The sequence below is a fragment of the Streptomyces sp. NPDC003248 genome (genome assembly GCF_055563235.1).
Window position 1 is genome coordinate 111,360 of the sequence record NZ_JBVHDT010000014.1, and the last position, 54,894, is coordinate 166,253.

Consider the following 54,894-nt stretch of genomic DNA (forward strand, 5'->3'; position numbering starts at 1 on the left):
ACTGGCCAGGGAGGCCGAAGAAATGCAGTCCATTCCCGTGGACACGGCGCGGCTGGGCGTACTGCGGTGCGCCATCGCGCCCGAAGTGAAGATCAGCAACTCCGAGACACAGGAGGTGAAGAAGGACCGGGACGGCAACCCCGTCTACACCGTGGCGGTGACCGTGCGGCAGGACCGGCGGCGGATCTCCGTCATCGAGATCGCCGTCAGCGGTGAGCCGTCCGGGATCGAGGAAGGACAGATCGTGAAGGTCACCGGGCTGGTGGCGTTCATGTGGTCGATGGGCGACCGGCACGGCGTCAGCTTCCGCGCCGACGCCATTACGCCCGTGCACGGAACTCCGGCGGTGGCGCGCAAGGGCGGTGAGGCGTGATGGAGCCGTACATCATCGCCCTCGCCCTGGCCGTGCTCGCCTGGATGCTCGTCGTCGGGGACCTGGTGCGCCGGCACCGGCCGGTCTGGCACTGGTACCTCGTCGGCTACCCGCTGACCGCGTGGCGGGTGGTGTCGACCTGGCGGCGGGTCGCCGTGCTCAACGACCTCGCGGTGTCGCGGCTCCCGGCGCGTACGCTCGTCGGTCACCTGCTGGTCAAGGGTGACCCGGTGCGGCCGGTGGCGCCGCGCTGCTCCTTCCCGCACGTCACCCCGATGGGGTTGTCCGTGCTGGTGCGGCTGCACGCGGGCCAGACCCCGGCGACCTATCTGAAGGCGGCGGACGCCTTCGTGCATGCGTGGAAGGTGCACGCCGTGCGGGTCACCTCGCCCGAACGCGGCCTCGTGCTGCTGACCGCGATGGCCAGTGATCCGCTTCAGCGGCCGGGCTTAGCCACGGCTCCGGCCGAACTCCTCTCCGCGCTGATCGGCGCGCTGGAGACGGGCGGGGCGTGGGTGATGAACCTGCGTCTCGTGCCGCACTGGCTGATCGTCGGGGCCACCCGGTCGGGCAAGTCGACGTTGCTGGCCCGGCTCATCACCCAGCTCGCCACGCAGCGGGTCGCGCTGGTCGGCATCGACTGCAAGGGCGGCATGGAACTGGGCCTGTTCGCCGGACGGCTGAGCGCGCTGGCCACGTCTCGGCGTGAGGCGGTGGCGGTGCTGTCGGCGTTGGTGGTCGACATGCAGGAGCGGATGAGTGCGTGCAGGTCGGCCGGGGTGCGCTCGATCTGGGAGCTGCCGGACAAGTTCCGGCCGGTGCCGGTCGTGGTCCTGGTCGACGAGATCGCGGAACTGTACCTGTCCGACGGCACCCGCGAGAGCAAGGCGGAAGCCGAACAGTGCTCCACGCTGCTGCTGCGGCTGGCCCAGCTCGGGGCCGCCCTCGGCATCCACCTGGTGGTGGCCGGCCAACGCGTCGGATCCGACCTCGGCCCCGGTGTCACCGCCCTGCGCGCCCAGCTTGGCGGCCGCATCTGCCACCGGGTCAACGACCCCGGCACCGCGGAAATGACGCTCGGCGACCTCAACAAGGACGCCGTGGCGGTCGCCCAGGCCATCACCCCGGAAGAGCGGGGCGTGGCGGTGTGCACCGGCCCGGACGGCGGATGGAGCCGCGCCCGCTCCCACCTCACCCCCACCGATGAGGCCGTGGCCACGGCCCGGAAGTACGGCGCGATGTCCCCGGAACTGCCCCTCGTCACCCGCGCGCTGGTCGCGCTGGAAGGAGAGTCGAAGTGATCAGCGAAGGTACGGCGTTCACGTTCGCGGTGATCTTCGGGATCATCACCGTCCTCCTCGTCCGCTCCCGCGACGTGCGCGCCTGGGAAGCGGTCTGCGTCGGCCTCTTCGGCGTCTACCTCGGCCAGACCCCCGTGGTCTTCACCATCCACGGCCTCGTGACCTGGTTCATCAGCGGCTTCTCCCACACCTGAGCAGGAAGGACACCCCGACCATGCCCATGCCTCGCGTGAGGTGCCCCCACTGCAAGGGCGACGGCGCCCGAAAGACCTGGACCGGACGCATCCGGCGCTGCCGCATCTGCCGCGGTACCGGCACCATCCGCTGACCCCCGCGCCACCCGACTGATCAGCAAGGGAGCAATTCCCATGACCGACTCCGCGCCATCCACACACATCCGTGCCGCTGCGGCGGCTCACCCTGGAAGGTCACCACCATCACCCCGGACTTAACACCGGCTGACAGGCGTGCCGCCCTCGACCGCGCGGCGCGCCTGCGTCAGCTCCCCGAAACCGACCGCGACGCCATCCGCCTCGCCCAAGACCCCAAGTTCGCCCGTTGGCTGGAGCAGATCACCGCAACCGGCGGATGCTCCCACCCCGTCCACCTCACCGGCTCGACCACCACCCTGGACGGCACGACCGGAGAGATCCTCCACCACTACGACACCCGCGACGAACCCGGCAACCGTCTCCTCGTCCGCTGCCGCAATCGCCGCGCAACCGTCTGCCCGGCCTGCTCCCGCCTCCACGCCGGAGACACTTTCCACCTCGTCCGCGCGGGCCTTCTCGGCGGCAAGAACATCCCTGCCACCGTCCGCCACCGACCCCGCCTCTTCGTCACCCTGACCGCGCCCTCCTTCGGCCCCGTCCACCACGCTGACGAACGATGCCGCCCCCGCCGCGACGGCGGCACATGCGAACACGGGCGCCCCCTCGGCTGCGGCCTGGTGCACGCTCCGGACACCTCGGTCGTCGGCCAACCGCTCTGCCCCGACTGCTACGACTACACCGGCCATGTCCTCTGGCACGCGCACGCATCCAAGCTGTGGGACCGGTTCGTCATAGACGTCCGGCGACGCCTCGCCTCCTCGGCCGGTCTCGTACAGTCCCGCTTCGCCGACCACGCCCGGCTGTCGTTCGCCCGTGTCGCCGAGTACCAGAAGCGGGCGGCCGTCCACGTCCATGCCGTCGTCCGCCTCGACGGCCCGAACGGTCCCGACGACGAACCCCCAGCCTGGGGCACGGCGGAACTCCTCATCGATGCCGTACGCGCCTCCGCCCGGCGGGTCCTGGTCTGCTCGCCCTACAGCCAGGCCGTGGGCGAGCGAGCCTTGCGCTGGGGTGAGCAGATCGACGCCCGGCCTCTGCGCACCGACGGCGACGGCCCCGATGACGACGCTGTGGCTGCGTACGTCGCCAAGTACGTGACCAAGGGAGCGAACGAAACCGGCGCCGGCCTCGACCACCCCCTGACCACCTGGGCCGATATCGCATCGGCCCCCGTCAGCGCACACGTCCGTACCCTCATGCGCGCCTGCTGGCGCCTCGGCGGCCTCCCGGAGTACGAACCGCTCCGTCTCCGCCCCTGGACCCACACCCTCGGCTACCGCGGCCACATCCTCACCAAATCCCGCGCCTACTCCACCACCTATGCCGCACTCCGCGCGGAACGCGCCCACCACATGGGCCACGACGACACTCCCGACGCGATCACCGAACGGCACTGGCGGTACAGCGGCTCCGGCCACACCCCCGGCGCGGCCCTCATAGCGGCCGGAGTCGCCGAAGACCTTGCCGTGAAGCGCGAGATCGTCCGCGAGATATGCGCAGCTGAGAGGGGGTGGCGGGGTGGCACGCCTGAGTGACGCTGACGACGATCAGGACATGGCCTGGGCGCGATCCCATGCCCGTAAGGCGCCCCGATGGTCGGACGCCCAGTGGCGCCGGATGAATGCCGCGCTGGGCCTGGAAGTCACGACTCGCGACGGAGCCCGCCACCATCGCCGTACGAGGTGACGGGCTCCGACTCTCCTACGGCTACCGCTCGGCCCAGACCGGTACCAACCGCTCACGCAGGGGTACGCGCCGGCCACTCCCCACGGGCAGCACGATCAGAGTGGTCAACGTCCTTTCGACGTACGAGCGACGCTCCGCAAGAGTGATCCCTTCCTTGTGCCACTCCTCGTCCATGTCCACGGGCTCGCCCTGGCCCGCGATAACTCGACGCTGCCACGCGTTGCGCTCCCGCTTCAGGCGCTGCTCCTCGGCCTCATACTCGGCAAGATTGGAGTAGTAGCGCTCGGCGCTGATCTTCCGCTCCCGGCGGGCCTTCTTGAGGTCGTCGATGTCCTCGTGAACGATCTTCAGTTCGGCTTCCTTCGACCACTCCTGAGGCGCCTTGACCGCCTCCCTGTGGGCGGCCTCTTCCTCGTACTTCGCGATCACGAGTTTCCCGATCAGCTCGTCCGTCTCGGGCCCCGGGATCTTGACTCCGCCGCACCCCTTACCCGTGGTCTTCGCCGGGCAGACGTAGTAGAAGTACCCCTCAGGCTTGCGCCGGCTCGGTGTCGCCTTCATCGCACGTAGCGGTGCGCCGCAGTCGTCCTTGCCGCAGCGCAGAGTGCCGGAGGCCAGGTATACGCGGGCGTTGTGGCCGCCTCCTCGCATGGGGCCGTCACCGATGATCTCTTGGATCGCTTCCCACTCTGACACTGCCAGGATGGACGTCCACTGACCCTCGACCGGGTTCCCGTTGTCGTCGTGCGCGATCCTCAGGTGCCTGATCTCCCGGCCCGACTCCGGGTCGAACTCGATCACGACATGCGACCGGTATCCGCACAGACGCGGGTTCCGCATCATGTCCCTGAGCCCGATCCATGTCCAAGGGTTGCCCTTTGAGGTGGTGACTCCCTGGCGGTTCCACTCGGCAACGACGGCATGCCACTCGGCACCCAGGATGATGCGCTTGGCGGCGTCCCGTATGAGCTTGGCTTCGGCAGGGTTCAGGGTGCGCTTGTCCTCCTGCCATCCGAACGGGCGCGTGCCGCCCACGGGTATGCCCCGGTCCCGCCTCGCCTTGTGGTTGCGGCGTACCCGGCGGGCCGTGTCGGCAGACTGCTTGTTGGCCATGGCGACGACCACACGGGCCATGGCGCGCCCGTTGTCCGTCAACAGGTCCAGCGTGCCGGTGATGTCGATGATCGGCCGGTGGTAGTGCTCCACGGTCTCGATCGCGTCTTCAAGGTGCCGGGGGTCGCGGGTCAGACGGTCGATGTCGTAGACGATCAGTCCATCAATGCGCTCGCCGTTCGGAGCCTTCGCCTGCTTCAGGTCCTCCAACGCGCCCTCGTACACGGGCCGTACGACGCGGTACCCGATGCTGCCGTCCGGCAGACGCACGCGCCGGCGCTTCCATGCTGAGGTGTCCGGCTCCATGTACGTGTACACGTACCGTCCGCCTCGGCTCTCGACGAACTGTCGGCCGTCCCTCTCCTGCTCCTCGGTGCTCTTGATGTCTCTGCCGGTTATGAACCTGGGGCGGGGCTGCCCTTCTAAGCTGCCGTCAGAAGGGAGTTCGCCCTCAGCCTCCTCGGTCGACAGACGGGCCAGACCGGCCCAGTTCTGACCTTCGAGGTTCCCCCAGTGCGCTCGCTGTACCAAGTCGTCAGCCATACAAAGAGGTTACGTTCGCGGGGGTGCTGTGCGCTGCACCAGGAGATCCCCGAGGAGAAACTCTCCCGGATCTCGGCCTACGACTGGTTCGGGTCGGTCGCGCTGGTCCCCCTCGCCACGGCCCTGGCGGGCCCCGCCGAGTCCGCGTTCGGCCGCACGGCCGCCCTGTGGGGCTGCGCCACGCTGGTCGTCGTCGTCACGGCGGCGGTGCTGTGCGTGCCCGAGGTGCGCCGTCTGACCCGCCGTACCCGGCCCGTGGGCCGGGGCGAGCCGGACGGTGGCGACATGGCCGAGAAGGACGCCCCGCACCGGGCGGACGAGGACCCGCACCGAGCGGACCAGGACCCGCATGGGGCGTACGAGGAGACGGCCGGGGCGTACGAGCGGACGGCCGGGGCGGCGGAGGCGGGGCCCGGCGGCGGCTGAGGCCCCGGGCGTCGGGCATCGGGCCCTCTTCCGGTGAGGGTGTCGGGCCACCGCGCACACCGCGCGTCCCGGTCGCCCGGTGTGCGCGGAGCACACCTGCGGCCGGCGGCCGGTGGTCAGCCGATGCCGAACGTCCCGCCGGGCGGCTCCGGCGACGGGACCGCCTCCTCGTCCCGCACCGGTACGGCGTCGCCGACGAAGTCCCGCAGGCCGGGCCCGTGTTCGACGCGGGCCGGGAAGGCGTCGGAGGCGGTGAGGCGGGCCAGGGCGGTGACGTCGAGGGGGTGGTGGGCGGCGGCGAGGACCGCGTTGCCGAAACGGCGGCCGCGCAGCACCGCCGGCTCGGCGATGAGGGCCAGTTCCTCGAAGACGGCGGCGAAGGTGGCGAGTTGGGAGCGCAGGAAGGCGAACGGCGCCGCGTCCGCGAGGTTCGCCAGGTAGACGCCGTCGGCGCGCAGGACGCGGCCGGCCTCGCGGGCGTAGGCGAGGGACGTCAGGTGGGCGGGGACGCGGGAGCCGCCGAAGACGTCGGCGACGAGCACGTCGGCGGAGCCGGCCGGGGCCGCCTCCAGCCAGGTCCGGGCGTCGGCCGCGTGCAGGGTGATGCCGCTGCCGGCCGGGACGGGCAGGTGGTCGGCCACCAGCTCCAGCAGGCCGCGGTCGGCCTCGACGACGTCCTGCCGGGAGCCCGGCCGGGTCGCGGCGACGTACCGGGGCAGGCTGAGCGCCCCGCCGCCGAGGTGCAGCGCGTCCAGTGGCCGCCCCGGCTCGGCGACGGTGTCCAGGACGTGCCCGAGCCGCCGCGCGTACTCGAACTCCAGGTGCGTCGGCTCGTCCAGGTCGACGTACGACTGCGGCGCCCCGTCGACCGTCAGCAGCCATGCCCGCTCCCGGTCCACGTCCGGCATCAGCTTGGCGGTGCCGTGGTCGACGGCTCGGGTGACGGGTATGGCTTCGCTCACCCTGTCATTGTGCCCGCGCGCGCCGGGTCACCACGGAGGGGGCCGGGGGGCCGCAGACCGGCGCCCAGGGGGGCCGTGGACCGGCGCCCGGGCGGGGCGCGCGGACCGTGCCCGGGCGGGGCGCGGACCGGCGCCGGCGGGGCGCGGACCGGCTTCCCGGCCGATCCGCGCCCCTGAGCCCATCAGGCCGGGAGCCCGTCAGGCCCTGAGCCCGTCAGGCCCTGAGCCCATCGGGCCGGATGCCCGTCAGGCCCTGAGCCCATCAGGCCTTCGGCCCTTCGGCCGCCCTCCCCCTTCGAGCCCTTCCCCCTCCCCTCCTCACACGACGGCGGTCACGGTCCCGGCGCCCACGGTCCGCCCGCCCTCGCGGATGGCGAAACCCAGTCCCGCCTCCAGCGGGACCTCACGCCCCAGTTCGACGGTCATGGTGACCGTCTCCCCGGGCCGCGCCACCGCCGCCTCGCCGAGGTCGATGTCACCGACCACGTCCGCCGTGCGGATGTAGAACTGCGGCCGGTACCCGGAGGCGACCGGCGTCGAGCGACCGCCCTCCCCCGCCGACAGCACGTACACCTGGGCGGTGAACCGCCGCCGGGGCACCACGCTCCCCGGCGCCGCGACCACGTGCCCCCGCCGGACGGCGTCCCGCGGCACGCCCCGCAGCAGCAGGGCCACGTTGTCCCCGGCCTGGGCCTCCTCCATCGGCTTGCCGAAGGTCTCCACGCCGGTCACCACGGTGTCCAGGCCGGCGCCGAGCACCTCGACCCGGTCGCCGACACGTACCGTGCCCCGCTCGACCGCGCCGGTGACGACGGTCCCCCGGCCGGTGATGGTGAGCACGTTCTCCACGGGCAGCAGGAACGGCGCGTCCACGTACCGCTCGGGCATCGGCACGTACGTGTCGACCGCGTCGAGCAGCGCGTCGATGGACGCCGTCCACCGCAGGTCGCCCTCCAGGGCCTTCAGCCCCGAGACCCGGACGACGGGCGCGGAGTCACCGCCGTAGCCGTGCGCGGAGAGCAGGTCGCGGACCTCCAGCTCCACGAGGTCGGACAGCTCCTCGTCGCCCGCGTCGGCCTTGTTGAGGGCGACGACGATGTGGTCGACGCCCACCTGCCGGGCGAGCAGGACGTGTTCGGCGGTCTGCGGCATGATCCCGTCGAGCGCGGAGACGACGAGGATCGCCCCGTCGAGCTGCGCGGCGCCGGTGACCATGTTCTTGACGTAGTCGGCGTGACCCGGCATGTCGACGTGCGCGTAGTGCCGGGTGTCGGTCTCGTACTCGACGTGCGCGATGTTGATCGTGATGCCGCGCGCCGCCTCCTCGGGGGCGCGGTCGATGCGGTCGAACGGCACGAAGGTTCCGGCGCCGCGCTCGGCGAGGACCTTGGTGATGGCGGCGGTCAGCGTGGTCTTGCCGTGGTCGACGTGTCCCATGGTGCCGATGTTCAGGTGCGGTTTGGTGCGCACGTATGCCGTCTTGGGCATGGCGGTACCTCGAAGCTCTCAGGAAGGGTGCTGCGTGACGGCCCCGGCGGCGGCGAGGACGCCGGCCGGGACGGGGACCCCTCGGAACTCTCCGACCCTCCCCCTGCGGGGTCCGCCGGACGATCCGGAGAGGGTCAGCTTCGGGCGCCGTCGACTGCGGCCGTGAGAACGGGGACGGCAGCCTTCGGGGCATCCGCGACGGCGGATGCTGCGAGGACGAAGGCGTACCGGAACATGGGGTCGATCCTCGCCGACGGTCCGACCGGTGTCGAACGGTTTTCCCCGGGTCGGCGCCTCCGGACGGGGTCGGCGCGGACGCGGGCCGACGGGCCCTGCACGGCACCGTCCGTTCCCGTAGCTGTGACGGTGCCGGCACGCTCCATACGGCGATCACACGCGTCCGTCGGTTAGTGTCGCCGGATGCTCGATGCCACCACCCGCTCTGGGGGCACCGCCACGGCCTCTCCCCGGGCCGCCGCCACGGAGCTCCTCGTCCCCGCTCCCGTGCCCGTCCCGCTCCCGCCGCCGCCCGGACCCGGGCCCGCCGGTGCCGGCGCGCGCTGCACGAGAGTGCTGCTGTCGCCGTGGTCCCGGTTCTCCCTGCTGGTCGCGCTGCTCGCGGCGGCCGCGTCGAGCGTCCTGCTCTTCGAACCGCAGAAACTGCTCGCGGACGGCTGGCCGCCCCAACTGGGCGGCGCCACGGCGGCGCTCGTGTTCGCGGTCGCGTACGGCCTGTGCACGGTGGCGTTCGTGCCGCGGCCGCTGCTGAACCTGGCCGCGGGCGCGCTGTTCGGCTGGCAGCTCGGGCTCGGCGCGGCGCTGGGGGGCACCGTGCTGGGCGCCGGGATCGCCTTCGGGCTCGGCCGGCTCCTCGGGCAGGACGCCCTGCGGCCGCTGCTGCGGGGGCGGCTCCTGCGCGCGGCGGACGGCCAGTTGAGCCGGCACGGGCTGCGTTCGATGCTGGCGGCCCGGCTGTTCCCGGGGGTGCCGTTCTGGGCCGCGAACTACTGCGCCGCCGTGTCCCGCATGGGCTGGCTGCCGTTCCTGGCCGCGACCGCGCTCGGCTCGGTCCCGAACACGGCGGCCTACGTGGTCGCCGGTGCCAGCGCCTCCTCCCCCACCTCGCCGGGGTTCCTGATCGCCCTGGCCGGCATCACCGTGCCCGCGCTGGCCGGCACGGTCGTGGCGTGGCGCAAACGCCACCACCTGCGCCGACGGTGACGTCCGCCCCGATTGGCCGCGGCAGCACGATCGGCCAAGTGCGACACACGGTACGGGCCCGGCGGACCGGTCGTGGAGGAGGACGCCGCGGACGCCTACCGGGCGTTCCTCCGAGGGGCGTCCCTGCCCGGCCGGGAGGCCGGCTAGGGCCTGTTGCGAAAGTCCCGTCGTCCGCCCGGAGGGCGGGCCTGGCGGCGTCAGGTGCGTGCTCTCGGCGTGCCGGCCCCTGGCCCTCGTACTGGATGTACTTGGGTCAGGGGCCGGTGCGGCGAGAGTGCGTGCATGGCGTCGTCGGGCAGGCGGGACTTTCGCAACAGGCCCTAGCGGCCCCGCCGGGGAGCGTCCTGTGAGACAAGGGAGCGCCGAGGAATCAGCTCCGCTCCGCTCCGCTCCCCGGGCGGGCCGTGGTCACGGCCCGCCTCACGGCTGCGGCGGCGGGTACACGTCCAGCCGTCCGCACATCCCGAACCTTCCCCGTTCCACCGGCTGTTCGGATCCCACGAGGGCGGCGGCGAGGTGGGAGACGTCGCCGGCCGCCAGCCGGTCGAGCTGGTCCCCCGTCGCCTCCGCCGCCGCCCGGGCGCCCCGCAGCCAGCGCTCGCGCCACTCGGCGAGGCGGGGCCGCACGAGGGCCGCGGCGGCCCGGTGGAAGGCGGCCAGGGCCTCGGGGCCGTCCGCCTCGCGCAGGGCGCGGTAGCCCTCCAGGGCGAGGTCGCGGCGGGCGCGGGTGAGCCGCTCGCGCTCCGCCTCCGGCGCGTCGGCCGGGACGGCGGTGGCGGCGGCGTAGGTCTCCGGGTCGGTCAGGTACCGCGGCGGCAGGGTGAGGACGGCGTCGCCCGCCTCCGGCAGTCCGCCGTTCTGCATCAGGACGGTGATGCGCAGGTCCCCTTCGTTGACCAGCCGGTGGACGGTGCCCGGGGTGAACCAGGCGACCGTGCCGGGCGTGAGGGGGGTGACCTGGTACCCGGAGGAGGTGAGCGTCTGCACCGCGCCCCGCCCGCCGGTGACGACGTACCCCTCCGAACAGGCCAGGTGCAGATGGGGCGTCCCGCCGCGCAGGCCGTCGGCGGCGGGCCAGTCGTAGACGCACAGGCGGGAGAGGCCGACGCCGCCGGGCAGGCCCGGATGCGTGCTCACCACGGGTGGGCCCGCAGGTACTCGGCGATCTCCTCCCGCTCCCAGGCCCCGTCGGCCACGACGACGCGGTAGCGGCGGGTGAGGGTGGAGCCGGGGGCCAGCTCCAGCTCGTCGTAGTAGGCCCAGGAGGGGGCGATGCCGGCGAAGGGCTCGTTGCGCACGAACCAGTGGGCGGGATGGGCGCCCCGGGCGCCGGAGTGGTCGTTCTCCGGGGCGTGGGCGAAGACGACCGTGGCGTGGCCGTCGGTGCCGTCGTGCTCGCCGGAGAGGGCGAGCCAGGGGCTCTGGGTGCCCATCAGCTCCGGGCCCTCCCCCTCGGGGCCCAGGACACGGCCGTCCCGGAAGGCGCGCGGGCCGCGCCAGAACAGGCCCGTGTAGCCGGCCGCCTCGCGTCCGGCGGTGGTCGGGCTGCCGAACCGCAGCGGCTCGTCACGGCGGTTGGTGATGGCGCTGGTCCAGGTCAGCGCCCAGGCCCCGGCGGCCCGGTCGACGTCGTGCACCTCGATCCGGCGCGTCTCCCCGGCCCACAGCTCGCCGCTGTGCGGGTGCCAGGTCAGGCGCTCGGCGATGACGGCCCGGTCGCCCTCGCAGACCAGCTCGTCGAAGCCGGCGTGCGCCATCGAGCCGACCCGCTCGGGGAGTTCGAGGTAGCCCTCGCCGTGGACGTAGCTGTTGCCGCCCCACAGGTTCGCGCCCGAGAGGTGGGAGGCGGTCAGCGACAGGCCCTTGTGCCAGCGGTGGTCGTTGGGCCGGTAGTCGGTGACGACGTCGCCCGCGAGGGTGCGCAGGGGGTGGATGTACGGCTTCGGCGCCTCCCAGGCGGCCTCCGGCCGGTAGACGTAGGCCAGCAGTTCGACGCCGGTGACCGGGTCGGCGACCGTGACGCGGTCGCCGTGCGCGTGGACGAGACGCAGACCGGTCACGCGGACACCTCCTCGGCGGCCGGGACGGCGGCCGGCGCCCAGCCGGGGGCGCCGCCGTGCAGGGCGGTGTAGTAGGGGTCGCCGGGGCCGATGCCGCCCCGCCGCACCGTGGTGTCGGTGAACGCCGACTTGTACAGCGCGGTGACCAGTTCCAGGCTGGTGCGCCCGTCGGCGCCGCTGCTGCGCGGCCGTTCGCCCGCCCGCATGCTGGCGACCAGCTCGCGCAGCTGCGCCAGGTGCGAGCTGGGCACGTCCGGTCCGAAGTCCTGCCAGGCGGCCGCCCGGTCCGCGGGGACGTCCGGGGCCGGCGTGATGCGCCAGTCGGCGTTGGAGTGGCCGTAGAGGTGCGTGAGTTCGACCGTGGCGCGTTCGCAGTCGATCCGGATGCGGCTGACCTCGTCGGGGCTGAGGACGCTGTTCACGATGGTGGCCATGGCGCCGTTCTCGAAGCGCACCAGCGCGGTGGAGACGTCCTCGGTCTCCACGTCGTGCACGAGCCGGCCGGCCATGGCGCGGACCTCGCTCCAGGGCCCGAGCAGGTCCAGCAGCAGGTCCATCTGGTGGATGCCGTGGCCCATGGCGGGCCCGCCGCCCTCGGTCCGCCAGCGGCCGCGCCAGGGCACGGCGTAGTAGGCGGTGTCGCGGTACCAGGTCGTCTGGCAGTGCGCCACCAGCGGCCGGCCGAGGGCCTCCTCGGCGAGCAGCCGCCGTACGTGCCGGGAGCCGGACCCGAAGCGGTGCTGGAAGACGATCGAGGAGTACGGGCCGCTCTCGGCCCCCTCCTCCGCCCGGACGGCGTCGTAGTCGGCGAGCGTCGGCACCGGGGGCTTCTCGCACCACACCCAGGCGCCGGCCCGCAGCGCGGCCACGCTCTGCTCGCGGTGCAGGGTCGGCGGGGTGCAGATCGTCACCAGGTCGGGGCGCTGCTCGGCGAGCATCCGGTCCAGGTCGGTGTAGGCGTGCGGGACCCCGCCTTCCGCGCAGAAGGCCTCGGCGGCGGCGCCGTCGATGTCGACGGCCGCGACGACCTCGGTCTCCCCCTCCGCCGCGAGCTGCTGGAGGGCGGGCAGGTGCGAGCCGCGGGCGATGGCACCGGTGCCGACGATGGCGGCACGGATGCGGCGGCCGGCGAGCGGAGCGGATGCGGGTGGGGTCATGGGCGTGATCAGCACTCCTCCGACGAACGACCGTACAAGCGAGCGAGCGGGCGAGCGGGCGCCTGGGCCGGCACGCCTCGCCTGGTAGGGGGAGGACGGCCGCCGCGCGCGCAGCAAGCGCTTTCTCTGCGGCAGCAACGTAAGCGGCCGCCCACCGGTGGGTCAACACATCCGCGCAGGTCGGCTGCCACGCGCGCCTCCCCTCCGCGGTCCCCTTCGAAACCCCTGTGCCCGGCCTGTCGCCGGGGGACGCTACGCTGCCCTTCGACACACCACTTGATCACCTCGTGCGGCGGCCCGCCGGGTCCGTCGCCCCCTCTCCGATCGGCACTTGGACTCCGCAACCTCATGTCTTGGTTTGAATCCCTCATCCTCGGACTCGTCCAGGGGCTGACCGAGTTCCTCCCCGTCTCCTCCAGCGCGCACCTGCGGCTGACCGCCGCCTTCTCGGGCTGGGAGGATCCCGGCGCCGCCTTCACGGCGATCACCCAGATCGGCACCGAGGCCGCGGTGCTCATCTACTTCCGCAAGGACATCGGGCGCATCCTCTCGGCCTGGTCCCGCTCGCTCTTCGACAAGACGATGCGCAAGGACCACGACGCCCAGATGGGCTGGCTGGTCATCGTCGGCTCGATCCCGATCGGCGTGCTCGGCGTCACGCTCAAGGACCAGATCGAGGGTCCCTTCCGCGATCTGCGGGTCACCGCGACCATGCTCGTGGTGGTCGGCGTCGTGATCGGCATCGCCGACCGGCTCGCGGCCCGCGACGAGAAGGCCGGGCGCCACCGCGCGCCCAAGCAGCGCAAGACCCTGGACAACCTGGGCGTGAAGGACGGCCTGATCTTCGGCCTCTGCCAGGCCTGCGCCCTGATCCCCGGCGTCTCCCGCTCCGGCGCCACCATCAGCGGCGGCCTGTTCATGGGCTACCAGCGCGAGGCTGCGGCCCGGTACTCGTTCCTGCTCGCCATCCCCGCGGTCCTCGCCTCCGGCACCTTCGAACTGAAGGACGCGATGGAGGGCGGCCATGTGGACTGGGGGCCGACGGCGTTCGCGACGGTGATCGCGTTCGCGTCCGGGTACGCGGTCATCGCGTGGTTCATGAAGTTCATCAGCACCAAGTCCTTCATGCCGTTCGTCTACTACCGCGTGGTGCTCGGCATCGTGCTGATCGGCCTGGTCACGGCGGGCGTCCTCAGCCCGCACGCGGCGGAGTCGGCGGGCTGACGCAGTGCACACATGGAGCGCCGTCCAGCATTTCCTGGCGCCTGACGGCATCACCACGCCATGATCATCTCCCACTCGTCTCCCACCCAGGAGACCGGGAGACGATCAGCCAGAAGTGCGCACCTGCAAACTCGGGAGCAGCAGAAGGGCCCGCACAGCAGCAGCTGTGCGGGCCCTTCTGCGCGGCGGCCGGCCCGGGTCAGTCGAGGCCGAGGCGCGCCGGCAGGCCCTGGCCACGGCCGGCGAGCCCCTTCTCCGGGGCCGGGCTGATGGTGGCAAGTGCCACTGCGGCCGTCACGATGACGTCGACCCAGGGGGTCGTCGAGCTGCCGCTGCACATGGCCTGGTCCGGGATGACCTCGTACGACCTGGGCAAGCCGCGCCAGCGCATGGGCCTGTACCGCACTGTCTTGCATGAGGGCCTGCACGACGACCTGCCCCGCTACCTCAACCAGGACCTGCTCCTCCAGCTGTGGCCGGTGCTGCGCACCCTCGTCGGCCGCACCGTGCGCACCGTGTGGGAGGACGCCTTCGCCCAGCTCGCCTCCCGCACCCAGGCAGCCGCGTGACGGACATGCCGGAGCTGCACGTGCGGCTCCTGGCGGATGTGATCGCCCTCGGCTCCCCGTATCCCCTGGTCCTCACTGGCGGGTAGGCCGTGCGGGCGCACCGCCTCGTGAACCGCCCCGGCCAGGACCTCGATGTCGCCACCGAGAACCCGGCGCCCATGGCCGACATCGCGGCCACGCTCCGCGCCGGCCTGGAAGCCCGCGGCTGGAAGGTGCACGCGCTGGAGACCGCCCCGCTGTCCGCCCGCTTCACCGTGACCGACCCGGCCACCGGGCAGGACTGCGAGGTCGACATCCTCAAGGACATCTTCTGGCGGCCGGTCGCCCAGAGCCCGTACGGGCCCGTCCTCGCGGAGGAGGACGTGATCGGGACCAAGGTCCGCGCCCTCGCCGACCGCGGAGCGCCCCGTGCCCTGATCGACGTGTTCGCAGCCTCCCGCCGTTGGAACACCGCCGATCTCGAGGAATTCGGCCGTCGCCACGCCCGCGGCCGCTTCGAGCGCGAAGACCTGCAGGCAAACCTCGCCGGATCCGAGTGGACCGACGACGAAGCCTTCGCCGCCTACGGCCTGGACCAGGCGACCATCACCGCTCCTCGTGCCTGGGCCGTGGAGTGGGCCGACGACCTCGCGGCCCGATTCCTCGAAGAGTCAGATGATCCGGACATCGACTGATCACATTGACCGACCACCGGAAACGGGAGCCCGGGGAAGCCGAGCGAGGGGCAAGTACGGACTTCCCCCGAGCCCGCAGTCTGACGACGTTCTATCAGCGCGGACGGCCGCCGCTGAGGTGGCGAAAGAAAAGCTCCTCGCTCGCCAACACTGCTCTTCCAGTGGCCTGACCAGCCAGGTGTGTCCGGCCGGATCGAGGAGACGTTGGGAGCCGTCCGCATTCGCCTCGGCGCCGTCCCGGTCGAGCTCCCCGCCCCCTCGCTGAACTGGCCCTCCAACAGGTCGCGGTTCGCCGCGGCCATGCCGTCCTCGGCCGGACGGACTCTCCCTGGCTGTTCCCCGGAGGCCAGCCCGGCCGGCCGATCAGCGCCTGGGCCATGGGCGAACGGCTCCGCAAACTCGGCATCCGCCCCGCCCAAACCCGCTCGACCGCACTGTTCCAGCTCCCAACCGAACTGCCCGCCGCGGTCCTCGCCCGCACCCTCGGCATCGACATCACCGTCGCCGTCAAGTGGCAGTGAGCCACCGCCGGAGACTGGGCCGCCTACGCCGCCGAGGTCAGCCGCCGCACTTCAGCACAACCTCCATCCACGAACCAGGAGTACCGACATGAAATTTGATGATCATCGCGTGGTCATTACCGCAGCCGGACGCGATTTCGGACGCACTTTGGCCATCCGTCTCGCGGGCCTCGGAGCCGAGGTCTTTCTCTCCGCGCGCACTCTCGCCGCCGCTGAACGTGTCCGCGACCAGATTCGCGGCCGAGGACACCAGCAGGTCCCCACGCCTTCGCCGCGACCTGACGGACCCGGCCTCGATCGGCGACTTCGCTGCCGGCGTCGCCCGGCACACCGACCGCATTGACGCCAGTTCCTGCGTCGCAGCGGACGCGCCGTTGGCGCACCGCCGGCCCGCCGCGCGGCTTTCGACGTGTGGCCGACGTGACGTGCGGCCCGAAGCGCGCGGCACGCGGCACGCGACGCCCGGGCACGCGGCGCCCGGCGCCCGGCGCCCCACTCTCCGCTGACGAGGGGCAGCGTGAGGGAGCCGTACGGAACCAGTCCACGCACCGCCGACCACCCGGTCACGCGGTCGGCCGGACGACGGCGGTGACCGAACCCGTACGGTCCGCGTAGTCGGCCGGTAGCGCAGTGTCAGTGCTTGCGCCTACTCTGTGGCACATGTCCCCCACATCTTCCACCCCTGGTTCCGTGCGGTCTGCCGCCGAGCTGAACGAGCAGATCCGGGCCCTGTGGCGGCGCTCGAGCGGGTCCCTGTCGGCGCAGGAGCGGGTCGAGTACGAGCTGCTGGTGGTGGAGTGGGCGGCGGCGATCCGCGACGAGGTGGTCGAAGCGGCCTGAGCCCACCGCCGTCCGCCGCCGTCCACCCCCGCCCGCGGAACCTCTCCCCGCCCTTCCCCGCACACGGAGCCTCTCGGCCGCCCCTCCGGCCCCCACCGCCCGCCGAGGCCCGGCCTACCGGCCCCCCGCCACCCGCAGCACCGCCCCCGTCGTGTACGACGCCTCGGGCGACATCAGCCACGCCACCGCCGCCGCGATCTCCTCGGCCTGGCCGGGCCGCCGCAGCGGGATGGAGGCGGCGGCCCGCCGGGGCCGGTCCGGATCGCCCATCGCTGCGTGGATCTCCGTGTCGGTCACGCCGGGCGCCACCGCGTTGACGCGGATTCCGTCGGGCCCGAGCTCCTTGGACAGGCCCACGGTGAGGGCGTCCACGGCGGCCTTGGTCGCCGCGTAGTGGACGTACTCGCCGGGGCTGCCGAGTGTCGCGGCCGCCGAGGAGATGTTGACGATCACGCCGTCGCCCCGAGGCACCATCAGCTGCGCCGCCCGCCGCGCGCACAGCAGCACGCCCAGCAGGTTGACGTCCACGACGCGGCGCAGCTCCTCGGTGCCGGCGTCGACGAGGGGCCCGAGGAGACCGGTCACGGCGGCGTTGTTCACCAGGCCCGTCACCGGCCCGAGCCGGTCCTCCGCGACCGAGAAGAGCCGCTCCACGTCGGCCTCCTCCGAGGTGTCGACCCGCACCGCGACGGCGCGGACGCCGGCCGCCCGTACCGCGCCGGCCACCGTCTCCGCAGCGTCGGCGTCACGGACGTATCCCACCGCCACGTCGTGCCCGTCGGCGGCGAGCCGTCGGCAGACCGCGGCGCCGATCCCCCGGCTGCCGCCCGTGACGACGGTGACGAGCCGCTTCATGACCCTCTCCTGACTCCGTCGGTGATCACCGTGGCGAGCCTACGCGCCCAGCCTCCCGGCGCGGCCCGGCGCGGCCCGGCGCGGCCCGACGCGGCCCGGCGCGGCCCGGGCGCGGCGCGACGCGGAACCGGCACGGACCGGGCGGCGCCTGTCCGTCGGGTGTCCGTCAGGACGGAACGGCGGCGCCGGCGGGCGACTCGTCGGCGTCGAGGTCCCGCGACGGGTCGCCGAGTTGCTCGCGCACGTGGTTCCAGACCACGGCGATCACCGCGGCGACCGGCACGGCGAGCAGGCTGCCCACGATGCCGGCGAGGCTTCCGCCCAGCGTCACGGCGAGGAGGACGACCGCGGCGTGCAGGCCGAGGCCGCGGCTCTGGATCATCGGCTGGAACACGTTGCCCTCGAGCTGCTGCACGACCACGATGACGGCCAGCACGATCAGCGCGTCGGTCAGGCCGTTCGACACCAGGGCGATGAGCACCGCGACGAAACCGGCGAACAGGGCGCCCACGATCGGCACGAACGCGGAGACGAAGGTCAGCACCGCCAGGGGCAGCACCAACGGCACGTCCAGGATCCACAGGCCGAGGCCGATCAGGACGGCGTCGAGCAGACCGACGACCGCCTGGGACCGCACGAACGCGCCCAGGGTCTCCCAGCTGCGCTCGGCCACGGCCGGGACGTCGGTGGCGAGACGGCCGGGCAACTGCCGGGACAGCCACGGCAGGAACCGCGGCCCGTCCTTGAGGAAGAAGAACATCAGGAACACCGCCAGGACGGCGGTGACGACACCGTTGACCACGGTGCTCACCCCGGTGACGACCGTGGTGACCATGCTGCCGAGGCCGTCCTGGGCGCGGGCGACCGCGGAGTCGAAGGCCTTCGTGATCTGGTCGTCGCCGATGTTCAACGGCGGCCCGGAGGCCCACTCGCGCAGTCTCTGGAGGCCTTCGACCACGCCGTCGGTCAGCTCCCCGGACTGGGACGCCACCGGGACGGCGATCAGCGCCATGACGCCCACGGCGACCAGCAGGAACAGCACGGTCACCGCCGACGCGGCCACGGCGGGAGGCCACCCGTGACGGCGCAGGAAACGCGCCAGGGGCCAGGTCAGCGTCGTGATGAGCAGGCCGACGACGAGCGGCCAGACCACCGACCACATCCGGCCCAGGACCCACAGGGCCACGGCGAGCATGACGAGCAGCAACAGCAGGTCGACGGATATGCGCGCGGACGAACGGAGCGCGGCGCGGGTCCTGTCGGGACTCAACGGGGCAGGCATGGGGGCCACCCTATGCGGCCCCCCGGCGCGGGTGGATCAGCGCGTCCTCAGGGGCCGGGCGGGGCCGTTCCCCGTGACAACAGCGCGGCAAGGGGTCGGAGTTGGCCGGCGCGCACGTGGACGCGGATCTCTGGCATCGCATCGCATCGCATCGCGTCGCGCCCCCGCACCGCCTCCTCCGCCACCGGACATGGATCTGCTCTCCGAGGCCGCCCCGCCTGCCGCGGGAAGCGAGATGCGCGTGCTGCCGCCTACGCTCGTAGGGGAACAGGTTCCCTTGGGCCGCGCGGACGCGGTCGCGGAGGTGGGCGCCGTGCGTGCCTCGCTGATACAGCTGTCCGTCGACGCGTCGGACTCCGTCGACGAGCGCCGGCGCAGGGCGGCCGCGCTGGTCCGCGGCCGGGCGGGCGACGATCTCGTGGTCCTGCCGGAGCTGTGGACGGCCGGAGCGTGGTCGTACGACAGCTGGGGGCGCGATGCCGAAGGGGTCGACGGGCCCACCGCCGAGGTCATGTCCGCCGCCGCCCGCCGGGCCGGAGCCTGGCTCCATGCCGGGTCGATCGTCGAGCGGGACGGGGACGGGACGCTGTACAACACCGCTCTCCTCTTCGACCGGGCCGGCGAACTGCGCGCCCGCTACCGCAAGATCCACCGATACGGCTTCGACACCGGCGAGGCGACCCTGATGGGCGGCGGCGCCGACATCGTCACCACGCCCACCGACTTCGGTGTCATCGGCCTTGCCGTCTGCTACGACCTCCGCTTCCCCGAACTCTTCCGGGGTCTGCTCGACGCGGGCGCGGAACTGATCGTGGTGCCTGCCGCGTGGCCCGCCGCCCGGCTCGGCCACTGGCGGCTCCTCACCCGTACGAGGGCCCTGGAGGAGCAGGTCTTCCTCCTGGCCTGTTGCGCGACGGGCACCCACGACGGTGTCCGTCAGGCCGGACACAGTGTGATCGTCGACCCCTGGGGAACCGTCCTGGGCGAGGCCCGCACCGCGGAGGAGACGGTGACGGTGGAGGCGGACATGAGAGAGGTCGCCCGGATCCGCTCCGAACTCCCCGTACTGCGCGATCGCGTCCTGTCCATCAAGGCCCCCGGAGGACGGTGACCCGGCGGCACCTTTCCCCACGCGCCCATGGCCCGGAGCCGACTACTGACTGCCAACTGCCGACTACCAACTGCCGACTGCCGACTGCCGACTGCCGACTGCCGGGCAGCAGTCGGGCGGCGGAGTCCGGATCGGAAGTCGTGCGGTCGGCGTGCTGCTTCTCGTGTCGCCCCTCATCGGTCCGGCGACCGTCCGTTATGCTCGCGTCGCCCACAAAGGTCCCGATTCTCACGGAGGACAGCACGGCGGGGATCAATCGAGAGCGCCTCGTCAGAACGCTGACGTTCTGGCTGCGGCCTGCCTTCGCGTTGCGGGTCATCAACCGGTTTCAGAAGATCATGGGTTTCGACCGCTCGATGGCACTGGCGTCCAGCGCCTTGACGACATTGGTCCCGCTCTCCATCCTCCTGGGCGCCGTCTTCGCGCACTACGATGCCGCACAGCGGATCATCAAGCGCTACAACCTCACCGGAGCAAGCGCCACGGCAGTCAACTCGCTGTTCTCCCCCGCCGAAGGGACCAGTGCGAGCGTGGGCGTCTTCGGAGTCGTGTTCCTGACGATCTCGGTGCTGAGTTTCGCGCGAGCCGCGCAGCGACTCTTCGAACAGGCGTGGGAACTCAAGCCCCTCAGTATGCGCAACACGCGCAACGGCTTGTGGTGGATCCTCACTCTCGGTGTCTATGGAGCGGTCAGCGCGTCGCTCTCCGCGCTCCTCGGCAGGGGCGCGCTGGGTGTCGCCGCCTTGGTGTGTGGAGCACCGGTGACTGCCGCATTCCTCGTCTGGAGTGGCTGGATCCTGTCAGCGAAGCGGATCAACTGGCCGGACCTGCTTCCCTTCGGCGTCACCGGCGCCGTTCTGGCGATGGCCTATTCAGTGGGCGCAAGGATCTACATGCCGCATCTCTTCAACTCCTCCGTCGCACGCTACGGGGTGGTCGGCGCCGTCTTCGCGATGATCTCCGCCCTCTTCGCAGCCATGCTCGGCCTTGTCGCATCGGCAGCACTGGGAAGAGAAGTGCGAGACGAACTCAGCCGGATCCGTCAGGGCGACCGCCCTTCCGACCACGAGGTCCGTCGGCAGTGGGACCGCGTGGTCGAGCAGACGCGGTCACAGTGGCGCACGGCACGGGAACAGGTCTCTGATCATCCATTCAGGGGCTCGAACCACTGAGGACCACGGCCGGGACCACCGCCGGCCACCGCCGACATCCTTGTCCCCAGCGCCACAAGCCAGGAAAGAGATTGCGGACGCGACTTGATGGCCCACGTCAAGCCTCGCCCAAGTCCTTTCCGCAGCCGACGCACACGAAGATTCCAGCGCCGGGGGAGGTGACCGTCTGGGTACCGCGCCCAGGCACGGTCCTGGTTACCCTCCAGTCACGTTGACCTGCGGGGATGCCCCAGGGGCTTCCTCTGACGAGTGGATGTGCGAGACGGCAGTTGCTGGATAGAGTCGTCTCGTCACAACTGGTTGTGGGGACAACCAAAGTGACTTCGACTGTCGACGTCCCGGGGAGGGCCTGCAGCACATGAGTCGTCGCTCTACTGGATATGTCGGTACATGGGCCGAGATGCAACGGCAGCAGCAGCGCCAGCTGGAAGCCGAAGCCAGGCAGCGGCGACAGCAGGAACAGCAAGCGCGGGCCTACCAACGGCGGGCCGCCCAGAGCCATCGTGAGTATCGGCAGGCAGAGGCTCTACGGCGCACGCAGGAGCTGGACGCGCAGGTTGCGTCGTTGCAGGCGCTTCTCGCGTCGGGCTGCCAGGCTCCGGCCTTCAGGGCTGCTTCTCTCCTGCGGCCGGAGGAAGTCCAGCCCTTCGCTCCAGGGCCATTGGCACAGCCAGTGCCCATGCCGGATTTCCATCACTACCAAACGCAGAGCGGCTGGACTGCGAGTAGCCGGGCACGGGCGCAGACCGAAGCACGAGCACGCTTCGAGCGGGACTGGCAGGCTGCCCAAGCCGCGGAGGCTCACCGACGGCAGCAGCTGGTGTCGTACCAGCGGGAGTACCAGCAGTGGGCCGATGCTCAGCTGGCTGATGTACGCCGGCACAACGCCGGCGTCGTGTCGATCACTGACGGCGTAAGGCGTCAGGACCCCGATTCCGTGGTCGAGTACTTCTCGGCTGCTCTGTACGCCTCGGCTGCATGGCCGGAAGGTTTCCCACGCCAGGTGGCAGCAGCCTACGACCCGTCAGCCCGGCAATTGGTGCTCGACTGGGAGTTGCCCGCATACAGCGTCGTGCCGGAGGTCAAGTCCGTTCGGTACATGCCGGGGACCGACCAGGACAAGGAGACTCCCCGCCCGGTAGGCCAGCGGCGCGCCCTGTACAGGGAGGTTCTCGCGCAGTGCGTGCTGCTCGTTCTGCACGAGTTGTTCGCCGCAGATGAGCTGGCTGCGCTGGAGTCAGTGGCCTTGAACGGGTTCGTCGACGGGCACGACCCCACGACGGGCCGACCAGGCCAGATCTTTCTCGCAACCGTCATGGCCTCGCGCTCTGCGTTTCGTGACTTGCACCTGGCGCAGGTTGACGCGTGTAGTTGCCTGTCCGACGCGTTGCGCGGGCAGCTCTCGGCTCGACCGGACCAACTCACTCCTGTACGGCCGGGGAGACGGCCGCAGGATGTCGGGAACCGCGTCGTCGCCCACGGCAGCGATGAGGAACCGGACCTGTTCACCATGGATCCGATCGCCTTCGAGAATCTCGTTGCCGATCTCTTCCGGGCCATGGGGATGCAGGCCGTGACCACTCAGCGCTCCAACGACGGCGGTGTGGACGTCGACGCGCTGGATCCGACACCGATTCGCGGCGGCAAGATCGTCGTACAGGTGAAGCGCTACCGCAACACGGTGCCGCCCACCGCCGTGCGTGACCTGTACGGAACTGTGCAGGACACCGGCGCCAACAAGGGTGTGCTGGTGACGACTTCAGGGTTCGGTCCCGGCTCACACACCTTCGCCAACGGCAAGCCGCTGGAGCTCATCTCGGGCCCGGAACTCGTCGACCTGCTGCATCGTCATGGCTTGCCTGGGCGACTGGGTGAGGGGGGCCGACAAGCCTCGGCCCAGCCGACGCCTTCAGGGCCGGACACTCGGCTGCCGGACAACTACAACGTCTTGGGCATGGCGTGGACCGGCAGCGTCGCCTTGGACGTGTGCGCTCTCGTCTGCAATGGCAACCGCGTCCTCAGCGACGATCACTTCGTCTTCTTCAACAACCCTCAGACGCCGGACGGCTCCGTGCGGGCCATTCCCGCGGCGGCGCCGGACAAGGCGGCGATCTGCGTGTCGTTCGACGGGTTGCCGGACGCGGCGGACCGGTTGGTGCTCGTGGCCGCCATCGACCCAGAGGTGAACCCGAACGCCGATCTGTCCGGCTTCACCGATGCCTGCATCCGGCTTCTTGATCCAGGGATGACCGAGCTGGGACGTCTGGAGGTCTCTGACGGACGGCCGCACGAAACCGCTCTGACACTCGGCTCCTTCCGTCGCAGGTCCAACGGCGACTGGGACTTCGTCCTCGGCGGCAAGGGCTACACGGGCGGCTTGGAAGAACTCGTGCAGGACTACGGCATCGACGTGGAGTAGGCCGGCCGGCGGCCGGATGCTGCCGGCAGGAGGGGAACGGTCTGTGAATGCGGCTTGGTGATCCGTGTCAAGCCTCGCTCACAGGCCTTCTGCGTCACTGCTCTCCCGGGCTTCGAGAAGTTCGTCACCGTGCTCGATCGCCCAGCGTCCCAGCGCCATCATCGGGCCCTCGACCAGGCTCTGCCCCAAGCCGGTCAGGGCGTAGTCGACGCGTGGCGGCGCCTCGGCATGGGCGTGGCGCTCGATCAGTCCGCTTGCGAGCAGGCGGCGCAAGGAGTCGGTCAGAACCTTGTCGCTGATGCCTCCCATCGCGGCGTGCAACGCGCGGCGTCGGTGCGGCCCCGGCCGAAGGGCCGCCAGTACGACGGGATCCCAGGTATGGGCGAAGAGATCGGTGGCCGCGCGCAAACGGCAATCGGCGACGAACTCATGGCGGTGGGCGTCGTGCTCAGTCATCTCGCCGTCCATCATCGCGTGCGGGTCACGCACTCATCGGTGCGTAACGCCTTCCCTACCGTGACCACCCGACCGACCACTAGGGAGAGGCACGGACAGATGCGCATCGGGATCCTGGGAACAGGGACGTTGGCGGCGGCCCTGGGTGAAGGCTGGGCGCGTGCGGGACATGAGGTGGTGATCGGCGGACGGTCGCAGGTGAAGGCGGAGAAGCTCGCTGAGCGGCTGGAGCACGAAGTGCTGGCTGTCGCACCGCGTGAGGCGGTCGCCGAGCGCGATGCGGTGCTGCTCGCCGTGTCCTGGGACGGTGTCGAAGAGATGCTGGCCATGGTGGGCGCGTCCGACGGCGCGCTACGGGGGATGCCGTTGATCGATCCCACGAACGCCGTCACGCATGGCGTCGGCACTCTGCTCCTCGAACACGGCAAGACGATGGCGGGGCGGATCGCCGGACTCGCTCCGGGAGCCCGGGTCGTGAAAGCGTTCCATCTCTTCCCCGCCGACCAGTGGACGAGCCCGCCCCGTGCCGGCCGGTCCCGTGTGACGGTGGCGATGTGCGGCGACGATGCGACCGCCCTGAACGTGGTCGGTGCACTGGTCCGTGACGTCGGCGGAGTCCCGGCGACCCTGGGGACGCTGGATCGCGTCCGCCAGTTGGAGGAGGCGGCGGGTTTCGTCATCGGCCTGGCCTTCGCAGGCTTCGACCCTGGCTCCGCCGTCCCCCACGTCCCCTCGCACGACGGGCACGCCGGCTGACAGGGGTAGGCGTGACTCTCACCCGCTCGATGATCCGCCACGGCAGGCTCTGCACGCGGTTCGATGATCCATGCCACGCCGCCTGCTCCATCCACCGGCGAACGTGACCGGCAGCCCGGCCGCGTGGCGGCTACGGGGATACGCAGTGGGGGGCGGCGAGCAGAGCGCGCAGCGGAGCGGTGTCGGGCGTGTCGGCGACGGCCGCGTCGATGGCGTCGTCCATGCCCTTCTCCCACGACTCGGGCAGAAGGAGTCCGGGCTGCCCCGACCAGGCGATGTCCGGTTCGGTCTGTCCGGATTCGGTGAGGTGCAGGTGGACCATGCCCGCGAGCCCGTCGAAGATTGTGGGCCGAATGAAGTTGCGGGCGGACGGCCCGATCAGTCGCGCCGCCTGATGCGGCTTGGGCATGCGGTCGGCGACCGCCATCCACAGAAGGCCGCGGTCGAACGCGTCGAGTATCTCCTCCAGGCCGGGCAAGCGGTCGTTGGCCACCTCCTCGGCCGGGGCGTCTCGGCGTTCGGTCACCGCACCGCCAGCGCCCTGCGCCGACGAGCGGAGCGCCCTGGCCACGGCGACCCTCAGCGGCCGGGACCAACCCTCGGCGTCGGCGACCGCGCGGGCCACGACCAGGTCGTCCCAACTCATGCGCCGCAGCCCCGCCGCCTCTTGCGACAGCGTGCGCGCCTCCAGCGCGGCGAAAACCCGGCCCGGGTCGCGCAGCAGGGTCAGCCCGGCCGGCTCATCGGCCGACCCATCGGGCCGGTCATCGGCGGGCAGCTTCTCGATCAAGGCGATCCGGTCGGCTACCGGCGGGTGCGAATCGTACTCGTGCGGCCGCGGCGGACGCTGCCCGGCAGAGAGCTCAGCGAGCCGCTCCCCCGACCGGGCATTGAGCATACGTTCGAAACCACGGTGCACCTCCCCCACGGGCGGTAGCGCTCCCAGCGACCTGCCCATCGCGGCGTACGTCTCCAGGTAGTGGGTGTGTGCGCCGGCGAGCACCGGAAGGAGGCGTAGGGCAGCGGCCGTCGCGTCACGGCCCGCGTGCCGGGCGGCCACCTGGTCTGCGGCGAGCTCCTGGTGACGGGCCACGGACTGCGAGGCGCGCAGGAACATCCGGGCGTAGCCGACGTACAGCGCACCGATCGCGTGGTGCAGCCGGGTGCTGCCATCCTGGAGTACCTCCACCGTGTGCACGACTGCTTCCCTGCCGCGCATCGTGACACCACCGAGCCGGGTGTCGAGGTTGGCGTAGTGCCCGAACTCGTGGGCGAGGACGGCGCGCAGCTGCGGGACGGTCAGCCCGGCGAGCAGCGGTAGGCCCAGGAGCATGCGGCGTCGTCCGTGCAGCAGTCCCAGCAGGCGGCTTTGTTCGGCAACCCCCGCGTTGACCTCAGCGACCAGGTGAAGCTCATCCGGCGGACGCTGCCCCGTCGCTTCGGCAGTGACTCGTATCTGTTCCCACAGCTCGGGCTGGTCCTGAGGAGTGACCGCCACCGCGGGTGGCACCGGCCCCAGGCGCCCGGCCCGTAAAAAGGCGAAGAAGCCCCGCAGAATCGCCGCCGACAGCAGGACGGTGACCGACAGGACCATGCCTTCGAACCAGGCCGCCTGCGCGGTGAACAGCCGTGTCATCAGCAGCCAGTCGAGCACCGCCATGGCCGACAGCAGCACCACGCCCATCAGAAAGAAGCCGACCAGCAACACGAACGCGCGGACAGCACGGAGTCGCAACGTCATCGAGAAATCCCCACCCCCATGGTTCGACAGTCCGAAGAGGCCGGACGCGCTCGCGGATACTACCTGCGGCTTTCCGAAGGGCGTCATCGGCACAGGTGAGCCAGCATCGCGTCGGCCACGGGGTAGGGCCTCTCCCTGGGCAGGAGCTGCCGTGCGGCGTCCAGATCCCCGTCCCGTACCCGGCCGTGGACGGTGTGGGCGAGCGAGGTGACGTCGGTGATGGAGACGATCCACTCATCGGCGTACCGCGCCGTCGCCTCGCCCGCCAGCCCCAGCTGGAGGGACCTGTGCGGCAGGGCCTCGAGGTGCAGGTCCCGCTCCGGATCCCACTGAACCCGGGCCGGCGACCGCTTCAACTGCCTCTTCCACTCGCCCTTATCGGTGTGCAGCTCCGGCACGTAGTGCGAGAGGCACGCGTGCCTCAGCGCCCACTCGAAGCCCTCCCGCGTGATCTCGACGGCCAGAACGGTTTCCTGACCTTCCTTCAGACCCCAGCCGCAGCGGTACATCATCCACAGGAACGACGGTTTGATCCACGTCATCCTGTCCCGCTTCCACACAGCGGGGAAACGGCCGTCGCGGGCGGCGGGCAGGCCGATCTGCGGGGAGTATGCCTGGTAGACGGTGACCGTGGATTCCGTGTGGGCCGCACGGATCCTGCGTTGCGGTTCTTCCATGGCGTACAGCGTGGAGTCGGCCGGTTCAGGCGGCCACTGATTTTCGACTGCCGTTCGCGGCGGCGGAGAGCTCCGACCGCGGCGCCGGGCGGGCAGCCGGTGCATCGCTTCGGTGCTCGGCCGCGACCTGCCCCGGCAGGGGCTCACGCCGGATGCGGCAGGTCCGTCAGCGCGAGTTCGGCCGGGTCGATCACGATCGTGATGTGGGTGATCCGGCCGTCGGCGACGGTGAACGCGACGACCGAGAGCGGGGTGCCGTCCTCGCGCCAGGAAACGATCCCCGGGAGGCCGTCGACGAGCACCGCGCATCCCTGTGCGGCCGCGCCGGCGAACACCTGCGCGCCGGCCGCGACCTTGGTGGCGCCGAGCGTGACGACCACGCCGGACGGGGTGTCGACGGTCAGTCTCACCTCGGGGTCGAGTACCCGCAGCAGCCCTTCGAAGTCGCCGAGGCGAGCCGCCGTCAGGAACGCCTGGACCACCTCGCGCTACGGCCCTCGCCCTGGCCGAGGCCGCCACCCGGCTCCAGGACGGCGCACCGGGCGTGACCGACGAGATCTGGGACGCCGCCGCCGACCCCTCGGCGAGGAACAACTGGGCGCGATCGTCCTGGAGATCGCGCTGACCAACTTCTTCAACCGGATCAACCGCACGATCCGGGAGCAGGCCGGCAAGACCTGGTGACCCGGGCGGGGCGTCATCCACCCGGGGGCAGCACCTCCCCGCACCCGAGGGGTGACGCCCCACGGACCGAGAAGCCGCGGGTCCGTGCGCGCCGGTCGTCGCACACCTCTTGGCTGGGCCCGGCCCATGCCCAACACTCGGGCCATGACGCAGCGTGCGGAGCTCGCCACCGTGATGGACCGGCTGGCCGTCGACGAGTTGGTCACCGACTACGCGGTGGCCGTCGAGGACGGGGACTGGACGGCGTACCGGGAGCTGTTCGCACCGGACGGGCGGGCCGACTACCGGTCCGTGGGCGGGATCGAGGGGCCCGTCGGGCAGGTCGCCCAGTGGCTCGCGGAGAGTCTGCGGGTGTTCCCGGTGCGGCAGCACCTGGTCGTGAACCGCCGCCTCCGCTTCGGGGTCCTGGAACGCGACCGGGGTGACACCGCCCTGCTGCGGGCCGACTACGTCTCCACGTTGCGGCTCGCCGGCGACGGCTCCCCGGCCGTGCCCGACGTCGTCCGCGGCGGCCGGTACGCCTCGGCCTGCTGCGCACGGACGACGGCTGGCGGGTGCGCGAGGTGGCCGCCCGGGAGATGTGGCGCCGGCCGCGCGGCGGGGACACCGTCCCCTGACGGGCGGCGGTTCTCCGGTCCACGGCCGGCCAACGGAGCAACGGCCCGCCTCCAGTCCACCGGCCGGACTCCGGTCCACGGCGGGTCTCCGGTCCGCCGCCGTGTCGCGTGTCTTCCTCCTTCCTCCCGCCCCGCGCGGCCGTCTGGCCCTCCTCCCCCCGCGAGGCCATCTGGTCGGAGATCACCGCGGGCGCGCACACTGGAGCCACCAGCGGGTAGGGAGGTGCCGTATGAAGACGTTCGGTCTCCTGCTCACCTCCCCGTGGCGGCGGTCGGCCGTCGGGGCGCTGGCCGGCGCGCTGCCCGTGCCGGCGTTCCCGGCGCCGGCCCTGTGGTGGTGGGCGTTCCTCGCGCTGGTGCCCTGGATCCTGCTCGTGCGCTCGGCGCCGACGGGGCGGCGGGCGGTGTACGACGGCTGGAGCGGCGGGTTCGGGTTCATGCTGGCCATGCATCTGTGGCTGCTGCCGTTCCTGCACGTGTTCACCCTGGTGATCGCGGCGCTGCTGGGGGCGCTGTGGGGGCCGTGGGGCTGGCTGGTGCGCCGGTTCCTGGCGGGGGCGCCCGCGCGGGGGCGGGCCGTCGCCGCGCTCGTCGTGCTGCCCTCGGGCTGGCTGGCCGTGGAACTCGTCCGGAGCTGGGAGGGCCTCGGCGGGCCGTGGGGTGTGCTCGGCGCCAGTCAGTGGCAGGTGGAACCGGCGTTGCGGCTGGCGTCCGTCGGCGGGGTGTGGCTGCTCAGCTTCCTGGTGGTGGCCGTGAACGTGGCGGTCGCCGTGCTCGTCGCCGTCCCGGCGCACCGGGTGCCGGCCGTCGCGGGGCTGGTGGCCACCGCGGCCGCGGCCTGCACGGCGTGGGTGTGGTCGCCGCGTCCGGAGGTGACGGGCCGGGCCCGGATCGCCGTCGTGCAGCCGGGCGTCGTCGAGGGGCCCGAGCGCCGTTTCGACCGGGAGGAACAGCTGACGCGCCGGCTCGCCGGGCAGGACGTCGACCTGATCGTCTGGGGCGAGAGCGGTGTCGGGTACGACCTGGACGACCGGCCCGACCTGGCGCGGCGGCTGGCGGAGCTGTCCCGGTCGACCGGCGCCGGCATCCTGGTCAACGTGGACGCCCGGCGCTCCGACCGGCCAGGCATCTACAAGAGCTCGATCCTGGTCGGACCGGACGGCGCGACCGGCGATCGGTACGACAAGATGCGTCTGGTGCCGTTCGGCGAGTACGTCCCGGCCCGTTCGCTGCTCGGCTGGGCGACCTCGGTCGGCAAGGCGGCCGGCGAGGACCGCCGGCGCGGTGGCGGGCAGGTCGTGATGGACGTCGGGGCGGGGCTGCGGATCGGCCCGATGGTGTGCTTCGAGACCGCGTTCCCCGACATGAGCCGGCATCTCGCCGCGGACGGCGCGGACGTGCTGGTCGCTCAGTCGTCGACGTCGACGTTCCAGTCGAGCTGGGCGCCCGCGCAGCACGCCTCGCTCGGCGCCCTGCGCGCCGCGGAGACGGGCCGGCCGTTCGTCCACGCGACGCTGACGGGCGTCTCCGCGGTGTACGACGCGAGCGGCCGGCGGCTGGGCCCGGCGCTGGGGACGGACGCGAGTTCCGCGGCCGTCCGTGAGGTGCCGCTCACCGGGGGCACCACCCCGTACGTCCGCTTCGGCGACTGGCCGGCCCACGCGGCGCTGCTGGTCCTGGCGGCCGTGTGCGTGGCGGAGGGGGCGCGGACGGTCAGGACGCGGCGGAGCGCTCCGCCACCGCCCGTACCACCCGCTCGCACAGTTCGTGTGTCGCCAGCGCGTCCCGCGCGCTGAGCACCTTGCCCGCGCGCACGGCGTCCAGGAAGGTGAGGACGGCCTGTTCGATGCCGCGCTGGCGGGCCACCGGCACCCAGTCGCCGCGCCGCCGCACGGTCGGCTGCCCCTTGTGGTCGAGGATCTCGGCGAGGTTGACGACCTGCCGCTTGGTGTCCTGCCCGGACACCTCGAGGATCTCCTCGTTCGAGCCGCTGAGACGGTTCATGACGCCGAGCGCGGTGAAGCCGTCCCCGGCGAGCTGGAGGACGACGTGGTGCAGCAGCCCGTCCACGACCCGGGCCCGCACGGTCACGTCGTCCACCGGGCCCGGCGCGAGGAACCGCAGGGTGTCCACGACGTGGATGAAGTCGTCGAGGATCATGGTGCGGGGCCGTTCGGGCAGCCCTATGCGGTTCTTCTGCATCAGGATCAGCTCGCGCGGATGGTCGGCGCACTGCGCGTAGCCGGGGGCGTGGCGCCGGTTGAAGCCGACGGCGAGGCTCGTCCCGCGTTCCTCCGCGAGCGCCACGAGCCGCTCGGAGTCGGCGAGTTCGTACGCCAGCGGCTTGTCGACGTACGTGGGGACGCCCGCCCGGAGCAGCCGGGCGACGATCTCGGGGTGGACGTCGGTGGGGGCGTGCACGAACGCGGCGTCCAGGCCCTGGGCGAGCAGCGCGTCGAGGTCCCGGTGCCGCTGCCCGGCGGGCACCCGGAGCGTGTCGGCGACCCGGTCGAGGGTGGCGGGTGTGCGGGTGTGCAGGTGGAGTTCGAGGCCGGGCAGCGCGCCGAGCACCGGCAGGTACGCCTTCCGCGCGATGTCGCCGAGTCCGATGCAGCCGACCTTCACGGGGGCTCCTTCACTGCTGGTCCGCGCCGTGCGTGTCCACGTCCGCCTCGACGGCAGCATACGGGGACCGCGGCGGCCGCCAGTCGGCGATCCCGTCGAAGCCGCGCAGGAAGAGGCCGGGCCCGAACGCCGACAGCGCGGCCACCGCGGTGTCGCGTACGGCGACGGCGACGGGGTGGGCGGCCATGCTGAGCCGGGCCGTGCGCAGCGCCTGGCTGGTGATGGCCGTCGTACGGGGCAGCCGGGCGGCCGTGTAGGCGGGGAGGTCGGCGCGGTGGTGGGCGAGGACGACCGCGTCCTCGACCGCCTGGTTGCCGCCCTGGCCGAGGGAGGGCGGCATCGCGTGCGCGGCGTCGCCGACGAGGGCGACGCGGCCGCGGTGGAAGGCGGGCAGCGGCTCGGCCAGGTGGTGGACGTCGTGCCGCAGGACGTCCTCGGGGCGGGTGGCGGCGAGGATGTCGGGGACGGGGTGGTGCCAGTCGCCGTAGCGGCGCAGGAGTTCGGCCCGTTCGTCGGGGGCGCGCTCCCCGGCCGGGGCGGTGGCGGCGGCGTACGCGTACACCCGGCCGTCCTTGAGCGGGTGGGACCCCCACAGGCGGCCCCGGCCCCAGGTCTCGTGGGAGGCGAACTCGACGCCGGGCAGCGGGATCACGATCCGCCAGGTGGTGAACCCGGTGTACACCGGGCCGGGGTGGTCGGGGAAGAGGGTCCGGCGTACGGCGGAGTGGATGCCGTCGGCGGCGACCACCAGGTCGGCCTCCAGTTCGCCGTCGGGCGTGGTCACGCGGGCCGGGCACTCGGTGCCGCCGGGGTCGGCGAGGCCGGCGGGTGTGCCGGTGCGGACGGCGTCGGGCGGGAGCAGGCCGGCCAGGGTGTCCACCAGGGTGGCCCGGTGCAGCAGGACCAGGGGGCCGCCGAAGCGGGCGGCCACCGCGTCCGCGCTGGTGCGGGAGAGCCAGCGGCCGCGCGGGGTGCGCAGGCCGCCGTCGCCCTGCCAGGCGGCGAGGTCGCGGACGCGGTCGCCGACGCCGAGGACGTCGAGGGCGCGCAGCGCGTTGGGGGCCAGGGAGATGGCGGCGCCGACGGGGGCCAGGGACGGGGCCCGCTCCAGGACGGTGACCCGCAGGCCGCGTCGGTGCAGGGCCGCGGCGGCGGTGAGGCCACCGATCCCGCCTCCGACAACGACCGCGTGCGACGACTGTGCCATGGCTCCTCCTCGGGTCGGACACCCCACCCCACTACATCTGTAGTGGGGCCACGGGAGCGACGATACTACGGGTGTAGTGAGGGCGGTAGGTTGGTCCCATGCCCCTGCCAGCCTCCGCCTCCCCCGGCTCGCCCGCCTCCCGCACCCCGTCCACGCCCTCCGGCACCCCCGCCCCCGCCTCCCGCACCGCGTCCACGCCCTCCGGCACCCCCGCCCCCCGCGACGCGTCCCCCTCCCCCGGCTCCCGCGCCGGACTGGTCGCCGACACCGCGCTCGCCCTGCTCGCCGAGCGGGGCATGCGCGGGCTGACGCACCGGGCGGTGGACGAGGCCGCCGGGCTGCCCCAGGGGTCCACCTCCAACCTCGCCCGCACCCGGCAGGCACTGCTCGGGCTCGCCGTGCGGCGGCTCGCCGAGCGGGAGGCCCGGGTACTGGCACTGGAGGAGATGCCGGATCCGCGCGGCGGCCGCGGCGCGCTGACCGAGGCCCTGGCCCTGGCGGTCCACCGCTCCCTGGCCCACCACCGCGACCTGCTCGTCGCCCGCTACGAACTGGCCCTGGAGGCCACCCGCCGCCCCGAACTGCGCACCTTCTACGACGCGGCCGGCGCCGTCTTCCGCGACCGGCTCACCGCCCTGCTCACCGCCGCCGGCTCCTCCGACCCCGCCCGGCACGTGCTGTCCCTGGTCGCCTGGGCGGACGGGCTGATGTTCTCCTGCGTGGCCGGCTCCTTCGGCGGGCGGACGCCGGGCCCGGACGAGCTGCGGGCGGGGGCACGGGAACTGCTCGACGGCATGCTCGGCGACTGACGGCTGGCTCGGCGGCCGACGGCTGGCTCGGCGCGGCCGATGGCTAGTTCGGCGCGGCCGACCGCAGGTTCGGGACGACCGCGGCTCAACGGCTGCCGGCAGGCTCAGCGCGGCCGACCGCGGGTCCATGCCGACCGCGGCTCAACGGCTGCCGGCAGGCTCAGCACGGCCGACCGCAGGTCCGGGGCGACCGCGGCTCAACGGCTGCCGGCGGGCTCGGCGGCTGTCGGCCCCTCGGCGCCCGGCCGCTGGGGTGGCTGGAGTACCACCGGCAGACCCTGGCGTGGAAGTGCGAGGGCCTCACCGACGCCCAGCTCCGCACCGCCTCGGCCCCGCCGTCCGAGCTGTCCCTGATGGGGCTGGTGCGGCACATGGCGGAGGTGGAACGCGGCTGGTTCCGCGCGGTCCTCATGGGCGAGGACGCGGGGCCGATCTATTTCAGCGACGAGGACCCCGACGGGGAGTTCCACCTCACCGAGGAGGACACCTGGCGGGAGGCGCACGCGACCTGGCAGGAAGAGATCGATGTGGCCCGGCGCAACGCGGCCGGACACGGGCTCGACGAGCCCTCCCGGGGCGTCCGCCGTTCCACGGGGGAGTCGTACAGCCTGCGCTGGATCTACACGCACATGATCGAGGAGTACGCCCGGCACAACGGCCACGCCGACCTGCTCCGCGAACGCGTCGACGGCGCCACCGGGGAGTGACACCGCGTCAGCCCGAGGGGGCGGCCGTCCCCCTCGGGGGGCGGTGGATCACCCGTGTGGGCCACTGCCCGCCCGACCGCCGTGTCTGGAGGGGCCGCACCCAGCAGAGTGGCGCGGGTGCATCGAACGACGTCGACCACCGCGACGCTCCTGGTGACCGTGGCCGTCTCGGCCCTGACCGGATGCGTGACCCTCCAGCACCCGCCGGCGCCGGGCCCGCCCGCGGCCCCCGCCCCTCCCTCCGCGCCCACGACCGCGCCGCTGCCCCGGCCGGACGGCCGGGCCGGGACCCGGGTCGTCCAGGCGCCGGCCCTGGAGGCACTGGAGCGGGTGGGCACGCGGCGTGCGCCGGAGCCGTCCGCGCCGCCACGTGCGCGGCGGGCCACCCCGCCGGCACCGGCCGCGTCGGCACCGGCCGCGCAGCCACCGCCCGGCACCGCCCCGCCACCGCGTCCTCCCCGCACGGCCCCTCAGCCCCCTCCCCGCACCCGGCCGGCCCGGCCGGAACCCGCGCGCCCGGCGTCACCGCGCGGGGAGGTCCCCGACGTACGGGAGGAGGTCGAGAGGAACACCGACGTGTGCGCTCTCGGCCGACGGTACGGGGGCTGGCGTTCGGACAGCCCGGAGGCGGTGATCTGCGAGCGGGCGTACTGACGGCAGACGGCTACGCACCGCCGGGGTGGCCGCAGCCGGGCTCCCCCAGCCGCAGCTCCATCCTGATGATGGCCGCCCGCACGCCGTCCGCGTAGCTGTCGTCGCCGAGCGCGCCGGCCGCTCCCCGCGCCCTGCGCACATGGGCGCGGGCGGCCTCGGAGCGGCCCAGCTTCACGTAGTCCGCCGCCAGGTTGAGCTGGAGCGAGGGGTACAGCGCCCGCACCTCGGGCGAGTCGCCGTCCTCCTCCGCCGCCGTCAGGGCCCGCAGGTCCCAGGCCAGCTCGTCGAACGGGTCGTCCTGGGTGTCGGCGAGGTAGTGGGCCAGTGTGCAGCGGTGCAGCGCGTCACCGTCCTCGCCGATCTCCGTCCACAGCTCGAGCAGGCGGCGCCGGGCCTCCTCACGGTCACCCCCGTGGTGCAGCATCACGACCTGCCCGATGCGCGTCAGCACGGCGTCCGGCGCCGTCTGCCCCTGTCGATCCACCACGGCGGCCTCCTTGCGTCGTTGCCACGACGCTAACCGCAGCCGGTGGCGATCCCGGTCAGGCTCCACCGGGCCGGTCACAGTCGAACCGGGCCGGTCGCAGTCGGAACGGACCGGTCATGCGCGGACCGCTCCGGCCGCGGGCTGAACGGACCGGCCGCGGGCGGAACGGGCCTGTCGCGGGCGGAACGGGCGGGCCGAGTCGGACCGTGCGGGCCGGAGCCGGAACGGGCGGCCCGGGAGGGATCAGCCCAGGTTCGGGATCGTCCAGTCGATCGGCTCGTGGCCCTGACGGGACACCGCCTCGTTGATCTGGGTGAACGGCCGGGAGCCGAAGAACTTCTTCGCGGACAGCGGGGAGGGGTGCGCACCCTTGACCACCACGTGCCGCGTCTCGTCGATCAGGGGCAGCTTCTTCTGCGCGTAGTTGCCCCACAGGACGAAGACCGCCGGGTCGGGCCGGTCGGCCACGGCCCGGATCACCGCGTCCGTGAACTTCTCCCAGCCCTTGCCCTTGTGCGAGTTCGCCTCGCCGGAGCGGACGGTGAGGACGGCGTTGAGCAGCAGCACGCCCTGCTGGGCCCACGGCATGAGGTAGCCGTTGTCGGGGACGGGCGTGCCCAGCTCCTCGTGCATCTCCTTGTAGATGTTGCGCAGCGACGGCGGGATCTTCACGCCGGGCCGCACCGAGAAGCACAGGCCGTGCCCCTGGCCCTCGCCGTGGTACGGGTCCTGGCCGAGGACCAGGACCTTCACCCGCTCGTACGGCGTCGCGTCGAGCGCGGCGAAGACCTCCTCGCGCGGAGGGTAGACGGGACCCTTCGCTCGCTCCTCCTCGACGAACTCCGTCAGCTCCTTGAAGTAGGGCTGCTGCAGCTCGTCGCCCAGGACCCCGCGCCAGGACTCGGGCAGCATGGCGATGTCGGTCACGTCAACGTCCTTCGTTGTGCGGTCACTTCCAGACCACAGAACCTACAGGCGACCACTGACAACGGGCACCGCGGTCCGCCCACCGGCCGGCGCGGGGCCCCCGCCGTCGGCGGGCGCGAGGTGACGACGTTGCCATGACATTGTGCACCCACCGTGCACCGTCCGTGTCCGGCCCGTGTGCGGCCTGTGGGACGCGAAGGGCGCCGCCCCCGGTCGGGAGGCGGCGCCCTGGGGCCGTGCGGGACGGTCAGCCCACGCCGGCGTTCAGGAAGATGCCGCCGTCGACGACGAGCGTCTGGCCGGTGACCCAGTCCGACTGCTCGGAGGTCAGGAACGCGGCGGCGCCGCCGATGTCGGAGGGCACGCCGAGCCGGCCCAGCGGGTAGGAGGCCGCCGCCTCGGCCTCCCGGCCCTCGTACAGGGCCTGGGCGAACTTGGTCTTCACCACGGCCGGGGCGATCGCGTTGACCCGTACCCGCGGCGCGAACTCGTGCGCCAGCTGCTGGGTCAGGTTGATCATCGCGGCCTTGCTGACGCCGTAGGCGCCGATGAAGGGCGAGGCCGACAGGCCCGCGACGGAGGCGATGTTGACGATGGCGCCGCCGTTGTCCTTCTGCCAGGCGTGCCAGGTCTTCTGGGCGAAACCGAGGGCGGAGACCACGTTGGTCTCGAAGACCTTGCGGGCCACGTCCAGGTCGAGGTCGGCGATCGGCCCGAAGACCGGGTTCGTGCCGGCGTTGTTGACCAGGTAGTCGATGCGGCCGAAGGCCTCCATCGTGCGGTCGACGGCGGCGGTCTGGTGCTCCAGGTCGTGGGCCCGGCCGGCGACGCCGATGACGCGGTCGGCGCCGAGCTTCTCGACGGTCTCCTTGAGGGCGTCCTCGTTGCGGCCGGTGATGCAGAGCCGGTCGCCGCGGGCGAGGAGCGCCTCGGCGACACCGAGGCCGATGCCGCGGCTGGCGCCCGTGATCAGGGCGACCTTGCCGGAGAGTGCGGGCAGTTCAGTCATGTCGGTGACCCCTGGTGAGCTAGTTGAGCGGTCCGCCGGCGACGTACAGCACCTGGCCGGAGACGAAGCCGGCGGCCTCGCCCGTGAAGAAGGCGATCGCGTTGGCGATGTCGTCGGGCTCGCCGACGCGCTGCACCGGGATCTGCGAGGCGGCCGCCTTCTGGAAGTCCTCGAAGCCCATGCCGACCCGGGCGGCGGTCGCGGCCGTCATGTCGGTGACGATGAAGCCGGGGGCGACGGCGTTGGCGGTGATGCCGAACTTGCCGAGCTCGATGGCGAGGGTCTTGGTGAAGCCCTGCAGACCGGCCTTGGCGGCGGAGTAGTTGGCCTGGCCCCGGTTGCCGAGCGCGGAGGACGAGGAGAGGTTGACGATGCGGCCGAAGCCGGCGTCGACCATGTGCTTCTGAACGGCCTTGGCCATCAGGAACGAGCCGCGCAGGTGCACGTTCAGGACCGTGTCCCAGTCCGAGACGCTCATCTTGAACAGCAGGTTGTCACGGAGCACGCCCGCGTTGTTGACGAGGATCGTCGGGGCGCCGAGCTCCTCGACGACGCGGGCGACGGCCGCCTCGACCTGGGCCTCGTCGGAGACGTCGGCGCCGACCGCGATCGCCCGGCCGCCCGCCGAGGTGATCTTCTCGACGGTGTCCTTGCAGGCGGCCTCGTCGAGGTCGACGACCGCGACCGCGCGGCCCTCGGCGGCCAGCCGTACGGCCGTGGCGGCGCCGATGCCGCGTGCCGCGCCCGTGACTACTGCGACCCGCTGCTCAGTGGTGGACATTGCTGCTTCTCCTCGCCCTTGGGGTGCGGCTCCGTACGGCCGGCTCCATCGGTGACCGACCGCTTAGTACCTTCAGCAGACGTGACGCTAGAAGCCCTGGCACCCGGTGTCAACGGCGCACCGCGCGGGTGTGATCGATTACCGCACCAGCAGGGTGAGGAGCCGCTCCGTCTCGGCGGCCGCGTCGGTGGTGAGCCCGGTGTGCACGGGGCCGGGCTGGACGACGGCGGAGCGGGGCGCGATCAGCCAGCGGAAGCGCCGGCCGGCGTCGTCACCGGCCGCCTGACCGGCCGCGTCGCCGCCGCCGCACACCGTCTCCACCGCCCGCAGGGCGGCACGGACACCGGCCACGTCCGCGTGCGGGTCGAGGGCGAGCAGCCGGGCCTCGTCGAGGTGGGTGCGGGCGCCCACGTAGGCCTGGGCCCGGCAGTAGACGAGCACGCCGGCGTTGATGCACTCGCCGCGCTCGACACGGGGGACGACCCGCAGCAGGGCGTACTCGTAGACGTCCCGTTCGTTCGCCTCGCTGGCCCTGATGATGTGGCGGTCGTTCACTCGGCCCCCTTGATGCGTTCGTGGATGACGGCGGCGCGCGCCAGGAGGGGGGCCGCGTAGGCGCGGCGCAGCGCGTCCGGGGTGTCGAAGCCGGGCTCGTCGGCGAGCCAGACGTCCGGGATCTCGGCGGTGACCTCGGCGAGGAGGTCCGCGGTGACCAGGGGGGCCAGTTCGGCGGCCGCGGCGGCGGTGTCCGGCCGGAAGCGGGCGAGGGCGTGGTCGCCGGCGTCGTAGGGGCGGGCGGCGGAGGTCTCGGCGGAGGGCCAGTTGTGGTGCCAGATGAGGGTGGCACCGTGGTCGATGAGCCACAGGTCGCCGCGGTGCACGAGCAGGTTGGGGTTGCGCCAGGAGCGGTCGACGTTGTTCACCAGCGCGTCGAACCAGACGATCCGGCCGGCCTCCTCGGGGCTCACCGGGAAGGCGAGCGGATCGAAGCCGAGGGCGCCGGAGAGGAAGTCCATGCCGAGGTTGGTGCCGCGGCTGGAGCGCAGCAGGTCCTGCACCTGCTGGTCGGGTTCGCCGAGCCCCAGCACCGGGTCGACCTCGACGGTCACCAGGCGGGGCATCCGCAGACCCAGCCGGCGGGCGAGTTCGCCGCAGACCACCTCCGCGACGAGCGTCTTGCGGCCCTGTCCGGCGCCGGTGAACTTCAGGACGTAGGTGGCGAGGTCGTCGGCCTCGATCAGTCCTGGCAGCGAGCCGCCCTCACGCAGGGGTGTGATGTAACGGGTCGCAGTGACCTCTTTCAGCATTTTCCCATGCCACCTGTCTCTACTGCCTTGCAATCCGGGATCACCCTCGGGGTGGCGCGCGGAAATGGCAATCGCCCGTCAACGGCCCCGGGACGGAACCGGGCGGTCCCGACCGGCATGCGGATGTCCTTGCCTCCCCAGCAGTCCGTCAGGAGCCGTTCACCCCTTGCCTCCAGCCTCCGGCATGAAGTGAGCATAGTAACCGAGGGTGATCGTCGAGGAGGTCGCGGAAGGCGGTCGCCTGCTCGTCCAGGTGCGGGTCATCGCGGAGACCTGGGACGTGGAACGACGGGCTGCGTGGTCGGGAGCCGACGGCCGGCCTGCCTTCGCGGACTCTCGTCGGCCCGTCCGCCCGGGGACAGCAGGATGACCGTGTCCCCCGGCCGGGGCGGTGGCGTGCTGCCGCCCGTGACCGGATCGAGCCGGCCGTCCCGCCGCACGAGGAACGGCGGATCGCTGCCGGGCCGCACGGCATCACCGCCATGACGACTCACCGCCGGGGATGTGGCCATTCCCGCCGTCGGCCCGGCGCCCACGGCAACCGGCCCGGCCGACATCGGTCCGACGGCTCCGAGGCGGGAGAGCCGCCGCTGTTCATGGTGGTCGACAACCGCACGAGGAGCCGTTATCGATGGGCGTCGGACGCGGACTGCCACGCCCGCATGCCCGCCCGAGACGCCTCCTTGGCCTGACGCCACTTCATGGCCGCCTGCTCGGACGGGGGCACGTCCATGTCGCGGATCATGCGCCGCGCCGCCGTGGACAAGGCGAAGGCCGCGACGGCCATCCCGGCGCATACCACCCCGGCACCGGCTGCGGTGAGCACGGCACCGGCCTTGAGGAGCCGGGTGTCGATCTCGGTCATCCGCTGGGAATGATGGTGGTGCTGGTTCATGACACCACCTTCCACCGGCGGGAACCACCTCGCATCCCGGCCTTGCGGCACGTCGCCGTCGATCGCGATCCTCTGCCGGCCGACTTCGAAGACGACCCGCGCACGGCTGTCGAGAAGGCTCTGCTCCACCAGCGCCGAAGTCGACCGATGCAACGGGTCGCGACGACTTCCCCGAGTATCGGCCCAGGCCACCGGGGCGCGGGGCCCGGCCCCGCCCGGCCGACAGCTCCGCGACAGCCGTGGCTTACGCCGCCCTCACCCCGGAGGGGCCACCATCTCGAACATCGTCCGGGCAGAACGACAGACGGAGTGCCGCCGCACGACCGGCGGACGACCGCCGGACGGGCGCCGCACGGGCGCCGCACGGCTTGAACACCGCGCGCCCTCGGCCCGTACCTTCCCGCAGATCACCGAACCTCCCCTGGAAGGGATTCCCCGCATGACCAGCGCATCGATCAAACCCGTGCCGACCCCCGCCCGCCGTACCGTCGTGGCGGCCGCCGGAGCCGCGGGGCTCGCCGTCGCGCTGACCGCGTGCGGAGGCTCGGACGACGACACGTCGGGCTCCTCGGCCTCGGCCGGCACCTCGGGTGCTTCCGGATCAGCCGGTTCGACCGGCGGCGCGGCGGCCGACGGCGCGCTCACGACCACAGCCGAGATCCCCGAGGGCGGCGGCAAGGTCTTCGACGCGCAGAAGGTGGTCGTCACCCAGCCGGCGGCGGGCGAGTTCAAGGCCTTCTCGGCGGTCTGCACCCACCAGGGGTGCGCGGTGAAGAGCATCGCGGACGGCGTCATCAACTGCCCGTGCCACAACAGCAACTTCTCGATCACGGACGGCAGCGTGCAGAGCGGTCCGGCGACGAAGCCGCTGCCCGAGGTGCAGATCACGGTCAGCGGGGACTCGATCACCCTCGCCTGAGCGGGCCCGGCCCCTCCGGACGGGCCGGATGCGGCGGATCATCGCGGGGGGGCGCGCTCCGGTGGCGCCCCCGTACCGTTTGCCGGCATGGCGTCGGAGAATCGCCCGGGGCACGACGTGGGAGAAGCGAAGCGAAGAGGGAAGAGGAGAGGGCCGGATGACCGTCACGCAGCGCCGGGGCCGGAAGATCATGATGACGCCGGGCGAGCTGGACTCGTTCCTGACCGCCCAGCGCACCTGCCGGGTCGCCACCGTCTCCGCCGACGGCGCCCCGCACGTCAGCGCCCTGTGGTTCCTGTGGGACGGCTCCGCTCTGTGGCTGTACTCGGTGGTGCGCAGCAAGCGGTGGGCGGACCTGCGGCGCGATCCGCGGGTCGCGGTCGTGGTCGACACGGGCGAGGAGTACGAGTCGCTGCGCGGCGTCGAGCTGTCCGGCACCGTGGAGTTCGTGGGCGAGATCCCGCGCACCGGGGAGCTGTGCGCCGAACTCGACGCGGTGGAGACGCTGTTCGCCCGCAAGAACTTCGGGCTGGACTCGATTCCGCACGACGGGCGGCACGCGTGGCTGCGGCTGCGGCCGGAGAAGACCGTGTCCTGGGACTTCCGCAAGCTGGCCGGCGGATAGGCGGACAGGCGGACAGGCGGTCAGGCGGTCAGCGGATCGACCGATGACGGATGGACGGATGGACGGATGGGTCGGCGGACGGAGCGGACGGTAGCCGTCCGCCCTGCCCGTCAGTCCGGCCCCGTCAGTCCGGGCTCTTCGCCGCGGGCTCTTCGCCGCTGACCTGTCGGCGCGGACCCGTCGCCGCGGACCCGTCGCCGCGGACCCGTCGCCGCGGACCCGTCGGCGCGGACCCGTCAATCCAGTTTCTCCGCCGCCGACTTCAGCGCACCGACCGCTGCGCGGATCGACGGACGGCGGTCGGCGTCGGCCCGCCACACGGCGTAGACGTGCCGGCGCGCCTGCTGCCGCAGCGGGACGGTGACGACTCCCTCCGGCACCGGCCGGCGGCCGAGCAGGGGAGCGATGCACACCCCCAGTCCGGCGGCGACCAGGGCCATCTGGGTGTGGCTCTCGGCCGCCCGGTGGCCGACGATGGGCTCGACGCCGCGCGAGCGGAGCGTGAACATCAGCCACTCGTGGCAGAACTCGCCCTCGCCCCAGGTGATCCACTCGTCCTCGGCGAACTCCCCGAGATCCACCTCCTCCCGTCCGGCGAGGGGGTGCCCGGCGGGCATCGCCACCTCGGCCGGGTCGTCGAGGAGGGGTGCCTTGACCAGGCCGTCCGGGACCGGCATCGGCTTGTTGTACCAGTCGAGGACGACCGCGAGGTCGAGGTCGCCGCGCACCACCCCGGCGACGCCGTTCTCCGGCTCCAGCTCGCACGAGCGCACCCGCAGTCCGGGGTGCTCCGCGCGCAGGCCGGCCAGCGCGGTGGGGAACAGTCCGCGTGCGGCGGTCGGGAAGGCCGACAGCCGCAGCTCGCCCACCACCTGCCCGCGGTGCGCCTCCAGGTCGGACTGCGCGAGTTCGACGTGCGAGAGGATGCGGGCCGCGTGCTGGGCGAGCAGCCGCCCCGCGTCGGTCAGACGTACGCCGCGCCCGTGCCGGGCCAGGAGCTGCTGCCCGACCTCCCGTTCCAGTTTGGCCAGCTGCTGCGAGACGGCCGACGTGGTGATGTGCAGCCCGGAGGCGGCGGCGCTGACCGAGCCGTGCCGGGCGAGGGCGTCGAGGGTGCGCAGGCGCTCCAGGTTCAACATGTAAGCGATGCTACGCAATACCGAGTGCCGATTCTCGATTGTGCTACGAGGTTCTGTCCCGCACGGTGGTGACCATGACCACCACCGCCCCCGCCGCCCGTACCCACACCCCGGCCTCCGCCGCCCGCGCCCGTCGCACCCTGGACTGGCGGCTGCGTTTCGCCGCCCTGTCGCTGATCTGGGGTTTCAGCTTCCTGCTCATCAAGGTGGGCACGCAGGGCTACGCGCCGTTCCAGGTGACGCTCGGCAGGCTGGTGTTCGGTACGGCGGTGCTGGCGGCCGCGATGGCGGTGAAGCGGGAGCGGCTGCCGCGCGGGGCACGCACCTGGGGGCACCTGACGGTCGCCGCCCTCCTGCTGAACGCGCTGCCGTTCTCCCTCTTCGCCTACGCGGAGCTGACGATCCCGTCCACGCTCGCCGGCATCTGCAACGCGACCTCGCCCCTGTGGGGCATGGCCCTGTCCCTGGTCGCCCTCTCCGAGGACCGGCCGACCCGGGTCAGGGTCGCGGGGCTGGGCCTGGGCTTCCTCGGCGTCCTCACCGTCCTCGGCGCCTGGCACGGCTTCGACGGGCTCGACGCCCGGGGCACGGCCCTCGCCCTGCTGGCCTCCCTCAGCTATCCCATCGGCTGGATCTACGTCCGTCGCACCCTCGCCGGCACCGGCTCCTCGGCGCTGTCGATGACGGGGGCGCAGTTGGGGCTGGCGACCGTCCAGCTCGCCGTGGTGACCCCCCTGTTCACCAGCTTCCCGACCCGCCTCCCGCTGCTCCCGCTGCTCGCCGTCGCCGCGCTGGGCGCCCTCGGCACCGGCCTGGCCGTCCTCATCCAGTACGGCCTGGTCACCGAGGTCGGCCCGACGACCGCCCAGATGGTCACGTACTTCATCCCGGTCATCGCCACGGTCGCGGGCGTCGCCCTCCTCGGCGAGTCGCTGAGCTGGTCGACACCGGTGGGGGCGGTGATCGTACTGGCCGGGGCCGCGCTGACACAGGCGAGGAGGACGTCGTAACCCCGAGTCGGGCGGGTCCGGGAGACGGCGGGGGACGACGACGATCGGCGTGGCGGTGTGCGGCCGGCGCAGGAGTGCCGCCGTCGCGGGGGGGTGCCGCCGACGCGGGGGGTGCCGCCGACGCGTGGCTGCACGTCCGGTGTCGGCGGTGTACGACCAGTGCCCGGCGGTGTACGACCGGTGCCGGCGGTCGGCGCGGCTCGGACGGGCTCAGACGGGGCCGTGGCCCGGCGCGGACCGCACGGACGACGCGACCGCGTCCGCCAGGGCCGCGGTCTCCCCCTCGCGCAGCGCCGAGACGGTGATCCGGATCCCGGGCGGCGAGCCGAGCCGGAACCGCGCCCCCGGCGCGACCGCCCACCCGGTGTTCAGCAGCCGCGCGACCGCTCCCGTCTCGTCCGGCACGGGCACCCACACGTTCATCCCGCTGCGCCCGCGCGCCTCGACGCCCCGCTCCGCCAGCGCGGCGAGCAACGCGTCGCGGCGGCCGCCGTACGACGCCGCGACCGCCCGCCCGTCGACCGCGCCGTCGGCCCACAGGCGCGCGACGGCCCGCTGGGTGATCCGGCTGACCCAGCCGGGGCCGAGCCGCTGCCGCCCCCGGACCCGGTCCAGGGTGAGGTCGTCCCCGGTGAGGACGGCGAGCCGCAGGTCGGGGCCGTACGCCTTGTCGGCCGAACGCACGAACGCCCAGTGCCGGGTGGCCCCGGCGAGGGCGTGCAGGGGCAGGTCGACGATCCGGTGGCCGTGGTCGTCCTCGACGAGCAGGGTGTGCGGGTGCGCGCGCAGCACGCCGCGCAGGGCACGCGCGCGGGGAGCGCTCAGGGCGGCGCCGGTCGGGTTCTGCGCCCGGTCGGTGACGATCAGGGCGCGCGCCCCGGCCCGCAGGGCGCTCTCCACGTCCTCGGTCAGCGGCCCGTCGTCGTCCAGGCCGACCGGGACCGTGCGCAGTCCGAGCGCCGGTACGAGGTCGAGCAGCGACCCCCAGCCGGGGTCCTCGACGGCCACGGTGTCACCGGGTCTGAGGTGCGCGGCGAGGACGCGTTCGACGGCGTCCAGGCAGCCGGTGGTGACGGCCACGGGCCCGGCCGGGACGCCGTCCGCGTCGAGTTCAGCCCGGGCCAGGCGCGCGAGTTCGGGCTCCACGGGCTCGTGGCCGTACAGGACCGGCTCGCGGTCGCCCTGTGCGGCGGCCCACGCGAAGGCCGGCGCCAGGGCCGGCAGGAGGGCGGGATCGGGATTGCCGGCGGCCACGTCCCGCACCCCCTCAGGGACCTCCACCCGGATGAACTCGCGCGCGGTGGTGGCCGGTTTCGCGCGCACCCGGCTGCCGCGGCGTCCGTCGGTCTCGATCACCCCGCGCTCGCGCAGGGTGCGGTACGCGGCCGCGACGGTGTTGGGGTTCACCCCGAGGAGTTCCGCCAGCTCGCGCATGGGGGGCAGCGGCTGCCCGGCGTTCAGGGCGCCGTCCGCCACCGCGCGCTCGACGCTCGCGGAAATGTCGGCTGCGCGCCGACCCTTGATCGGATACTCTCCTAGCACAAACCAGATTATGCACTAGTGCAATGGAGGCCGCCATGCAGGAGAGGGTCGTACGGGGGACCGCAGAGCCCACGCCGCCCGCCGCCTACACCCCGACCGACCGCACGGTCCCCACCCGGTCCGCGCAGAAGGCGTCGTACGACAGGGCCCTCGTGCACGCGATACTCGACGAGGGCTACGTCTGCCATCTGGGGTTCGTCCGCGACGGCGCGCCGGTCGTACTGCCGACGCTCTACGGCCGGGTCGGCGAGACGCTGTACGTCCACGGCTCGACGGGGTCCCGCCCGCTGCGGATGACGGGGCAGGCCGACCCGGGGCTGCCGGTGTGCCTGACCGTGACCCACGTCGACGGTCTGGTCCTGGCCCGCTCGGCCTTCCACCACTCGATCAACTACCGCTCCGTGGTGGTGCACGGCCTCGCGTACGACGTGACCGACCCGGAGGAGAAGCGGGCGGCGCTCGACGCCCTGGTCGACCAGGTCGTCCCCGGCCGGGCCGCCGACTCCCGGCCCGCGGACAAGAAGGAACTGGCGGCCACCGCGGTGATCCGCCTCGACCTGAACGAGGTCTCGGCCAAGACCCGCACCGGCGGGGTGAACGAGGAGCCCGAGGACCTCGCTCTCCCCCACTGGGCGGGCGTGGTCCCCCTGCGCAAGGGCTACGGCACTCCGCTCCCGGACGCCGGCCTGGCGCCCGGCACCGCCGTCCCGGACTACCTCGCCGCGCTGTGACCGCGGTCCGCCGGCGTCCGGTCGACCGAACGCCGCCGCTCGGCTTCCCGCCGGGATCGAGCGCGCGGGGCGGGCGGGCCGGACCGGGGTGAGTCCGGCCGACCGCGCCGGAAGGACAGTGGGACGAGCGCGTCCGAAGGCACGACTCGCCTCCTCAGGCAGCCGTCCCCCGCGCGGACAGCTCCCGCTCGGGGCTGCCGTCCGCCGCCGGCTGGGCGGTTCCCGTGGACGACGTGGACGGCGTCGACGGCTTGGACGGCGTCGACGGCTGGGACGGCGTCGACGGCTTGGACGGCGTGGACGACTGGGCGATGAACGCGCCCAGCAGGACCACCGCGCCGCCCGCGATCTGCGGGGCCGAGAGGTGCTCACCGAGCAGGAACCAGGCCAGGACGGTGGCGATCACCGCCTCCAGGCAGGCCACCACTCCGGCGACCTGCGGAGAGAGCCGGCGCACGGAGACCACGCCGGTGACGTACGCGACGACCGTGGCGATCAGCACGATCCAGGCGAGCAGCAGCCAGGCCGGAACCTCGGCGTCGTCCATCCGGGCGGAGTGCGCCAGTACGGCCCAGTCCATGCCCCAGGGGCGGGCGACGACCGTGAGGACGGCGGCTCCGGCGAGGAGGCCGTAGGCGATGACGCCGAGCGGGTCCGGGGCGCCGTCGCCGGAGTCGCTGCCCTGGTCGGACAGGACGAAATAGCCGACCTGGCAGCAGGCGGCGGCCAGTGCGAGGAGGAGTCCGAGGGCGTCGAAGCGGAGCCCCGACCAGATCTCGACGACACAGGCGAGCCCGCCGGCCGCGAGGACCACACCGAGCACGGCGGCACGCGTCACGGACCGCCGCTGCACGAACCGCACCCAGCCCAGCACCAGGGCGGGCGCGAGGTACTCGACGAGCAGCGCGACGCCGACGGGGACACGGGAGATGGCCGCGAAGTAGAAGGCCTGGACACCGGCCACCCCGAGCAGTCCGAAGCCGGCCAGGAGGGCGGGCCGGCGGCGTAGCAGCGCACGGTGGCGCACGGCGAGCGGGAGCATCACCAGGGCCGCACCGGCCACCCGGAGCCACACCACGTGCAGCGGATCGAGGCCCGCCTCGATCAGCGGTTTCGCCGCGACCCCGGATCCGCCGAAGGCGATGGCCGACCCGACCGCCAGCGAGAGCCCTACGGCCCTTCCACGGTTTCCCTGACTGCTCGAAGACGCATGCACCGGCACATGATGACAGGCGACGACATGAGCGTCACCCCTGTTGCACCTGTCTCAGCGGCTGGACGGGGAACCCACGGCCGGGAGTCCCGCCCGCACCACGCGGACGTCGACGCCGGCGCGGCCGAGGACCTCGACGGCCCGGGCCCCTGGATCGGCGACGAGTGCCACCAGCAGGTCGACACCGCGGACCGCCGGTCCGTCGGCGCGGCAGGCGGCCCGCACACACGCGTGCCGCAGCGCGGCGGCGGCGACGGGCGAGAAGCCCTCGGCCGCGGGGAGGCTGCGCGGGGCACCGGAATCCGCGGCCACCGGCTCACCTGCCGGCCCGGCCGCCGCCCCTGCCCCCGCCCCCGACTCCGACCCGGCCGCCGCCCCCGTCCCGGACTCCGACCCCGATGCCGGCCCGGCCGCCGACCCCGATGCCGGCCCGGCAACCAGCCCCGCCGTCAGCCCCGCCGTCGCCGGCGCCACCGACCCCGCCACCGACCCCGCCGCGGGGGAAACGGAGTCGTCCACGGCCGGCACGGCCGGCACGACCGGCAGGGCTCCGGAGTCCTCGACCCCGCCCCGCCAGCGCAGGCCGTAGCCGATGCTGCGCTGGGCGAGGTAGCCGAGGAGCCGGGCGAGCCGCGGGCTGCCGTCGAACACGGCGCGTACCTCGGGGTCGTGTTCCAGGAGGGAGTGCAGGAGGTGGGCGGTGTCGATCTGCCGGTCCCCGTCCCGGGCGGCGCGGCGTCGCGCGCCGGCGAGCGCCGCCGTCAGTTCGGCGCTGAGTCCGGCGTCGCCGTCCACGGCACGGGCCGCCCCGTCGCCACCCGGCTGCCGGGGGATCTCGCCGGACGAGGGCCCAGAGGTACGCATGTGCACATCCCCACCCCATCAGCCCCGACGCGGCACGTCATCGACGGAGGGGAGCATCTGCGCATCCCACGCGGAGCGGACCCCGGCGTGCGAAATCTCCTCCGCAGGGAGGATATCTGGCCATTCTTCGCCCAGCGGGGCACGTTTCCTGCTGTACGCGGCCGCCCGTGCCGGGCACTCATCGGCCGGCCGCGCGCCCCGCCCCGGGGCCAGGGCGCCGCCGTACGCGCAAAGGGCGCCCCGCGGGGTTGTCCCGCGGGGCGCCCGTCTCACGGCGGGGAGGCCGTCAGTCCTCGTCGGCGAGGATCAGGTACAGCTTCTTGCGCGCGTCGTTGATGACGGCCAGCGCCTTCTCGCGCTGCTCCTTGCTGCCGGTCTTCCAGACCTGGCCGAAGGCCTCCATCAGACCGAAGCCGGCCTGGCGGATCTCGCTGAGGGCCTCCCAGTCGACCCCGCGGGAGGCTTCCTCCCAGGGGGCGTCCGGGCCGCCCTCGGCCGCCGTACGGCCCGCGTCGGTGAGCGAGAACAGCTTCTTGCCGCCCTCCGACTCGCTGCTGATCAGGCCCTCGTCCTCCAGCAGCTGGAGCGTGGGGTACACCGAGCCGGGGCTCGGCTTCCACGCGCCGCCGCTGCGCTCGGCGATCTCCTGGATCATCTCGTAACCGTGCATGGGCCGTTCCTTGAGCAGGGCCAGGATCGAGGCCCGCACGTCACCGCGCCGCGCCCTTCCCCTGGGTCCGCCGCGCCCTCGGCCGCCCCACGGCCCGGGGCCGAAGCCCGGCCCGAAACCGCCGCCGGGACCACCGGGGCCGAACCCCGGACCGCCCGGCCCGAACGGGCCGAAGGCCGCCCGTCGCGCTTCGAAGTCCGGCCCGAAACCGCCCCGGCCACGCCGAGAGGGGCCGCCCTGCCGATGTCCACGCTCGAATCCGTGGCTACGCATCGCCATCACTCCATTCATTCCATCGTTGATCTGTCGCGATGCTTCAACGATATATCGGAAAGGTGGGGATGGCAAGCCCACGGCAAGGCCTGCCGACCTCCCGCCCAGCACTGCCTTTGCATGATGATGCGCGACACTGCATACTCTTCCTATGTCCAAGGTCCTCACCTCCCTTCCCGCCGGCGAGCGCGTCGGCATCGCCTTCTCGGGCGGCCTCGACACCTCGGTCGCGGTCGCGTGGATGCGCGACAAGGGCGCCATTCCGTGCACTTACACCGCCGACATCGGCCAGTACGACGAGCCCGACATCGCCTCGGTGCCCGGCCGCGCGAAGACCTACGGCGCCGAGATCGCGCGCCTGGTCGACTGCCGCGCGGCGCTGGTCGAGGAGGGCCTGGCCGCGCTCGCCTGCGGGGCGTTCCACATCCGCTCGGGCGGGCGCGCCTACTTCAACACCACGCCGCTCGGCCGCGCCGTCACGGGCACGCTCCTGGTCCGGGCGATGCTCGAGGACAACGTCCAGATCTGGGGCGACGGCTCGACCTTCAAGGGCAACGACATCGAGCGGTTCTACCGGTACGGCCTGCTCGCCAACCCCCACCTGCGGATCTACAAGCCGTGGCTGGACGCGGACTTCGTGACCGAGCTGGGCGGCCGCAAGGAGATGTCGGAGTGGCTCCTCGCCCACGACCTCCCGTACCGCGACAGCACGGAGAAGGCGTACTCCACCGACGCCAACATCTGGGGTGCCACGCACGAGGCCAAGACCCTTGAGCACCTGGACACCAGCGTGGAGACCGTGGAGCCGATCATGGGCGTGCGGTTCTGGGACCCGTCGGTGGAGATCGCCACCGAGGACGTGACGATCGGCTTCGACCAGGGCCGCCCGGTCTCGATCAACGGCAAGGAGTTCGCCTCCGCCGTCGAACTGGTGATGGAGGCCAACGCCATCGGCGGCCGCCACGGCATGGGCATGTCGGACCAGATCGAGAACCGGATCATCGAGGCCAAGAGCCGCGGCATCTACGAGGCGCCCGGCATGGCCCTGCTGCACGCGGCGTACGAGCGCCTGGTCAACGCGATCCACAACGAGGACACCCTCGCCCAGTACCACACCGAGGGACGGCGGCTCGGTCGGCTGATGTACGAGGGCCGCTGGCTGGACCCGCAGGCGCTGATGGTGCGCGAGTCGTTGCAGCGCTGGGTCGGCGCGGCCGTCACCGGCGAGGTGACGCTGCGGCTGCGGCGCGGTGAGGACTACTCGATCCTCGACACCACGGGCCCGGCGTTCAGCTACCACCCGGACAAGCTGTCCATGGAGCGCACCGAGGACTCCGCGTTCGGCCCGGTGGACCGGATCGGCCAGCTCACCATGCGCAACCTCGACATCGCCGACTCGCGCGCCAAGCTGGAGCAGTACGCCGGCCTCGGCCTGATCGGCACCGGCAGCCCCGCCATCGGCGCCGCCCAGGCGGCCGCGACCGGGCTGATCGGCACCATGCCGGAGATGCCGGAGGGCGGCGCCGAGGCCATCGCCTCGCGCGGCGCGGTCTCCGCCGACGACGAACTGCTGGACCGCGCCGCGATGGAGTTCGGCACGGACTGACCGGCGGCGACGACAGGGCCGGCTCGGCGCGGACAGCGCCGAGCCGGCCTCTTCCGTTCCCGGTGCCGACCGTCACGGAGTGCCCGGTACCGGGAACGGAGCCATGGCCCCCTGCCCTACGCCGCCTCCGGTACGAACGGATGCAGCTCGTCCCCCTCCGGCTGCACCACGCCGTAGGTGCTCTCGGGCACCGCGATCCAGGCGCCGGGCAGGTCCCCCAGCGGCTCCGACACGATGAGCCGGGTCTCGTCGGACAGCTCTTGCAGGAAACCGACGTCGGGGTGGAGGGCGCGCAGGGTGTCGACCCGCGTGTTGTAGAAGAGCGAGCGGGAGGCCCGCTCGCTGGAGTAGCGGAACCCCCACAGCCGATGCCCGTCGGTGACGGCGAGCGTCATCTGGAGGGGGAACTCCACGCCGTGCTCGTGACCGACCCGCTCGACCAGGGCCGCCATCCGCGCGACGGCACCCGGCGGGTCCCCCTCCAGTCCGAACGTGAGCGCCAGGTAGAACATCATCTCCGAGTCGGTCGAGCCCTCGATGTCGAGGAAGAGACGCGGATCGACGGCGAGGGCGAGGTCGCGGCGCATCCGGTGGAACTCGGCGATGGCACCGTTGTGCATCCACATCCAGCGGCCGTGGCGGAACGGATGGCAGTTGGTCTGCTGCACCGCCGATCCGGTCGAGGCCCGGATGTGGGCGAAGAACAGCGGTGAGCGGACGTGGCCGGCGATCTCCCGCAGGTTGTGGTTGCTCCACGCGGGGCCGATGTCCCGGACCACCGCGGGGGTGTCCACGTGCGGCCCGTACCAGCCGACGCCGAACCCGTCGCCGTTCGTCGTCTCCACCCCCATCCGGGCGTGCAGGCTCTGGTCGATGAGCGAGTGCTGCGGCCGGTAGAGGATGGCGTCGAGCAGGACGGGGGTGCCCGAGTAGGCCAGCCAACGGCACATGAGCCACCGCCTTCCCGGCCGCCGGCCCGCCGACGGCCGATGTCTGCTGTACCGCTGTGGTCCGGCTACACCCGGCGTTCCCACCCGCCGCCCGAGCGGTCCCCGCGCGCCACGCACAGAGCCCAGATGACGAACCCGGAGAAGGCGATCATCACGACGGACCAGATCGGGTAGTACGGCAGCGACAGGAAGTTGGCGATGATGATCAGCCCGGCGATGGCGACGCCCGCGACGCGTGCCCACATGGCCCCCTGGAACAGTCCCAGGCTGACGATCACCGCGAGCGCGCCCAGGATCAGGTGGGTCCAGCCCCAGCCGGTCAGGTCGAACTGGAAGACGTAGTTGCGCGTCGCCACGAAGACGTCGTCCTCGGCGATCCCCATGATGCCCCGGAAGATCCCGAGAACCCCGGCCAGCATGAGAGTGACGGCGGCGAAGACGGTGAGGCCTTCCGCCCACGCGTACTTGGCCGATTCTGTCTGCGGGGTGTGTGTCCCTGTCATCCCGGTTCCTCGATTCGGTGTCGTTCGGTACTTCAGCGGCCGGGGGCGGAGTGGACCGGACCCGGGCCTTCCGTGGGGCCGTGGCCGCTCAGGACCAGTTGCTTGGCCCGGCGGAACTCCTCGTCCGTGATGTCGCCGCGGGCGCGGATCTCGGACAGCCTGGCGAGCTCGTCGACGCTGCTGGGCCGGTCCGCGCCGCCCCTGGCGGTCTCCCTGACGTAGCTGTCGAAGGCCTCCTGGCGGGCCCGTGCCTGCGCGATCTCACGACCGCCCATGTTCTTGCCGCGGGCGATCACGTAGACGAACACGCCCAGGAACGGCAGGACGATGACGAACACCAGCCAGCCGGCCTTCGCCCAGCCGCTGAGGTCGTCGTCCCGGAAGATGTCCACGACGATCCGGAACAGCAGGACGAACCACATGACCCACAGGAAGAACCAGAGCATGGTCCAGAAGGCGCTCAACAGCGGAAAGTCGTACGCGAGGTAGACGTCCTCACTCATTTTTCTCCTCCGTTCCGTCCCGCGTTCCGGCCCGGGCCCGGGCCGGTCGTGCCGTGCCCTGCCGTCCTCAGCGTGCGCGCGGGACCCGGTGGGACGCCTCACCCGGGGCGGGTGAGCATCGTGTGGCCTCCGGTACGGCTCCGGAGACGACGCCCGTCGCCGGGCCCGCGCCGCCCACGGGCCGCAGTCCCCCGGCCGGGGGCCGGGGGACTGCGCTTCGCGGGTCGCGGTTCGCCTCGGCCCGGCCGAGCACCGCGGCTCACGGCTCCGGGGCCACCGCGTCGCGGCCGGGAGCCGCGGCGGCGAGGACCGCCTCGACGGCCAGCACCACGACCACCAGGACCAGGACCAGCACCACCACCGCGATCGTGGGGTGGTTCCACAGCACGAGCGCCAGCGCGCCCGCACCGATCGTGACGCCGGTGACCGCCTTGCGGTGGGTGTCCAGCCACCGTCCCGCCCCGCCCGTGCGCAGGCCCGCGCGGCCCAGCGCCCGCCCGCCGGCCGTCGTCCAGCGCCCGGCCGAGCGGCGCACCCAGCGGGCCGCGCGCCCGGGACCGTACAGGTAGGCGGCCAGGGCGACGATCAGGGAGACGACCAGGAGGGTGCGCGTGCTGTCGCGCAGGAAGCGGACGAAGGTGTCGAAGATCGCCGCGGCGGCGTCGGGCGGCAGGGTGGACGGGGGAACGTCGTTCAGGTAGACCCGCCGCACCACGGCCAGTGCCACCAGCAGCAACACCATCATCGCCCCGACGCCCAGCGCGGTGATCAGCAGCATCACCCGGTGTCCCGGAGCTGTCCCCACGGCGAGGGCGGCGAGCGCGACGGTCAGCACGGGCAGCCAGACGCCGACGATGTCGAGCAGGCGCAGCGCGTCCTGTGCCTTGCCGAGCTCCTCGGTCCGGAAGAGCGTGATCGTGCGGTCGGTGTCGGGGATGGCGGACGCCTTCTCGAAGCCCTGGTCGACGAGGCGCTGGCGCACGTCGTCCACCACGGCGCCGAGGTTGAGCTCCACGGCGTCACCCGAGGCGACCAGCACCCCCTGCCGGTCCCCGGTCAGCATGTTCAGCACGGCGGTGTGGGCCCGCCGGTTGGCTCGCACCCAGACCTCTTCGAAGACGTCGCTGCTGATCACGCGCTCGACGTTGCGGTGGACGACGGTCTTGACCGCCGAGCGCAGCGGGCCGGTGAGGGCATCGGCGCCCGCCACCACCCGGGGCGGCGCACCGGCGTCCGCCAGCACCTTCGTCAGGGCGTCCGTCACCGCCTGGACGTCCACGTTGGCGACCACGCGGTCGGTCAGCTTGTCGGTCACGGCCTCCTGGACGGCCGGTTCCGACGCCAGCGGGGCGACGGTCTCCACATAGCGGTCGGTGTCGGTGACGGTGTCCTGCACCCAGGCCGCCACCACGGCCGCGGGGGCCAGCAGCAGGGTCACCACCAGCAGGACCGCGGCGCCCGCCGTGCGCAGGCGCCGGTGGTGCGCTCCCGCCGCCCGGCGCAGCCGTTCGTACTCCGCGCGTTCCTCTGCGCTCAGGGCGTGGTCGCCTGGGCCGTTGCCGGCGGAAGACGGTCCTGAGGTGTGGCCCGAGACCATGATTCCTCCTCGATGGTGTGTGCCACTGCCGCTGCCACTGCCGCTGCCGCTGCCACTGCCGCCTTGGCTTCGGCCAGTGGTCTCAGCCCGTGGCCTCGGCCGGTGGTCTCGGCCGGTGGTCTCGGCCGGTGGTCTCGGCCGGTGGCCTAAGCCGGTGGTCTCAGCCGGTCCGGTCGTCGGGACCGCCCCGCCCACCCAGGCCGGCCCGGCGCAGCGCGGCCCGCCAGGCGAGGGCGACGGCCACCTCGGCCAGCCCCAGCAGGACGAGCCACAGTCCGAGCAGCCGGGTCAGCGCCCGGGCCGACTCCGTGGGGAGGGCGAGCACCACGATCCCCGCGACGATGCCGAGGGCCGCGACGCCGAGGACGACGCCCCGGTGGGGCATGTCCTTGGCCGCGATGGCCGTGTGGAGGGTGAGGATGCCCGAGACCAGCCAGACGGCCCCGACGATCAGGGAGAGCGCGGTGACGGTCTGCAACGGGTTGCGCAGGCACAGCACGCCGGCGAGCACGTAGAGCACGGCCACGAGGAGGCCGGGCAGCCGTTCACCGTGGTCGGTGCGGGCGAACGAGTCGACGAACCGGAAGAGTCCGGCCACCAGCAGGTACAGGCCGACGAGGACCGCGAGCACGTGCAGGGTCGCGTCGGGCCAGACCAGGACGAGCACACCCGGGACGAGCGTGGCGAAGGCCGCACCGAGGATCCACGTCCACGACCGCCCGAGTGCGGCCAGCACGTCGGCCGGGGCGGTGGTGGTGGCGTCGGACGCGAAGGGGTCGGCCGGGTCGTTCCGGCGGGCGCGCTCGCGCCCGGCGGCCGCCCCGCCGGAGGGTTGTTCCGGTCCGGTGGGCGGTACCGGACCACGCGACATGGTCATGGCTCCACCTCGCGTGATCGGGCGGGCCGCTCCCGGACCGCCGACGGGGCGGTGTGTGGTGACCTCACCGGGCCAGCGTGCCGTTCGGCCAGGGGCCACCGGGTCACCCGCCGCGGGTGATCCGTGCGCGGCGCGGAGACGGTGAGGTGGGTGCGCGGAGCCGCACTCCGGTGCGGGTACGGCGTCGAGGTCGTCGCCGCGCAC

Annotated in this window: 50 protein-coding genes and 7 pseudogenes; 26 read left to right on the forward strand and 31 right to left on the reverse strand. The window is 72.7% G+C overall.

What is annotated here, in order from left to right; all coding sequences use genetic code 11:
* Positions 1-22 precede the first annotated feature (22 nt).
* The 4 genes from ACZ3KJ_RS27930 to ACZ3KJ_RS27945 all read left to right on the forward strand — a co-directional run bounded on the left by ACZ3KJ_RS27930 (position 23) and on the right by ACZ3KJ_RS27945 (position 3,541).
* Positions 23-373: an SCO3933 family regulatory protein gene (locus tag ACZ3KJ_RS27930; protein ID WP_467530983.1), complete on the forward strand. Its 351-nt coding sequence runs from the start codon at positions 23-25 to the stop codon at positions 371-373.
* Positions 373-1,674, forward strand: coding sequence for an FtsK/SpoIIIE domain-containing protein (locus ACZ3KJ_RS27935; protein ID WP_467531095.1), 1,302 nt, complete (start codon positions 373-375; stop codon positions 1,672-1,674). The genes ACZ3KJ_RS27930 and ACZ3KJ_RS27935 overlap by 1 nt, the downstream gene beginning before the upstream one ends.
* Entirely contained in the window at positions 1,671-1,868 is a 198-nt protein-coding gene (locus tag ACZ3KJ_RS27940) for a hypothetical protein (RefSeq protein ID WP_020130201.1), read from the forward strand. The genes ACZ3KJ_RS27935 and ACZ3KJ_RS27940 overlap by 4 nt, the downstream gene beginning before the upstream one ends.
* A 299-nt stretch (positions 1,869-2,167) precedes the next feature.
* Positions 2,168-3,541, forward strand: coding sequence for a replication initiator (locus ACZ3KJ_RS27945; protein ID WP_467531097.1), 1,374 nt, complete (start codon positions 2,168-2,170; stop codon positions 3,539-3,541).
* A 172-nt stretch (positions 3,542-3,713) separates the two neighbouring features.
* Here the strand turns inward: ACZ3KJ_RS27945 and ACZ3KJ_RS27950 are convergent, their stop codons facing one another.
* Positions 3,714-5,348 carry a recombinase family protein gene (locus ACZ3KJ_RS27950; protein ID WP_467530985.1) on the reverse strand — a complete coding sequence of 545 codons (1,635 nt, stop codon included), beginning with the start codon at positions 5,346-5,348 and terminating at the stop codon, positions 3,714-3,716.
* Between the two features lie 30 nt (positions 5,349-5,378).
* Here ACZ3KJ_RS27950 and ACZ3KJ_RS27955 point away from each other — a divergent pair.
* A pseudogene (locus tag ACZ3KJ_RS27955) lies at positions 5,379-5,774 on the forward strand (hypothetical protein); the annotation flags it as partial.
* 116 nt (positions 5,775-5,890) lie between these two features.
* On the opposite strand, the gene ACZ3KJ_RS27960 reads toward ACZ3KJ_RS27955, so the two are convergent.
* The gene (locus ACZ3KJ_RS27960) at positions 5,891-6,736 is read right to left on the reverse strand and encodes a spermidine synthase (protein ID WP_467530987.1); all 846 of its coding nucleotides are present in this window, start codon (positions 6,734-6,736) and stop codon (positions 5,891-5,893) included.
* Positions 6,737-7,054: 318 nt separating this feature from the next.
* The gene (gene tuf / locus ACZ3KJ_RS27965; RefSeq protein ID WP_467530988.1) at positions 7,055-8,224 is read right to left on the reverse strand and encodes an elongation factor Tu; all 1,170 of its coding nucleotides are present in this window, start codon (positions 8,222-8,224) and stop codon (positions 7,055-7,057) included.
* Between the two features lie 420 nt (positions 8,225-8,644).
* Between tuf and ACZ3KJ_RS27970 the strand changes: the two genes are divergently transcribed.
* Positions 8,645-9,445 (forward strand): TVP38/TMEM64 family protein, encoded by an 801-nt coding sequence (locus ACZ3KJ_RS27970; protein ID WP_467530990.1) that lies wholly within the window; start codon positions 8,645-8,647, stop codon positions 9,443-9,445.
* A 420-nt stretch (positions 9,446-9,865) separates the two neighbouring features.
* On the opposite strand, the gene ACZ3KJ_RS27975 is transcribed toward ACZ3KJ_RS27970, so the two are convergent.
* Genes ACZ3KJ_RS27975 through ACZ3KJ_RS27985 form a run of 3 tightly spaced genes read right to left on the reverse strand, consistent with a single transcriptional unit; the run spans position 9,866 to position 12,662 of the window.
* Positions 9,866-10,585, reverse strand: a complete 720-nt coding sequence (locus ACZ3KJ_RS27975) for a cupin domain-containing protein (protein WP_467530991.1) — start codon at positions 10,583-10,585, stop codon at positions 9,866-9,868.
* Positions 10,579-11,505, reverse strand: a complete 927-nt coding sequence (locus tag ACZ3KJ_RS27980) for a DUF6807 domain-containing protein (protein ID WP_467530993.1) — start codon at positions 11,503-11,505, stop codon at positions 10,579-10,581. Before ACZ3KJ_RS27980 ends, ACZ3KJ_RS27975 begins: the two co-directional genes overlap by 7 nt.
* On the reverse strand, positions 11,502-12,662 hold the full coding sequence (locus ACZ3KJ_RS27985; protein ID WP_467530995.1) for a Gfo/Idh/MocA family protein: 1,161 nt from the start codon (positions 12,660-12,662) through the stop codon (positions 11,502-11,504). Before ACZ3KJ_RS27985 ends, ACZ3KJ_RS27980 begins: the two co-directional genes overlap by 4 nt.
* A gap of 348 nt (positions 12,663-13,010) precedes the next feature.
* On the opposite strand from ACZ3KJ_RS27985, the gene ACZ3KJ_RS27990 reads away from it, so the two are divergent.
* From ACZ3KJ_RS27990 to ACZ3KJ_RS28015, 6 genes and pseudogenes are all read left to right on the forward strand, one after another.
* Entirely contained in the window at positions 13,011-13,886 is an 876-nt protein-coding gene (locus ACZ3KJ_RS27990; protein ID WP_467530997.1) for an undecaprenyl-diphosphate phosphatase, read from the forward strand.
* Between the two features lie 269 nt (positions 13,887-14,155).
* Complete coding sequence (locus tag ACZ3KJ_RS27995) at positions 14,156-14,455, forward strand: transcriptional regulator (protein ID WP_467530998.1); 300 nt, start codon at positions 14,156-14,158, stop codon at positions 14,453-14,455.
* A 5-nt stretch (positions 14,456-14,460) separates the two neighbouring features.
* Positions 14,461-15,129: pseudogene (locus tag ACZ3KJ_RS28000) on the forward strand (nucleotidyl transferase AbiEii/AbiGii toxin family protein).
* 377 nt (positions 15,130-15,506) lie between these two features.
* Complete coding sequence (locus tag ACZ3KJ_RS28005) at positions 15,507-15,650, forward strand: hypothetical protein (protein ID WP_467531000.1); 144 nt, start codon at positions 15,507-15,509, stop codon at positions 15,648-15,650.
* 88 nt (positions 15,651-15,738) lie between these two features.
* Positions 15,739-15,994, forward strand: a pseudogene (locus ACZ3KJ_RS28010) (SDR family NAD(P)-dependent oxidoreductase); the annotation flags it as partial.
* A 316-nt stretch (positions 15,995-16,310) separates the two neighbouring features.
* Entirely contained in the window at positions 16,311-16,490 is a 180-nt protein-coding gene (locus ACZ3KJ_RS28015) for a hypothetical protein (protein WP_467531002.1), read from the forward strand.
* Between the two features lie 114 nt (positions 16,491-16,604).
* On the opposite strand, the gene ACZ3KJ_RS28020 is transcribed toward ACZ3KJ_RS28015, so the two are convergent.
* Both ACZ3KJ_RS28020 and ACZ3KJ_RS28025 read right to left on the reverse strand, forming a co-directional pair.
* Entirely contained in the window at positions 16,605-17,345 is a 741-nt protein-coding gene (locus ACZ3KJ_RS28020) for an SDR family NAD(P)-dependent oxidoreductase (RefSeq protein WP_467531003.1), read from the reverse strand.
* A gap of 166 nt (positions 17,346-17,511) precedes the next feature.
* Positions 17,512-18,627 carry an AI-2E family transporter gene (locus tag ACZ3KJ_RS28025; protein ID WP_467531005.1) on the reverse strand — a complete coding sequence of 372 codons (1,116 nt, stop codon included), beginning with the start codon at positions 18,625-18,627 and terminating at the stop codon, positions 17,512-17,514.
* Between the two features lie 313 nt (positions 18,628-18,940).
* Here ACZ3KJ_RS28025 and ACZ3KJ_RS28030 point away from each other — a divergent pair, with 313 nt between their 5' ends.
* The 3 genes from ACZ3KJ_RS28030 (at position 18,941) to ACZ3KJ_RS28040 (ending at position 23,329) form a co-directional block, all read left to right on the forward strand.
* Positions 18,941-19,738, forward strand: coding sequence for a nitrilase-related carbon-nitrogen hydrolase (locus ACZ3KJ_RS28030; protein ID WP_467531007.1), 798 nt, complete (start codon positions 18,941-18,943; stop codon positions 19,736-19,738).
* Between the two features lie 197 nt (positions 19,739-19,935).
* Positions 19,936-20,910 carry a hypothetical protein gene (locus ACZ3KJ_RS28035; RefSeq protein ID WP_467531009.1) on the forward strand — a complete coding sequence of 325 codons (975 nt, stop codon included), beginning with the start codon at positions 19,936-19,938 and terminating at the stop codon, positions 20,908-20,910.
* Positions 20,911-21,268: 358 nt separating this feature from the next.
* The gene (locus ACZ3KJ_RS28040; protein WP_467531011.1) at positions 21,269-23,329 is read left to right on the forward strand and encodes a restriction endonuclease; all 2,061 of its coding nucleotides are present in this window, start codon (positions 21,269-21,271) and stop codon (positions 23,327-23,329) included.
* A 78-nt stretch (positions 23,330-23,407) separates the two neighbouring features.
* Here the strand turns inward: ACZ3KJ_RS28040 and ACZ3KJ_RS28045 are convergent, their stop codons facing one another.
* Positions 23,408-23,818 (reverse strand): winged helix-turn-helix transcriptional regulator, encoded by a 411-nt coding sequence (locus ACZ3KJ_RS28045; protein ID WP_467531013.1) that lies wholly within the window; start codon positions 23,816-23,818, stop codon positions 23,408-23,410.
* A gap of 66 nt (positions 23,819-23,884) precedes the next feature.
* Here ACZ3KJ_RS28045 and ACZ3KJ_RS28050 point away from each other — a divergent pair, with 66 nt between their 5' ends.
* Positions 23,885-24,541 carry an NADPH-dependent F420 reductase gene (locus ACZ3KJ_RS28050; RefSeq protein ID WP_467531015.1) on the forward strand — a complete coding sequence of 219 codons (657 nt, stop codon included), beginning with the start codon at positions 23,885-23,887 and terminating at the stop codon, positions 24,539-24,541.
* A gap of 130 nt (positions 24,542-24,671) precedes the next feature.
* Here the strand turns inward: ACZ3KJ_RS28050 and ACZ3KJ_RS28055 are convergent, their stop codons facing one another.
* The 3 genes and pseudogenes from ACZ3KJ_RS28055 to ACZ3KJ_RS28065 form a co-directional block, all read right to left on the reverse strand.
* Positions 24,672-26,282 carry a M48 family metallopeptidase gene (locus tag ACZ3KJ_RS28055; RefSeq protein ID WP_467531017.1) on the reverse strand — a complete coding sequence of 537 codons (1,611 nt, stop codon included), beginning with the start codon at positions 26,280-26,282 and terminating at the stop codon, positions 24,672-24,674.
* Positions 26,283-26,365: 83 nt separating this feature from the next.
* A complete protein-coding gene (locus ACZ3KJ_RS28060; RefSeq protein ID WP_467531019.1) occupies positions 26,366-26,959 on the reverse strand; it encodes a DUF4291 domain-containing protein in 594 nt (197 codons plus the stop codon).
* A gap of 143 nt (positions 26,960-27,102) precedes the next feature.
* A pseudogene (locus tag ACZ3KJ_RS28065) lies at positions 27,103-27,447 on the reverse strand (sigma-70 family RNA polymerase sigma factor family protein); the annotation flags it as partial.
* 5 nt (positions 27,448-27,452) lie between these two features.
* Between ACZ3KJ_RS28065 and ACZ3KJ_RS28070 the strand changes: the two are divergent.
* The 3 genes and pseudogenes from ACZ3KJ_RS28070 to lnt all read left to right on the forward strand — a co-directional run.
* Positions 27,453-27,643: pseudogene (locus ACZ3KJ_RS28070) on the forward strand (carboxymuconolactone decarboxylase family protein); the annotation flags it as partial.
* A gap of 144 nt (positions 27,644-27,787) precedes the next feature.
* Positions 27,788-28,260, forward strand: a pseudogene (locus ACZ3KJ_RS28075) (nuclear transport factor 2 family protein).
* 230 nt (positions 28,261-28,490) lie between these two features.
* Positions 28,491-30,056, forward strand: coding sequence for an apolipoprotein N-acyltransferase (lnt, locus tag ACZ3KJ_RS28080; protein WP_467531020.1), 1,566 nt, complete (start codon positions 28,491-28,493; stop codon positions 30,054-30,056).
* Here lnt and ACZ3KJ_RS28085 read toward each other — a convergent pair.
* Entirely contained in the window at positions 29,974-30,885 is a 912-nt protein-coding gene (locus ACZ3KJ_RS28085; protein ID WP_467531022.1) for a Gfo/Idh/MocA family protein, read from the reverse strand. The two genes, lnt and ACZ3KJ_RS28085, sit on opposite strands and share 83 nt — an antisense overlap.
* Positions 30,886-30,895: 10 nt before the next feature.
* Positions 30,896-32,092: an FAD-dependent monooxygenase gene (locus tag ACZ3KJ_RS28090; protein WP_467531024.1), complete on the reverse strand. Its 1,197-nt coding sequence runs from the start codon at positions 32,090-32,092 to the stop codon at positions 30,896-30,898.
* Positions 32,093-32,190: 98 nt separating this feature from the next.
* On the opposite strand from ACZ3KJ_RS28090, the gene ACZ3KJ_RS28095 reads away from it, so the two are divergent.
* Together ACZ3KJ_RS28095 and ACZ3KJ_RS28100 are read left to right on the forward strand one after the other, a co-directional pair.
* Positions 32,191-32,901 carry a TetR/AcrR family transcriptional regulator gene (locus ACZ3KJ_RS28095; RefSeq protein WP_467531025.1) on the forward strand — a complete coding sequence of 237 codons (711 nt, stop codon included), beginning with the start codon at positions 32,191-32,193 and terminating at the stop codon, positions 32,899-32,901.
* 248 nt (positions 32,902-33,149) lie between these two features.
* A complete protein-coding gene (locus ACZ3KJ_RS28100) occupies positions 33,150-33,608 on the forward strand; it encodes a DinB family protein (protein WP_467531098.1) in 459 nt (152 codons plus the stop codon).
* Between the two features lie 664 nt (positions 33,609-34,272).
* Here ACZ3KJ_RS28100 and ACZ3KJ_RS28105 read toward each other — a convergent pair.
* The 7 genes from ACZ3KJ_RS28105 to ACZ3KJ_RS28135 form a co-directional block, all read right to left on the reverse strand.
* On the reverse strand, positions 34,273-34,749 hold the full coding sequence (locus ACZ3KJ_RS28105; RefSeq protein ID WP_401697602.1) for a hypothetical protein: 477 nt from the start codon (positions 34,747-34,749) through the stop codon (positions 34,273-34,275).
* Between the two features lie 243 nt (positions 34,750-34,992).
* Positions 34,993-35,676, reverse strand: a complete 684-nt coding sequence (ung, locus tag ACZ3KJ_RS28110) for a uracil-DNA glycosylase (protein ID WP_389517275.1) — start codon at positions 35,674-35,676, stop codon at positions 34,993-34,995.
* Between the two features lie 247 nt (positions 35,677-35,923).
* Positions 35,924-36,685 (reverse strand): SDR family oxidoreductase, encoded by a 762-nt coding sequence (locus tag ACZ3KJ_RS28115; RefSeq protein WP_467531027.1) that lies wholly within the window; start codon positions 36,683-36,685, stop codon positions 35,924-35,926.
* 19 nt (positions 36,686-36,704) lie between these two features.
* Complete coding sequence (gene fabG / locus ACZ3KJ_RS28120) at positions 36,705-37,466, reverse strand: 3-oxoacyl-ACP reductase FabG (RefSeq protein WP_467531028.1); 762 nt, start codon at positions 37,464-37,466, stop codon at positions 36,705-36,707.
* A gap of 138 nt (positions 37,467-37,604) precedes the next feature.
* A complete protein-coding gene (locus ACZ3KJ_RS28125; protein WP_385076455.1) occupies positions 37,605-38,021 on the reverse strand; it encodes a DUF3037 domain-containing protein in 417 nt (138 codons plus the stop codon).
* On the reverse strand, positions 38,018-38,773 hold the full coding sequence (locus ACZ3KJ_RS28130) for a HipA family kinase (RefSeq protein ID WP_467531030.1): 756 nt from the start codon (positions 38,771-38,773) through the stop codon (positions 38,018-38,020). The genes ACZ3KJ_RS28125 and ACZ3KJ_RS28130 overlap by 4 nt, the downstream gene beginning before the upstream one ends.
* Before the next feature lie 625 nt (positions 38,774-39,398).
* Entirely contained in the window at positions 39,399-39,797 is a 399-nt protein-coding gene (locus ACZ3KJ_RS28135) for a hypothetical protein (RefSeq protein ID WP_467531031.1), read from the reverse strand.
* 310 nt (positions 39,798-40,107) lie between these two features.
* Here ACZ3KJ_RS28135 and ACZ3KJ_RS28140 point away from each other — a divergent pair, with 310 nt between their 5' ends.
* Both ACZ3KJ_RS28140 and ACZ3KJ_RS28145 read left to right on the forward strand, forming a co-directional pair.
* The gene (locus tag ACZ3KJ_RS28140) at positions 40,108-40,587 is read left to right on the forward strand and encodes a Rieske (2Fe-2S) protein (RefSeq protein ID WP_467531033.1); all 480 of its coding nucleotides are present in this window, start codon (positions 40,108-40,110) and stop codon (positions 40,585-40,587) included.
* 157 nt (positions 40,588-40,744) lie between these two features.
* The gene (locus tag ACZ3KJ_RS28145; RefSeq protein WP_467531035.1) at positions 40,745-41,212 is read left to right on the forward strand and encodes a pyridoxamine 5'-phosphate oxidase family protein; all 468 of its coding nucleotides are present in this window, start codon (positions 40,745-40,747) and stop codon (positions 41,210-41,212) included.
* 236 nt (positions 41,213-41,448) lie between these two features.
* Here ACZ3KJ_RS28145 and ACZ3KJ_RS28150 read toward each other — a convergent pair whose 3' ends face one another.
* Entirely contained in the window at positions 41,449-42,351 is a 903-nt protein-coding gene (locus tag ACZ3KJ_RS28150; RefSeq protein WP_467531036.1) for a LysR family transcriptional regulator, read from the reverse strand.
* A gap of 74 nt (positions 42,352-42,425) precedes the next feature.
* On the opposite strand from ACZ3KJ_RS28150, the gene ACZ3KJ_RS28155 reads away from it, so the two are divergent.
* Entirely contained in the window at positions 42,426-43,361 is a 936-nt protein-coding gene (locus tag ACZ3KJ_RS28155) for a DMT family transporter (RefSeq protein ID WP_467531037.1), read from the forward strand.
* A gap of 210 nt (positions 43,362-43,571) precedes the next feature.
* On the opposite strand, the gene ACZ3KJ_RS28160 is transcribed toward ACZ3KJ_RS28155, so the two are convergent.
* Positions 43,572-44,903 (reverse strand): aminotransferase class I/II-fold pyridoxal phosphate-dependent enzyme, encoded by a 1,332-nt coding sequence (locus tag ACZ3KJ_RS28160; RefSeq protein ID WP_467531038.1) that lies wholly within the window; start codon positions 44,901-44,903, stop codon positions 43,572-43,574.
* Positions 44,904-44,938: 35 nt separating this feature from the next.
* Here ACZ3KJ_RS28160 and ACZ3KJ_RS28165 point away from each other — a divergent pair, with 35 nt between their 5' ends.
* Positions 44,939-45,634: a pyridoxamine 5'-phosphate oxidase family protein gene (locus ACZ3KJ_RS28165; RefSeq protein ID WP_467531039.1), complete on the forward strand. Its 696-nt coding sequence runs from the start codon at positions 44,939-44,941 to the stop codon at positions 45,632-45,634.
* Between the two features lie 154 nt (positions 45,635-45,788).
* On the opposite strand, the gene ACZ3KJ_RS28170 is transcribed toward ACZ3KJ_RS28165, so the two are convergent.
* From ACZ3KJ_RS28170 to ACZ3KJ_RS28180, 3 genes and pseudogenes are all read right to left on the reverse strand, one after another.
* Positions 45,789-46,856 carry an EamA family transporter gene (locus ACZ3KJ_RS28170; RefSeq protein WP_467531040.1) on the reverse strand — a complete coding sequence of 356 codons (1,068 nt, stop codon included), beginning with the start codon at positions 46,854-46,856 and terminating at the stop codon, positions 45,789-45,791.
* A gap of 525 nt (positions 46,857-47,381) precedes the next feature.
* A pseudogene (locus ACZ3KJ_RS28175) lies at positions 47,382-47,711 on the reverse strand (peptidase); the annotation flags it as partial.
* 286 nt (positions 47,712-47,997) lie between these two features.
* On the reverse strand, positions 47,998-48,654 hold the full coding sequence (locus tag ACZ3KJ_RS28180; protein WP_467531041.1) for a PadR family transcriptional regulator: 657 nt from the start codon (positions 48,652-48,654) through the stop codon (positions 47,998-48,000).
* A gap of 151 nt (positions 48,655-48,805) precedes the next feature.
* On the opposite strand from ACZ3KJ_RS28180, the gene argG reads away from it, so the two are divergent.
* Positions 48,806-50,260: an argininosuccinate synthase gene (gene argG, locus ACZ3KJ_RS28185; RefSeq protein ID WP_389517316.1), complete on the forward strand. Its 1,455-nt coding sequence runs from the start codon at positions 48,806-48,808 to the stop codon at positions 50,258-50,260.
* A gap of 116 nt (positions 50,261-50,376) precedes the next feature.
* On the opposite strand, the gene ACZ3KJ_RS28190 is transcribed toward argG, so the two are convergent.
* The 5 genes from ACZ3KJ_RS28190 to ACZ3KJ_RS28210 form a co-directional block, all read right to left on the reverse strand.
* A complete protein-coding gene (locus ACZ3KJ_RS28190; RefSeq protein WP_389517318.1) occupies positions 50,377-51,210 on the reverse strand; it encodes a class II glutamine amidotransferase in 834 nt (277 codons plus the stop codon).
* Between the two features lie 65 nt (positions 51,211-51,275).
* Positions 51,276-51,713, reverse strand: a complete 438-nt coding sequence (locus tag ACZ3KJ_RS28195; protein ID WP_467531043.1) for a DUF7144 family membrane protein — start codon at positions 51,711-51,713, stop codon at positions 51,276-51,278.
* Positions 51,714-51,745: 32 nt separating this feature from the next.
* Positions 51,746-52,216 (reverse strand): SHOCT domain-containing protein, encoded by a 471-nt coding sequence (locus tag ACZ3KJ_RS28200; RefSeq protein ID WP_467531045.1) that lies wholly within the window; start codon positions 52,214-52,216, stop codon positions 51,746-51,748.
* 259 nt (positions 52,217-52,475) lie between these two features.
* A complete protein-coding gene (locus ACZ3KJ_RS28205) occupies positions 52,476-53,813 on the reverse strand; it encodes a hypothetical protein (protein WP_467531046.1) in 1,338 nt (445 codons plus the stop codon).
* Positions 53,814-53,973: 160 nt separating this feature from the next.
* Complete coding sequence (locus ACZ3KJ_RS28210) at positions 53,974-54,690, reverse strand: HdeD family acid-resistance protein (RefSeq protein ID WP_467531047.1); 717 nt, start codon at positions 54,688-54,690, stop codon at positions 53,974-53,976.
* Positions 54,691-54,894: the final 204 nt, after the last annotated feature.

Coding starts and splice junctions, on each gene's coding strand:
- fabG (WP_467531028.1), bottom strand. CDS start 37,466: ATGTCCACCACTGAGCAGCGGGTCGCAGTAGTCACGGGCGCGGCACGC.
- ACZ3KJ_RS28130 (WP_467531030.1), bottom strand. CDS start 38,773: ATGCTGAAAGAGGTCACTGCGACCCGTTACATCACACCCCTGCGTGAG.
- ACZ3KJ_RS28090 (WP_467531024.1), bottom strand. CDS start 32,092: ATGGCACAGTCGTCGCACGCGGTCGTTGTCGGAGGCGGGATCGGTGGC.
- ACZ3KJ_RS28180 (WP_467531041.1), bottom strand. CDS start 48,654: ATGCGTAGCCACGGATTCGAGCGTGGACATCGGCAGGGCGGCCCCTCT.
- ACZ3KJ_RS28165 (WP_467531039.1), top strand. CDS start 44,939: ATGCAGGAGAGGGTCGTACGGGGGACCGCAGAGCCCACGCCGCCCGCC.
- lnt (WP_467531020.1), top strand. CDS start 28,491: ATGAAGACGTTCGGTCTCCTGCTCACCTCCCCGTGGCGGCGGTCGGCC.
- ACZ3KJ_RS28020 (WP_467531003.1), bottom strand. CDS start 17,345: ATGAAGCGGCTCGTCACCGTCGTCACGGGCGGCAGCCGGGGGATCGGC.
- ACZ3KJ_RS28140 (WP_467531033.1), top strand. CDS start 40,108: ATGACCAGCGCATCGATCAAACCCGTGCCGACCCCCGCCCGCCGTACC.
- ACZ3KJ_RS27930 (WP_467530983.1), top strand. CDS start 23: ATGCAGTCCATTCCCGTGGACACGGCGCGGCTGGGCGTACTGCGGTGC.
- ACZ3KJ_RS28060 (WP_467531019.1), bottom strand. CDS start 26,959: ATGGAAGAACCGCAACGCAGGATCCGTGCGGCCCACACGGAATCCACG.
- argG (WP_389517316.1), top strand. CDS start 48,806: ATGTCCAAGGTCCTCACCTCCCTTCCCGCCGGCGAGCGCGTCGGCATC.
- ACZ3KJ_RS28035 (WP_467531009.1), top strand. CDS start 19,936: ATGCTCGCGTCGCCCACAAAGGTCCCGATTCTCACGGAGGACAGCACG.
- ACZ3KJ_RS28200 (WP_467531045.1), bottom strand. CDS start 52,216: ATGAGTGAGGACGTCTACCTCGCGTACGACTTTCCGCTGTTGAGCGCC.
- ACZ3KJ_RS28115 (WP_467531027.1), bottom strand. CDS start 36,685: ATGACTGAACTGCCCGCACTCTCCGGCAAGGTCGCCCTGATCACGGGC.
- ACZ3KJ_RS28005 (WP_467531000.1), top strand. CDS start 15,507: ATGGGCGAACGGCTCCGCAAACTCGGCATCCGCCCCGCCCAAACCCGC.
- ACZ3KJ_RS27995 (WP_467530998.1), top strand. CDS start 14,156: ATGGTGGCAAGTGCCACTGCGGCCGTCACGATGACGTCGACCCAGGGG.
- ACZ3KJ_RS27970 (WP_467530990.1), top strand. CDS start 8,645: ATGCTCGATGCCACCACCCGCTCTGGGGGCACCGCCACGGCCTCTCCC.
- ACZ3KJ_RS28050 (WP_467531015.1), top strand. CDS start 23,885: ATGCGCATCGGGATCCTGGGAACAGGGACGTTGGCGGCGGCCCTGGGT.
- ACZ3KJ_RS28190 (WP_389517318.1), bottom strand. CDS start 51,210: ATGTGCCGTTGGCTGGCCTACTCGGGCACCCCCGTCCTGCTCGACGCC.
- ACZ3KJ_RS28055 (WP_467531017.1), bottom strand. CDS start 26,282: ATGACGTTGCGACTCCGTGCTGTCCGCGCGTTCGTGTTGCTGGTCGGC.
- ACZ3KJ_RS27935 (WP_467531095.1), top strand. CDS start 373: ATGGAGCCGTACATCATCGCCCTCGCCCTGGCCGTGCTCGCCTGGATG.
- ACZ3KJ_RS27990 (WP_467530997.1), top strand. CDS start 13,011: ATGTCTTGGTTTGAATCCCTCATCCTCGGACTCGTCCAGGGGCTGACC.
- ACZ3KJ_RS28205 (WP_467531046.1), bottom strand. CDS start 53,813: ATGGTCTCGGGCCACACCTCAGGACCGTCTTCCGCCGGCAACGGCCCA.
- ACZ3KJ_RS28195 (WP_467531043.1), bottom strand. CDS start 51,713: ATGACAGGGACACACACCCCGCAGACAGAATCGGCCAAGTACGCGTGG.
- ACZ3KJ_RS28210 (WP_467531047.1), bottom strand. CDS start 54,690: ATGACCATGTCGCGTGGTCCGGTACCGCCCACCGGACCGGAACAACCC.
- ACZ3KJ_RS28145 (WP_467531035.1), top strand. CDS start 40,745: ATGACCGTCACGCAGCGCCGGGGCCGGAAGATCATGATGACGCCGGGC.
- ACZ3KJ_RS28025 (WP_467531005.1), bottom strand. CDS start 18,627: ATGCCTGCCCCGTTGAGTCCCGACAGGACCCGCGCCGCGCTCCGTTCG.
- ACZ3KJ_RS27985 (WP_467530995.1), bottom strand. CDS start 12,662: ATGACCCCACCCGCATCCGCTCCGCTCGCCGGCCGCCGCATCCGTGCC.
- ACZ3KJ_RS28150 (WP_467531036.1), bottom strand. CDS start 42,351: ATGTTGAACCTGGAGCGCCTGCGCACCCTCGACGCCCTCGCCCGGCAC.
- ACZ3KJ_RS28015 (WP_467531002.1), top strand. CDS start 16,311: ATGTCCCCCACATCTTCCACCCCTGGTTCCGTGCGGTCTGCCGCCGAG.
- tuf (WP_467530988.1), bottom strand. CDS start 8,224: ATGCCCAAGACGGCATACGTGCGCACCAAACCGCACCTGAACATCGGC.
- ACZ3KJ_RS27950 (WP_467530985.1), bottom strand. CDS start 5,348: ATGGCTGACGACTTGGTACAGCGAGCGCACTGGGGGAACCTCGAAGGT.
- ACZ3KJ_RS28040 (WP_467531011.1), top strand. CDS start 21,269: ATGAGTCGTCGCTCTACTGGATATGTCGGTACATGGGCCGAGATGCAA.
- ACZ3KJ_RS28155 (WP_467531037.1), top strand. CDS start 42,426: ATGACCACCACCGCCCCCGCCGCCCGTACCCACACCCCGGCCTCCGCC.
- ACZ3KJ_RS28095 (WP_467531025.1), top strand. CDS start 32,191: ATGCCCCTGCCAGCCTCCGCCTCCCCCGGCTCGCCCGCCTCCCGCACC.